We start from the raw sequence: 57,671 nt of genomic DNA on the forward strand, positions 1-57,671 counted from the left end.
ATCTGCTTTTTTATCGATGCTAATACCGCTTAACCCCGAATAGGTTAAACTTATTTCTAATTGAAACTCGCCTGATAAGCTTGTTTCGTTTTGGGAGTGCAAAGGTAAAAAATATCTTTGTACCTGCAAAAATATTAAGGAAGTTTTTTTTGAGATTTTTTCTCCTCAACTCCGCCCTTAGCTTTATCCTTTCCCGCTCCTTACCAGCTGACAACCGCTACTTAGATTGCATTAGAAAAAAAACATTGCATTAGAAAAAAACACCGGAACCAAACACTTTAAAAACCGTTCTTAGTTCCCGCTAATCTTAAGTTTCTGGTGATAGCCAGACCGGCTGCCTGGTTCGTTTTGCGGGTGCAAAGGTCAGTAGTTTTTCTGCTCTTTGCAAATAAATCAGTAGATTTTTTTTCAAACTTTCCGATTTGAAATCCTTGGTGCTGGTACCAAGGGTCTGAACCCCTGTGAACTTGTTTTTGTTCCCAAAAACCAGCCTCTCCCCCGCCTGTCTTACCCCCCCTGCTGACCGTCTGTCTGATTGGGAGTGCAAAAGTAAGTAATGCATTTCTAATACACAAGAACAAAAAAATATTCCTTACTTATTTTTTATAGCAGCCATTTCTTATAGCTGCCGCTTAGCGATGGCTGCTACAACTCCGCTAATTCGGGTGAATTCGATTTAAAAAATATAAAAGTTAAAGCTGGCAAATTATTGCCCATTTAAGCTGTTGCTTTTTCTTTCACAGGTTGGTTCAAATAAGTAGTTTCCGATATAATACGGTCTAAATCAGTAAGTATACTTCCAACATCCCTTATACTTGCTAAAGAAGAAATACTGGAAAGATAATGCAAGCAATAATCCTGTTCTTTACGGGCTTGACCGATAGTTATTTCTAAAATATTAATATTTTCTTCGGAGGTGTTTATAGCTGTTTCGCCGAAATATTTGATACAGTTTGCCGTAGCTAGCATAGCCTGCTTTAATAAGTGAATATAAGTTTGGGCCAACTGCAGGTGCGGGGCTGCGCCTAAATCAGCCAGGCTTCTCCGAATGCCGCGTATCTGAATGGTAATACTCTCTAGTTGATGAATACTTTTGGTAAGTTGGCGCAATCTTGTTCGCTTATGAGTTAACAAGGGATTATACTTCAGACTTTGTTTCGCTAAGTCCAGCGCCTTATCACATTGTTTAGCCTCTTTAATAAGGGCATCTACTTCAGAACGACCTGTTTCCCCTTTTCCTTCCCCATTATCCAACAACGAAGTTAAACTGATGAGTGTGGAAGCGGCCAGTTTACTATAGGTTAAAAGGCTTCGCTCCACCTCCGGTACAGCATTCTGCGGAATAATTAAGGCATTTATTAAAACAGCAATGCTAGAACCTATAATCGTTTCTATTATTCTTTCATACCCGTACCCTTCTCTTGTTTGTCCAAAAGCTAGTACTAGCAACGAGCTAATGGCTACCTGCGAAATAATCTGGGAATTCATCCGGAGTGCTTTGGCTATGCTCATTCCTATTAGAATAATAAAGAAGATAGAAATAGCCCCAATCTGAAACCAATGCCCCAGCAACATACTAAGCAGAACGCCCCCAATTATTCCGATAATGCGCTGTGTTGCTTTGTCAACAGAGTCTGCTACGGTAACCTGCACCGTAATAATAGCTGCCACTGCAGCAAAATACGGGTATTCTGAACGCAACAAACTGGTGGCAACAAACCAGGAAGCGGCGGCCGCAAAGGCTGTTTTCACAATCTGCAGAGTCAGCCCAATTTTATTTAGAAGTTCTATTATTCTGTTCACAGGTTGTTCTTACCAAGCCGGCCCATTTAGGTTGATATATTTATTTCGGATAACCGCGAATTTTTTATTTTATTGGGGTAAATACAAATACTAAAACCCTTTATAATGAGAATAACTAAATTCTCTCCTATATTATTTTTTATTATACTGCTGGTAAATGGTTGTAAACTCGACCCTATTGTAAAACAAGAACCTGCGAACGATGAATTAATATTTCAATCCGGGTTCGAAAACAACAGCCAAGTAATTTCCCGGAATGCAGATGCTGATATTATTGGTTCTGACAGTTCTTTACCACTTGCCAGCGATTGGGTAAAGGATTTGGACAACCATCCGGACATTGGAAATTTTAATATTCAGTACCAAGGCGGCGATTCAACTATGCGGTATGCCCGAATTATTCCGGAACCCGCCAATCCTCGCAACAAGGTTTTGCATTTCTGGCTGCACGAACCCAATGTGGAGGGTTCTAAAGGTCGTATACAAGCCAACCTGTATAATAATAAAGGAGCTAAAGAATTTTACCAATCCGTACGGGTATTTTTGCCAAATGACTTTAATACGGTCCGGACTTTTCCGAAGCAAATTCATTGGCTTACGATTGCCGAGTTTTGGAATAATATAACCTGGAGCCAGCAAGTGCCCTACGGGTTTAGAATTACCCTTGGCCTAGGCAAACCTACCGCAGAAGAGAGCAACCTGTATTTTATTCTGGATGCACAGGACTGCGAACTGTTTGCGGATGGAAAACAAAAATATACCACTATCTGGGCCGAAACGAATAAAACCATAAAGGTGCCCATTGGTAAATGGTTTATCATGGATTATTATTACAAAGAAGGAAATCACCAGAGCGGCCGTTTTTATCTGGCCATTACGCCCGAAGGTGAGAAAAGAAAAATTATTTTCGACCTGAATAAAATTACCCACAACTCCCAGGACCCAAACCCCGATGGTGTAACTGATTTTAATCCATTGAAATTATATACTTCTAAAGAGCTGATTGCTCATATGAAAAGCCAGGGAAAAACCCTGCAAATTTACTGGGATGATTTTAAGCTATGGAAAAATAAAAAGCCGGATTAAGATGGCTTGCAAATGCTTTCTGTTCTCCTCTATGAGCTTACTTTTTTGCTAAGCACTTCCGGGTTTCAACAATCAGATTTTCCCTAATTAAATCAGCCGTTTATTTTGCTGCTTTCCGGCGCTCGCGCAAAAAACTAAAAAAGAGAGAACCCAAAACCAATACCACCACGCCCATAAAAATATACCCAACATAGTCGCCGAGTTGTGGGAAGGCCTGGCCCAGGAAATAACCGGCTAATATGATAGAGGAAATATACAAACAACCGCCGACACTACTCAAAATCATAAATTTTTTAATATCCATGCCGCTGCTACCAGACAACAAAGGATTAAACGTTCGGATAATAGGTAGGAAACGGCCAAAGATCAGAGCCCTTCTGGGATGTTTATGGTAATATCTTTCAGATTTTTCGAGGTAATCCCGGCGGAAGAGCAGGCTGTCTTTCTTCTTATGCAGTCGTTTCCCCAGTTTCCGGCCAATACTATAACCGGTTAAATCACCGGCAAATGCCATCACAATTAAAAGCGGAATGAGCAAACCCACCGGCATATTCAGGGTGTTTAGCCCCGCAAAAAGTCCCGCAGAAAAAAGTAAAGTTTCTCCGCCCGGCACAATTAAGCCCACTAAAAATCCGGTTTCTATAAAAACCAGAACCGCTATTAAACCCACCCCTCCCCATTGAATCAGTTGTTCGGCATCTGGCAAAATAGCCATTAGTTCTGGTTCCAGCATATTATCTCTTAAAACGGTAATCCGTCAGTTAGTATTAACTTATTTGGTGTATTCCTACTCGGGACGCTTAACATTTGCTGTTTACCCCAAAATAACCTTTACCGTTTTGTTTTAATTAAAATAACTTACCCGAGCCCTAGCGTAGTTTTAGTAAAAAAGCAATATTTAGATTTAGTTTTGCCGCTTTAAGTCTAAAAACGTTGCGTAGTAACTGCCTCCCGTCAATCAATCCGGAACAGATAATTAAGCTAAACTATTATAAATGGTGTAGGCCGAAATTAAGATAATGATAAAGCCCACCAAGCGCATCATGGTTTTAGGCTTTACTCTTTTAGCCATTACAGCGCCAACCGGCGCTGCCAACACCCCGCCCGCAATTAAGGCCAGCACTACTTTCCAGCTATCAATTCCCACAAAAAACAAGAAAACGCCGGTACTACAAAATGCCACAAAAAACTCGGCGGTGTTTACGGTGCCAATAGTTTCCTGAGGCGTTTTACCCTGAAAAATTAAATTAGAGGTTACAATGGGTCCCCAGCCACCGCCACCTACTGCATCCAGAAAGCCACCGGAAAATCCCAACAAAAGTAAACGCCTAACCCGCTCTACGCCGGGCAACTTACGAAAACTTTTTACCAGAATCAGAATTCCCATAATCAGCAAGTAACCCGATATATAAGGCTTGATGACATTCCCATCCAAAACTTCCGAAATAAGATAAGCCCCAATAACCGCTCCCAGTATTCCCGGAATCACAATCCGGAAGAAGAGTACTTTATTAACGTTCTGCATAAACAGGTGCGATAACCCCGAAACACCCGTGGTAAAAACCTCGGCGGTATGCACGCTAGCCGTTGCAACAGCCGGAGGAAGCCCGAGAGATAATAAAAGCGTAGAACAACTCACCCCATAAGCCATGCCCAAAGTACCATCTATTAGTTGGGCCAGAAAACCGGCTACCATAATAAAGAAAAACCGCTGGTCAAAAACATAATCGGGGGGCTGTTCCGAGAAGTAGATTACCTTCAAAACCAAAAAGGCGAGGAGTGCAAACTTTAACCCAATAATAAGTATACCAATGTGTTTGAGCGAGAATCTATGCATCATTTAACAAACCGGTTAAAGGGTTTTTACAGACCAGCTTTCCCTAAAAAAATAGGGCCTTTGTTTAAAGGTAGTAATTTCCACATCAGAATACCCGCAGACGAAATCATGGAGCATCAGATTTTCTAAATTTTTAGGTTTCCTGAATCTGCTTCAGCATAGTACCAATGCCGATAGCTATTGCAGAACCTTGGTTTTGTTTTTTGCCACGGTTGCATAATAAATAGGTATGCCTAGCAAGGTAACAATTAAACCGGGCCAGGTAAATTTAGGTTTGTACATAATAAGCAGGCCGCAAAATATGAAAGCCATAACGATGTAAATAATGGGTAACACCGGGTAGCCGAAAGCTTTGTAGGGTCGGTCGGCATCCGGCTGTTTTATGCGCAAAATAAAAATACCCAGAATGGTTAGCATGTAAAAGCCCACTACCACAAACGAGATCATATCCAGTAAATCGCCGTACTTACCACTTAAACACCAACCGGCCGCTACCAGGCATTGCACCCACAACGCGAGTGCCGGTACGGCATTTTTATTTAAATTACCTACCTTGTTAAAAAACAGACGGTCTTTCGCCATGGTATAATACACCCTGGCACCGGCCAATATTAAGCCATTATTGCAGCCAAAGGTAGAAACCATAATCATGAGGGCAATAATAATGGTGCCGGCGTTGCCGAATATTATCTGGGAAGCGGCTACGGCTACGCGGTCCTTCTCGGCAGAAGCAATTTCGGACATTGGCAAAACGGCCACGTACATGACATTGGTAATCGTGTAAATTACCGTAACGATTAAAGTACCTAAAAATAAACTCAGCCCGATGTTTCGGCGCGGATTTTTAATTTCACCCGCAATAAATGTTACGTTATTCCAGGCATCGCTGCTAAAGATAGAACCCACCATGGCGGCTGCTACAGCGCCCAAAGCAGCTAGTAAGGTATAATTAGCGGTGCTGCCATCGGGTTGTAATTGCTGCATCTGCCAGGCGTTTTGCCAATTGGTTTCCCAGGTCTCGGGTTTCAGGGCCAACAAACCAAAAACAATCAGGCCGAAAAGGCTCAGCAGTTTGGTTACGGTAAAAGTAGTCTGAATAAATTTGCCACTTTGGATACCCCTGGTATTGATAAACGTGAGCAAAATAATAACTACAATAGCTAATAACTCGGCGGCGGAAATCTTCAAAAATCCTAAACTAAGGACTATTATATCTTCGCTGAACTGCGGAATGAGATAAGCGGTAAATTTGGCAAAGGCCACGCCCACCGCCGCTATGGTAGCCGTTTGAATTACTGCAAAAAAGCTCCAGCCGTATAAAAAACCAACCAAGGGGTTGTAAGCTTCTTTTAAATATACATACTGGCCACCCGCCCGCGGGAACATGGCACTCAGCTCGCCGTAACTTAATGCAGCGGTCAAGGTCATAAAGCCGGTAATCAGCCAAACCATAATAAGCCACCCAGCGCTGCCTACGTTGCGGGTAATATCGGCACTTACAATAAAAATACCGGAACCAATCATACTACCCGCTACCAACATAGTAGCATCAACCAGCCCCAGAGCCGGTTTAAAAGAAGAATTATTCATAAAGTAAGCTTAAAAGAATCTACAGCCCAAAGAATAATTTGTGTAAAGAGCTTTGGTTAAATGTAAATTAAATATTTAAAATATTCAGGGAGGTTTGCTTAATTTAAATGGCGCTGAATTAAGAACAGCACGCATTCTGTTCAAAAGAACGCTAAACCTTATGTTCTCTTCTTATTAATGAATAAGGTTCCGATCGAAAGCGAACACAGACTATGTTATTTCTCTCACGCCGGAATGGATATTTTTTAATAATTAACCGATGCCTTTGCGAACCGGGTTGTAGATTACAATAATCCTTGTGTAGAAGCTTGTATATTCAAAGAGGTTTACTGGGCTACCTGAAACAATTACATCGGTAACAGATTTTTCCCCCTAATGAGTAGCTCCTTTATCTACTTGCGCCTCCAGGGTTGCCTGCAATTGATTGGGAAGCGCTGAAAACAAATTATACCCGGTCGCTTTTTCAATTTCATCGACACTGGTGCGGTAAGAACCCCAATCTGACCGAACGGAATTGCTGTTAGGCGTATTCACCGCTATAACCCTGGTGTTGCTTTTAATTCTATTTAGATCATCTTTCCCTTCCGGCAACACCAGTAAAACTTTCCAAATCCGCTTCGGTACCGTTACCCGACCGCCATCCAGGGTTTGCTTAGAACCATTACTCCCGGTACCTCCTTTTCCGTAACTACCCATCATAACATAAACCTCATTTCCAGCCTGTACCAAATAGCGGGTGTAGTCTTCCAGATTAGCCCAAGTTTCCTGGTTATTTACCGGCGCCTGGGGAATCATATTGGTCATCAGGAAAGTAGCTGCGTTGTTTTCATCTGAAAAAGAACGATCAGCAGAAGGGCAATTATGTCCCCGGTCGAAGCCGCTACCGGTGTAACTCATGGCCGTAACTTTATACCAATCAACCGGTAAGCTGCTATCCTCGCGGAAATTATCTTGCCGGGCGGCCGTGCCCAGCCAGGCTTTACTTACGTGCCAACTTACCCAATTAGGGGTACCCCTTTCCCGGTTATAAGACAATGCATATTCTGGCTTCAGGAGCAAGTAATTATTAGCATTTTCTGGTTCAGCCGTGGCATTACTGGGGTTGCCTAGCAGCAGGTGTTCTTTTGGATTGAAGTCTTTGGCCGGGATAGCTGTTAGTTCATAATCTTTACAAGAAGAGAAACACAAAATAAAAATTATCGGGAGGAACTCTCTAAACCGTTTTATGAATACCAAAATTTGAGGTTTTGTTTTGGCCGTAAATGTAAGTTTAAATTACATAGGTAAGCCTGCAATACGGCAGTTACAGGCACCAGAATAAAGCAATAATTTTACCATGGTAGCCAGAACCATTATTTAGATCCAAAATCTAGAAAAGGTTAAAAAAGAATAGAATAAATTTAAATGTTCAATAGACCATGAAATTAAAACAAAAAACCCACTCTACAGGTTGTAAAGTGGGTTTTTATTGAATAATTGTGATCCCGTTTGGATTCGAACCAAAGACCTACTGCTTAGAAGGCAGTTGCTCTATCCAGCTGAGCTACGAGACCAGCAAAAAAAAATTACGAACCGGAATTTAGAATTGAGGAATATCTGGAGATATGTTTCGTAATTCTAATTCTAATTCGTAATTCAGTTTTTGTCGGGGTGGCAGGATTCGAACCTACGACCTCCACATCCCAAATGTGGCGCGATACCGGGCTACGCTACACCCCGAACAACGCGAAAAACAAATCCCTGGAAGCGGTTTCTGCCAATCGCGGTGCAAACATAAAAGCTTTTTTTAAGAAAAAAAACTTTATTTAAAAATATTCTGGCGGAGAGGGGGGGATTCGAACCCCCGGTACCCTTTAGAGGTACGGCAGTTTAGCAAACTGCTGGTTTAAGCCACTCACCCACCTATCCAGGCTCTTCCGGTTAAAGAGTGCGCAAATATACAATAACAATTCTTAATTACACAACTGTTCTCGCCAAATTCTGGTTAAGATTCTGCTAAAAAATTACCCGCGTTGCATTAGTTCATTCAAGTTCAGGCTATTCCGATTTGCTTTAGCTAATGCTGCACCAACTTCGTTTTTGGCAAACTCATCCACCAGATAAAACAGCATCAATCGAATGGAGGATAATTTCTATTTCATAATTCCTGATTATTAATTTAGCGTAGCGCCAGGTATACCGATCGTATATTTCTTATCGTTCCTGCTGTAACAAAACAGCTTTCAAAAGCTTTTCTATATTTGTAGATTCGCAATGGCTGCGGTCGTCCAACATGAACTGGTACCAATCTCTTTCCTGGCTCGAAATAATATTCGGCACGCTGTTTTTGCTGCTGTACGGAACGTATGTTTACCGTATTAAAAAACTGGCGCGTTATTTTAAACAGGGCGCGCACTGGCTTTGGATTAAGTTTGGCCTACGTTCGGTTTATTTTCTGCTGCTGTTAATCGCTGTTTTAGGGCCATCTTTTGGGGCCATGAAAAAAGAAATAAAAACCATTGGCAAAGACATTTTTCTACTGGTCGATTTATCGGCTTCGATGAACACCCGGGATATACCGCCCTCCCGCCTCGAAAAAATTAAATACGAACTGGCCCAAGCCATACCGGCTTTTGATGCCGACCGGATAGGATTGATAATATTTACCGCCGACGCTGTGGTACAATGCCCGCTTACCTTCGATTTGGATGCTTTGCTGCTATACAACCGCCTCTTAAATACCAACCAGGCACCCGCCTCCGGCACCAATTACGAACCAGCCCTGCAACTGGCCTTGCAGAAGTTGGAAGAAGCGCCCGATGGCAATAATATTTCGCCCAAAGCCCGGTTAATTATGTTGGTAAGCGATGGTGAGAACTTTGGCGAAGATGTGCGGGTAACGTTGCAGCGCTTACGAAACCGTCAGATAAAGGTATTTACGTTGGGAGTAGGCACCGAAGCCGGCGGCCTGGTACCCGAGGGCCAAAGTTTTAAAAGAGACCAAAATGGCGAACGGGTAACGAGCCGGCTGAATGACGAGCCATTACGGGAAATTGCCCGTCGCACGAACGGTGGTTACTTTGAGATTACAAACGAAAAAAACAACATAGCCGAATTAATACGGGCGGTTAATCTGGTGGAAGGCGAAACTCAGGAAGCCAAAACCATCGACATTACGGCTAATAAATATATGTATCCGCTGTTTTTAGCGTTAATATTAATAGTGGCTGATGTCCTGATTACCGTAAATGTGATTAGAATATGAGGTCTTTCCTCCTGGTTTTACTGCTTTTTTCTTCGGTAGGCGATGGGCTGAAAAAAGCTTCGCGCATAAATGAAGGCGTAAGGCAGGCCCAGGAATATTACCGGCAGCAGGCTTACGAACAAGCCATGCGCCAGTATAACTATCTCCGTAACTCCCTCAACGTAAAAGACGATGCCCTGCTCCTGAACCTGGCCCATGCTACTTACCTTGCCGGCGACCTGGAGCAAGCCCAAAAATATTATAACCAACTCCGGAACAACCCCGATGCCGACCTGCAAGGAGCCGCCCTGAACCAATTAGGCCTACTGGCTTTTGAAGATGGAAACCCCGAAAAAGCGTTGTATTTTTTCCGACGAGCCATTATCCGAAATCCACTGAACGAAACGGCTCGTTATAACTTTGAGCTGGTTACAAAATATCAGTCGGAAAACCCGACCGGCTTACCGCGTCGCTCCGCCGGTAAGAAAAATCCGGTTAAAAACCAGCCAAAAACTAACTCCCAAAATGGCCAAGGCATTAGCGCCTCCGATAACGGCCAAACCGATCTTATTACCGATTTAGAAAACCAGGGCCAGGAACCGCCGCAAAACAAATCGCAACCGGATGGCGCCACGGATAACCAGCAAAAAGCAAATGCCGATACCAGACCGTATAAGCAACCCGCCGGCGTTGGCGATACTCCCCAACGCAAAGGAAATCAGTCCGGCAATACCCAAGGGTTACAAGATGCGGAAAATGCCACAGCCCCAGGCGCTGTTGGCAACAACGGAAGCGCCGAAGAAATTACCGGCCAGGAGCGGCAGATGCAAACTTTACGCAAACGCTTAGGCAACTCCGATTTGTCGCCGGAAAAAGCTTTGTTGTTACTGGAAGCCATGCAAAACGCCGAACTACAGTATCTGCAGCAATTACCCAAACCAAAGCAGCAGAAGCAAAACAAAAACAAACCTGATTGGTAAACCGCTACCTACTTAAGCCGGTATTTACCGTTTAATTTATCAGTAGAAATATTTATCTTAGCCAATTCCTCAATGCACCATGCAAATAAAAGAAGTATATATCATCTCGGCCGTCCGGACCCCCATTGGGAGTTTTGGCGGAGCTTTAGCCAGTTTATCGGCTACCCAGTTAGGCGCCATTGCCATTAAAGGTGCGCTGGCTAAAGCCGGAGTAGACCCTGCTGAAGTTCAGGAGGTATTGATGGGTAATGTGCTGTCGGCTAATTTAGGACAGGCTCCCGCCAGGCAGGCGGCGCTGTATGCCGGTTTGGGTTACGAAGTAGAGTGTACTACGGTGAACAAAGTATGCGCATCGGGTACCAAAGCCATTATGTTTGGAGCGCAGGCCATTATGCTGGGCCACAAAGAAGTGGTAGTAGCCGGCGGCATGGAAAGCATGTCGAATGTCCCTTATTACTTGGATAAAGTTAGATTTGGGGCTAAACTGGGCCACGGCCAGATGATAGACGGGTTAATGAAAGATGGTTTGTGGGATGTGTACAACGATTATCACATGGGCAATGCGGCCGAAAACACGGCCCGCGAAATGGGCATTACCCGTGAAATGCAGGATACCTTTGCCATTGAATCGTACCGCCGCAGCGCCGCCGCTGCCGAGCAGGGCTATTTTAAGGACGAGATAATTCCGGTAGAAATTCCGCAACGCGGCAAAGACCCGCTGGTAGTTACCCAGGACGAAGAATACACCAAAGTTAACTTCGATAAAATAGCCAGCCTGAAACCGGTTTTTGACAAAGAAGGAACCATAACGGCGGCCAATGCCTCTACCCTGAACGATGGCGCGGCGGCTGTGGTACTCATGAGCCGCGAAAAAGCCGAAGCCTTGGGCGTTAAACCCATTGCTAAAATATTAGGCTTCGCTGATGCCGAACAGGAACCCAAATGGTTTACTACCTCCCCTGCCCTGGCCATACCCAAGGCTTTAAAAAATGCCGGTGTAAATCCTGATGAAGTAGATTATTACGAAATAAACGAAGCTTTTGCGGTAGTTTCGCTGGCGAACAACCAGAAACTGAACCTCGAAAACCGTAACGTAAATATTTTTGGCGGCGCCGTTTCGCTGGGTCATCCATTGGGTGCTTCCGGAGCCCGCATTGTAACCACTTTGTGTAATGTGTTAGATAAAAAGCAAGGTAAAATTGGGGTAGCTGGTATTTGCAACGGCGGCGGTGGAGCCTCGGCCCTGGTTATTCAAAAAATATAATTTCAAAACTGGCATGTTTTTTACAGGCAGCCTTACGTTAAGATGTAAGGCTGTTTTTATTTTTGATACCTATGTTTAAATTATTGCGCTGGGCAATTGTTCTACTGGTTATATTTTTTTGCCAGGCCACCGGCTTTGCCCAACTTAAGAAAATAGTAACCTACCACGATACCCTCAATACCAAGGTTAAAGAAATTTATTTTATGCTCCCCTCCGATACGGTACCGCACGGCAAGTACCAGCGGTTTTACCGCAGCGGTAAGCTGGAAGGCATCGGCAAATTTGTGCGGGGCAAACGCGATAGTACGTACACTGAATATTTCGAAAATGGCCAAACTAAATTAGTTATTAATTACACTGATAACAAAAAGCAGGGACCTTTTAAATCGTATTACGCCAATGGCAAACTGCTGCAGGAAGGCACTTACCAGGATGATCAGCAGACCAGCACCTTTAAAACTTACTACGAAAACGGCCAACCTAAAACCGAAGCTACTTTTGTAAACGGCGTTCCGGAAGGCGTTGTAAAGGAATATTATGCTGATGGTAAGCTTAAATCGGCTATTACCTACGCCCGGAGCCAGCAAAATGGCCCGGCACAAACCTATTTTCCTAACGGAAAACTGCACACCGAAACCAATTATAAAAACGGCGTACCCGATGGCATGTACAAAACCTTCTACGACAACGGTCAACCGGAATCGGAAGCACTGAATGAAAACGGCAAGCGAACCGGCACTTTTAAAAGTTATTACCGTTCCGGAAAAATTAAATCCGAAATAAATTATAAATCGGTATTAATTGCTAAACCCAAAGAACAGGCGCGCGCGAGTACCAGCATTGTAACCGGCCGCGAGGTTTTCCAAAGCAAAAACACCACGAGCCAAATAGATGGCGCAGCCAAAACTTATTACGAGAATGGCCAACTGATGAGCAGTGTTAATTACAAAAATGGTACTAAGGAAGGGTTAACGCAACATTTTTACGAGAATGGCAAGGTAAAGCAGGAAATCAGGTATGCAGATGGCGGTGCTACGCAAAAAATTACTTCTTATTACCCATCGGGCAACATCAAAGAAGAGCAACAGCTAAAACAAAATGTTAAAACCGGCGACTGGAAGACTTATTTTGATGGAGATAAAAAAATAAAAATAAAAGAGAATTACGAAAACGGCAACCTCGAAGGCGACCGATTGGTTTACCACGAAAATGGCCAGGTCCAGGAAAAAGCAACTTACACCAAAGGCAAAATTAACGGTTTGCTGGTGCAGTATTTCCCTTCGGGCAAAGTAAAATCCGAAACCGAATACAAAGTAGGCCTCCGCCAAGGCACCTTCAAACAATATTTTGAAGACGGCCAAACCGAGATAACCGGTATTTACAAAAACAATAAACAATCCGGAACCTGGAAATATTTCGATACATCCGGCAAAGCCGTTAAAACAGCCACTTACCGCAATGGTCAGTTAGTTACCGAAAGTGGCGCGTAAAATATATCCGGCTTAAATTCAGTCAGTAAACACAGTGCGATTTAATTTTTAACAGATCCGTTCTAAAAAATATTCGGTTCAAAAGGTAATCTTACTTATTTTCGTATCGCTAAATAAAATTACTTATGAGCCTGAATAGCCTTACTGCCGAAATACGCACTAACTGGACTCCGGAGGAGATAAAAGAAATATACGAAAAACCTTTGCTGGAACTTATTTACGAAGCCTCTAATATTCATCGTAAGTATCACACTGGCAGCGAGGTTCAGGTTTGCACCTTGCTTTCGGTAAAAACCGGCGGCTGCCCCGAAGATTGCGCTTATTGTCCGCAGGCGGCCCGCTACCACACCGACGTAAAAGTACAGGCTTTGTTGCAGGAAGAAACCGTACTGGCCGCTGCCCAAAAAGCAAAAGATGCGGGTTCCACCCGTTTTTGTATGGGAGCAGCCTGGCGAGAAGTGCGCGACAACCGCGATTTTGACCGGGTGCTGGGCATGGTATCGAAGGTAAACGATATTGGATTGGAAGTGTGCTGTACGCTGGGTATGCTGAACGAATACCAGGCCCAGCGCCTGAAAGAAGCCGGCTTATACGCCTACAACCACAACCTGGATACTTCCGGCGACCACTACGAAAAAATTATTACCACCCGTAAATACGAAGACCGCCTGAATACCATCGAACACGTGCGTAATGCTGGCATATCGGTGTGTAGCGGCGGCATTATTGGCTTAGGCGAAACCGACGAAGACCGGATAGGAATGCTGCATGTACTCTCTAATTTGCCGGAACACCCTGAATCGGTACCGGTAAATGCCTTGGTTCCGGTAGCCGGTACGCCCTTAGAAAATCAGCCTCGGGTATCAGTTTGGGAAATGATCCGGATGATTGCTACCGCCCGTATTACCATGCCGCGTACCATGGTTCGGTTATCGGCTGGCCGCACCGAGATGAGCTTACCCGAACAAGCCTTATGTTTTATGGCCGGCGCCAACTCTATTTTTTCCGGCGATAAATTATTAACCACTCCTAATCCGGGTGTAAACGAAGACCAGTTGATGTTTCAATTATTAGGTTTATCGCCCCGGAAAGCTTTTAAAGAAGCCGGCGAAGTAGTTGCCTAACCCAATGGACTTACCCGTTAAATTACAGCATAAGTTAACGCAGCGGGAACAAAACGGAATATTACGGCAGCTTAAAAAAAATGCTGCGGTTATTGATTTCTGTTCGAACGATTACCTGGGTTTAGCACGTTCCGAAAAATTACGTGCCCGGCTGGAAGCAGAATTATTAAAATATAATCACTTACCGGTGGGGGCCACCGGTTCGCGGTTATTATCGGGAAATTCAGTGCTGGCCGAAGAATTGGAGGGAAAATTAGCCCAATTTCATCAGGCCAAATCCGCATTACTTTTTAATTCGGGATTTGCCGCCAATACTGGTTTTTTTTCAGCACTGCCCCAGCGCGGCGATACCATTCTGTACGACGAAGCCAGTCATGCTTCTATTAAAGACGGTATTCGTTTAAGTTTTGCCCAATCTTTTTCGTTCCGGCATAATTCCCCGGAAGATTTACAAAAGAAGTTCCGGTACGCCACCGGCGACGTTTACGTAGCGGTGGAATCTCTTTATTCCATGGACGGAGATTTAGCGCCCTTAGCTGATTTAATACAGATTTGCCAGGAAAAAGGAGCTTACCTAGTGGTAGATGAGGCTCATTCAAACGGCTTGTATGGGCCCAACGGTTCCGGGCTTGTACAAGAATTAGGTTTATCCGATAAAGTATTTGCCCGGATTATGACTTTCGGAAAGGCGCTTGGTTGCCACGGAGCAGCGGTAGTAGGCTCTGATGCACTGCGGCAGTTTTTAGTAAATTTCAGTCGGCCATTTATTTATACTACTGCCCTGCCCTTACATGCCTTGCTGGCTATAAAAGTGGCTTACGACCTTTTACCCGGCTTAACTTCCGAGAGAAATGGAATATTTAAGCTGGCCAAATACTTAAAAGAAGCATTATCGAATTATTCGGGCATTGGGGTAAACCCCATTAACAGCCCTATACAATGGGTACAGGCACCGGATATTCCTAAACTAAAACTAATCAGCCAGCATTTGCAAGCCAACGGTATGGATGTCAGACCAGTTTTCAGTCCAACCGTACCCGCCGGGAAAGAACGGCTCCGCCTGATTGTACATGCCTTTAATACCGAAGCCGAAATAGATAAATTAGCGGCCAGCATAGGAGCCGTATTATGAAAAGAATATTTGTAACTGGTATTGGCACCGAAGTAGGTAAAACCGTAGTCTCGGCTATTTTAACCGAAGCGCTGGAAGCGGATTATTGGAAGCCGGTCCAATCCGGCGCCGAAACAGATTCCGACACTGAAACAGTTAAAGCTTTAATCCAGAACAGAAAATCTTTCTTCCATCCGGAAGCTTACCGCCTGCCTCTGCCGCTTTCGCCCCACGAGGCTGCCGAAGCGGCCGGCGTGAATATTTTGCTCGAAAATATTAAGCTCCCTTCAACCGCTAATCATTTAATAATTGAAGGCGCTGGTGGTTTGTTTGTTCCTTTAAATCAAAAAGATTTAATAGTCGATTTGCTGCCGGCTTTTGGATGCGAGGTGGTACTGGTTTCCCGGAATTATTTAGGCAGCATCAACCATACCTTATTAACTTGGGAAGCCTTGAAAATCCGGAATATTAAAGTATTAGGGCTGGTATTTAACGGTGAACCCAATGCTGCTACCGAAAATTTTATTCTGAATTATACCGGTATACCTAAATTACTATCGGTTTTACCCGAAAAAGCTTTAACCCCGGAAATTATCGTGGGGTATGCCCGTCAACTCCGGGAAAGTTTAAAAAGTTTATGATGAATTTATCCCAGCGCGATCAGGAAATTATCTGGCACCCGTATACCCAAATGCAAACCGCAGCCCCACCGCTGCCCATTACACGTGGTGAAGGTGCATTGCTTTACAATGAAAGCGGCCATACTTACATCGATGCTATCTCCTCGTGGTGGGTAAACCTGCACGGCCATTGCCACCCGCATATTACCCAAAAGATTAGCGAACAGCTTAACCGCCTCGACCACGTAATATTTGCCGGGTTTACGCACGAACCCGCCGTAAAGCTGGCCGAAAATTTATTAGAAATATTGCCCGCCAACCAGGCCAAGGTTTTTTACTCTGATAATGGTTCCACCGCTGTGGAAGTAGCCTTAAAAATGGCCATGCAGTACTGGCAAAACCAGGGGCAGAAAAAATCAAAAATTATTGCTTTCCGCGATAGTTACCACGGCGACACCTTCGGCGCGATGTCGGTGAGCAGCCGGAGTGCTTTTACCCAGCCGTTCCAGGAGTATTTATTTGAAGTATTATTTATAGATGTGCCGGTACAAGGCCGCGAAGAAGAAACCATCCGCCAGTTAAAAGAATTAGCTCAACAACCCGACATAGCCGCTTTTATATTTGAGCCCCTGGTATTAGGCACGGCCGGCATGGTCATGTACGAACCCGAAGTTCTGAACAGCTTACTACAAATCTGCAAGGGGCACAGTATCTTAAGCATTGCCGACGAAGTAATGACCGGATTTGGACGTACCGGCCATAATTTTGCCTGCGATTATTTAACGGAGCAGCCGGATATGGTTTGCTTATCCAAAGGGTTGACGGGTGGCGTTATGGCGTTGGGAGTTACAACCTGCTCGGCCGAAATATTTGAGGCTTTTTTAGGCACTGAACCGCATAAAACTTTTTTTCACGGCCATTCTTACACGGCAAACCCCATTGCCTGCACTGCCGGTATTGCCAGCTACGAATTGCTCGTGCAACCCGAAACGCAACAAAACATTCAGCGCATTGTGGCGCAACATCAGCAATTTGCCCGCCGCTTGCGCGAAAATCCTCTGGTTAAAAACATCCGGCAAACCGGCACCATCCTGGCCCTGGAGTTTAATACCGGCCAGACTTCTTATTTTAACCAAATTCGGAACAGCCTGTATAATTTTGCGCTGCAACACCAGGTTTTATTGCGGCCTTTAGGTAATATTATTTACATACTGCCGCCTTATTGTATTACCGATGAGCAACTGGCTACTGTTTACGGGGTAATAGATAAAATGAGCACGTTGCTTCAGGAAAACGCAAAAGCACAAATTTGAGCGAACAAGAATATATTGTTATTAAAGGCCACGGCTCTATCTCGCCGCTGGGCTACAATCCGGATACGGTAGCTGCTTCTTACGCCGCCGGTCAGTCAGCTTTCCAAAACCAGGAATACCAGGAAATAATTACCCCGTTAGGTGCTTTAGGCGAAGCCGCCGAAAAGCAATTGGCTAGTTTAGTTCAGGAGAAAAAAGCCTATCAAAACTTAGATCGGTCGGTGCTGATGGCGATATGGGCGGCTCGCCAGGCAGTAGCCCAAGCCGGTTGGCCCGCTGGTTCCGAAGTAGGAATAAATATTGGTTCTTCCCGCGGGGCAACGGCACTTTTTGAAAATTACCTCGCAGAGTTTTTAACCAGCGGACAGGTACCCGCGCCAACTTCGCCGGTTACAACTTTGGGTAATATTTCATCGTGGGTGGGCAACGATTTACAAGCAGATGGTCCGGTTATCAGCCATTCGGTAACTTGTAGTACCACGTTGCAGGCTATTGCCAACGGTTTTGCCTGGTTAAAATCCGGCATGGCTACGCGCTTCCTAGCCGGCGGTTCCGAAGCGCCGCTTACGCCTTTTACTATTGCCCAGATGAAAGCCATCGGCATCTACAGCCCGGATAATCAGGCTTCTTTCCCGTGCCGACCCTTAAACACCGAAAAGAAAAATACTTTTGTTCTGGGCGAAGGAGCAGCAATATTTGCCCTGGAGAAAACCAGCGCTGCTGAACTAAATAAACTTAATGAACCGCCAATAATTATCGAATCGGTTGGGTTTGCGACGGAGGCTATTCCGAGCAAAACCGGCATCTCAAAAGAAGGTTTGCACTTTCAGAAAGCGGTCCAAAATGCTTTGCAGCAATCAGCTAATGCTGCGCCCATCGATTTAATTATTTTACACGCACCCGGCACGGTAGCCGGCGATGCTGCCGAAATCCGGGCTTTACAGACTGTTTTCGACGAAGACCATTTACCGCCGCTTACTTCGAATAAATGGTTAATTGGCCATACGTTGGGGGCTTCGGCGGCTTTTAGTTTGGAATATGCCATTCATCTGTTGCAAAATACCGCTCCTCTTTCTTTTCCTTACCCAACTTTTCTCACCAGTAAACCCTTTAAACCAGTAAACCGAATATTAATTTTAGCCGCCGGTTTTGGCGGTAATGCGGCGGCGGTAATTTTATCAACCGGAAAATTGTAAAATCTTAATTATTGCGGGCTTTAAAGGTTAATTATTAGAAAATATTTAACCAATATTCCGCTTCCGCAAAATCTTCTTTTCATTTACTAAAATGGTTGCTTTTATTCAGATAAATTCAGAACAAAACGCGGATTTCTTTTCCCGATTACTTTTATAAATCATTACCTTTGTGGCACTTTACTAAAAAACCAAACTGTTTTACATGAAAGTTTTAAAATTTGGCGGCACTTCCGTAGGCTCACCTACCAACATGAAGATGGTGGCTAGTTTAATTAACACCCCGGACCCCAAAATCGTGGTGCTGTCGGCTATGTCGGGCACTACCAATAAACTCGTACAAATTTCTGAAAACCTGTACAAAGCCAAACAAACCGAGGCTTTGGGGTTGATAGAAGATTTACACCAGACTTATAAACAGGTAATTGATGGTCTGTATGCGACCGATAATTATAAACAAAAAGCGCTTGATTATATTCAGGGTCATTTTGAGTTCCTGAAAGCACAAGTTAAAAATAATTTCAGCACCCACGAAGAGCGCGGTATTCTGGCGCAGGGCGAATTACTTTCTACGGGCTTATTTCAGCTTTTGCTCGAAGAAAGCAATATTCCATCGGTTTTATTGCCAGCGCTTAATTTCATGAAAATTGATGAAAATGAAGAGCCCGATACGGCCTTTATCGCGAAACAATTACCGGCTGATTTAGCCCAATACTCGAATACCAATTTGTTTATTACCCAGGGATACATTTGCCGCAACAGCTTCGGCGAAATTGATAACCTGAAGCGCGGCGGCAGTGATTATTCGGCTTCTTTGATTGGCGCGGCCATTAATGCCTCAGAAATCCAAATCTGGACCGATATTGATGGGATGCACAACAACGATCCGCGGATTGTAAAAAAGACTTACCCTATTGCGGAGTTGTCGTTCGACGAAGCAGCCGAGCTGGCTTATTTTGGGGCTAAAATATTGCATCCTTCCAGCGTGTTACCGGCCAAGCAAAAAAATATTCCGGTACGTTTGCTGAATACCATGCAACCCGAAGCCCGCGGCACTACCATTTCGGCCCGTACTTCCGGTAGCAGCATTAAAGCCGTAGCCGCGAAAGATGGCATTACCGCTATTAAAATAAAATCTACCCGTATGCTGCTGGCGTACGGTTTCTTACGCCGTATTTTCGAAGTTTTTGAAGAATACAAAACTTCTATCGACATGATTACCACGTCGGAGGTAGCCGTTTCTTTAACCATCGATAATACACGGTTTATCAACGAAATTATTTCGGAGCTGAAAGAATTTGGCACCGTAGAAGTAGATCAGGATTTATCTATTATCTGCCTGGTGGGCGATTCTATTGAAGAAACTTCCGGCACCGTGGTAAACATATTTAAATCGCTGCAAAATATTCCGTTACGCATGATTTCGTACGGTGGCAGCCGCAACAACATTAGTATATTGGTAAATACCAGCTATAAAAATCAGGCTTTAATTGCCTTGAACGATGGGGTATTTGCAAAAACAGAACAACCCGCCCATGCTTAAAGATTTGCAGGAGAGCTGGCAACAAGAGCCCACTCCTTTTTATTTATACGATTTAGATTTGCTGCGCCAGACTTTGGAAAAAGCGCGAAACGCGGCGGCTCAGTATAACTTTCAGGTGCATTATGCCCTTAAAGCCAACAGCAACAAACCGGTGCTAAGGCTTATCCAGGAATTTGGTTTTGGAGCCGACTGCGTAAGCGGCAACGAAGTAAAACGGGCCTTAAAACGTGGCTTCGTTCCGGAGCACATTGTTTTTGCGGGCGTAGGTAAGTCTGATGCCGAAATAAACTTTGCGCTGCAGCACAATATTTTCTGCTTTAACTGCGAATCGTCGCAGGAGCTGGAAGTAATTGATGCGTTGGCTGGCAAACAAGGTAAAGTGGCTCGCGTTGCTTTGCGCATTAACCCCAACGTAGATGCCAATACCCATAAATATATTACCACCGGCTTAGAAGAAAATAAGTTTGGTATTAATATGTGGGAACTGGAAGGCGTAATGGCGCTTTTGCAGCAATGCGAAAACCTGGAATTAATAGGGATTCACTTCCACATCGGCTCTCAGATTACCGATTTAAATGTATTTAAAAACTTGTGCAGCCGGGTAAACGAAATTCAGCAATGGTTTATCAGCCGGGGCATTCAATTACCGCATCTGAATGTAGGCGGCGGTTTAGGAGTAGATTATTACCAACCGGATGAAAACCCGATTTCGGATTTTGAATCTTACTTTGCCATCTTTAACGAGCATTTAGAGGTGCAGCCGGGGCAGCAGGTGCATTTTGAGTTAGGCCGGGCCTTGGTAGCTCAGTCTGGTTCTTTAATATCCCGGGTTCTTTACGTAAAGAAAGGACTAACCACCAATTTCGCTATTCTGGATGCCGGCATGACCGAATTATTACGCCCCATGCTGTACCAGGCTTATCATAAAATTGAGAACCTGACCAGCCAGGGACCGGAAGTAAAATATAACGTGGTTGGCCCTATTTGTGAATCAACGGATTGCTTTGCCAAGGACGTATTTCTGCCCGAAACCCAGCGTAACGATTTTGTAGCCATCCGGACGGCCGGCGCCTACGGCGAAGTAATGGCCTCGGAATATAACCTCCGCGATAAAGCTAAAGCGGTTTATCTAGGCCTGGAAGTTAAAAGCGTTTAGTTTAATATTTTCATACTCTTACTTAAAAGAAAAGAGCATCCGCCTGCGGATGCTCTTTTCTTTTAAGTAAGAGTTAAAGCCGTTATAAATCAAGCGCTCTTTTCTTCAGCACTCTAAATTCATCTTCGGTAATAGAACCTCGCTCCCGCAGGCGCTCCAGTCTTTCAATGGTAGAGATAGATTCATCTACATCGGTACGAATGCCGCTGTTAGCATCAGTCCGATCCGGATAAACATCGGTATTAACATTATCGCGCGAAAAGTTGGAACGATCGTCGTAATTATCGGTCCGGTTAGATGAATAAAACCGGTTATCGTTGTAAGTATCGTTGTTGTAAAAATCGCTCGAAATGCGCCGTGGTGCCACGGTAGCAGGCTGTTCGTTTACCGTATTTGTTGTTTGGTCGGTGGTAATATTATCCCGCCGTTGCGCATCGGTATGGCCGGTCGGATGCATCGATGCTTCGCGAACGGCATATTCATAATCTTCGGTAATCGGGCCGCCCTGGTAAGTAGGGTAGTTTAAAATTGTTCTGGAATCGATGTTAGAAACAAAAACATTACTGCCTTTTTTATCGAGTGCAGCCGACCCAATTGGTACCAGCAAATAACGATCGTAGTTATCGTTATAATAACGCTTATCCGCCGTTAGAGCCAGGTAGCGCACTTTCATTTCCTGGGTATCCACAATCAGGTCTTTTACTACGCCTAGGCTCTCACCATCGGAGCCCACCACGCGCCAGCCCCGTACATCCGGATTATCTTTGGCCACTTTAAAGTCTTTCGAATTACTCAAAGGCAGCAAACGCTCATTACCTTCGGTTCTTATTTCATCATTTCTCATAGTTTTCTCGGTTTAGGTTAATTATTTTGGTGCGTTCAGGATAATATTGGTTGCACTTGCAGCATAGTAACCATGCCGGTAGCCGGTACTTCTTCAAAGTCATCGTCTTCGTGGTCGAAAGCAAATTCGTAAACTGCCCAGCCTATCAGGGCTAGTAAGATAAGCACCAATAACCACCGCCACACCGGCGTTTTCTTCCGTTCAATATTAATTTCTGCCATTGTTCTAAGTTTTAATTTTTCATAGTTAGGTTCTAAATCGGCCACTACGTGCCTTAAGGTTTATATCGTAAACCCGGTTACTGCTGGTTACTGACTAATAAAATTTGGTCACTCCTAAAAATATATATCAGAAAAACCGTAACAGCCGCCAGGAATATTATATATAACTAATACGCTGATTCTTAATTTTATGTTGACAAGGAAACAGTTCTAAGGACATAAGGATCGACCTGACATAATTTAGCGCCGAAACCAAGCAGCAGTTTATTTAGATGATATAGATAAACGAGGATGAAGCCCAAAGAAAAATTTATAGTTCAGGCAGCAGCAATTATTTATAATTTTAGGCCAGGACTTTGTAAATCATATAAAAAATCGGGTTCGCTGCTAGCTACCTGACGAAACTGGGAGAACTTATTGGCCATTTGCAACGCATTACCGGCCGAATATTTATCGGCACTTAAAATAAATATTCCTTCCCCCAACTGTTCTACTATCCGGGTTTTGGTGCGCCGGGTTAATTTCTCTAAATCTTCTGAGGTATATCCGGGTTTTAAGTTTAAGATAAACTGGTTGGTAATGCCCAATAAACTTTCATCTATCGGCGACTGAAAAAAAGGATTGGCGTAACGAATTTCTTGTTTTTTGGCTAATTGGTTTAAAACAGTTTCTACCTGCGCGCAGGTTAAGCCGGTAGTTAACAAAACAATGGTGGCATCGGCACTGCCGGTATTTAGCTCGTTTTGAATGCTTTGCAGGTACGGGTGTTTGGCTATAAAAGCAGCCTTTTGCTCCGATGTAACGCCTTCCCGGAAACCCAACACAATTTTGCTGGTGTTTACCTCGCCCAGCATAACCCGGGTTTGCTCGTAGAAATAAAAATATTCCGAACAATCTGTTGCGGGTTTCTTTCGGGCATCAGCCTCGCCGGCTTGCCCCTGTATTAATAGCGGCTCTACATAATCGAGCTGGCAGCCCAGATTAAAAATAATTAAAATGCCTAACCAATATTTTCTTAAAAATGTGTCCATCGTAAATAATCCCCTTTCCATTAATTCACTTTACGGGCCCTACTTGGCTTAGTTGATTAAATCATACTTTCGTTTAATACTTAACTTTACCGTGTTAATACTAAAATGTACCGGTATTACTCCTTATTTTGAGGCTTAAAATATCTTTCTAACTTTGCTCTCCGTAGCTATACCCAGTTCATGATGGCCTTAAAGGAAACCAACTTCAGTTTTGCAGGACAAACCGGTTTTTACCGCGGCAAAGTACGCGATGTTTATTATTTTCAGGACCGTTTGGCCGTAGTGGCTACCGATCGCATTTCGGCCTTTGATGTGGTGCTGCCGCGGGCTATTCCGTACAAAGGCCAGGTGTTAAACCAGATAGCTGCCTTTTCGCTGGCCGCTACCGCCGACTTGGTTCCGAATTGGGTACTGGCGCAACCCGACCCGAATGTAACCATTGGCGTTATGTGTGAGCCATATAAAGTAGAAATGGTAATACGGGGTTACCTGGCTGGTCATGCCTGGCGGGAATACAAAAGCGGCAAACGGGAAGTTTGCGGTGCTGCCTTACCCGATGGTCTACGGGAGAACGATAAATTACCCGAACCCATTATTACCCCCACTACCAAAGCCGCCGAAGGCCACGACGAAGATATATCTCCCGAAAACATTATTCGTAATAATCTTGTTTCGGAAAGTGAGTACCGGCAACTGGAGGAATATACCCGGGCTTTGTTTAAACGGGGCACCGAAATAGCCGCCGAAAGAGGCTTAATTCTGGTGGATACAAAGTATGAGTTCGGGAAAGCCAATGGTAAAATATACCTGATAGACGAAATTCATACACCGGATTCGTCGCGGTATTTTTACCAGGAAGGTTACGAAGCGCGGCAGGCCAGCGGCGAACCGCAGCGGCAGCTATCGAAAGAGTTTGTGCGGCAGTGGCTTTTAGATAATAATTTCAGCGGGCAAACCGGGCAACAAGTACCGGAAATGACCGACGAATGGCTGGACCAGATTTCGGCCCGCTACATTGAATTATACGAAGTGGTAACCGGCCAGAAATTTGAACGGGTGCCTTACGAAAACGTGGAAGAAAGAATCCGGCAAGGCATTGAACAAAACATTTTAGACATTTCAGCTAAATAAATTAATTATAAATTGGTACCTTCGCATTTAAATCTATATTGCAATACGTATGAAATACACTATCGATAAAAAAGAAAATTACACCATCATTACTATTGATGAGAAGAAGCTTGATACCACTATTGCTCCGGATCTGAAATCAGAATTTGTGAAATTAAATGCTGAAGGCATCAGCAATTTGATTCTGGATTTGAGCAATGTTAAATACACCGACTCTTCCGGACTGAGTTCTATCCTGATTGCCAATCGTTTGTGTAATTCCTCTAACGGTTTGTTGATATTGGCCGGTTTGCAGGATCACGTAATGAAACTGATAACCATTTCTAAACTGGAGTCGGTTTTGAATATTCTGCCAAGCGTAGAAGAAGCCATCGACCGCGTATTTCTGCACGAAATTGAGCGCGACCTGACTAACAAAGAAGAATAATAATAACGGCCAGGGTATCTTTTGGATTTTGAGCTCAAAATATTAGGCAGTTCTTCCGCTACCCCCTCGTATAACCGTAACCATACCGCCCAAATATTAACCATCGGCAATCAGTTAAATTTAATTGATTGCGGCGAAGGCACACAAATGCAGCTGATGCGCTACAAAGTTAAGCATCAGCGCATTTGTAACATTTTTATCAGCCATTTACACGGCGATCATTTTTTCGGCTTATTTGGTTTGCTTTCTACCATGCACCTGCAGCAGCGAACCAGCCCCCTCACCATTTTTGGCCCACCCGGCCTAGCCGACATCCTGACTTTGCAGTTTAAATATTCCAACACCCACTATAATTTTAAGCTTGATTTCCAGGAACTGGACACTTCGGTATACCAGCAAATTTTCGAAGACAAATATATTACCGTCCATACTTTGCCCATGCAGCACCGGGTAAGTTGCTGCGGTTTTCTGTTCCGGGAAAAGCCCAAACTGCGCCACCTGGTTAAAACCTTATTACCCGAATTCCTCACCCCGCCGCAACTTATCAGTCTTAAAAATGGCGAAGATATTCTGGATGAAGACGGCAATATTTTGGTAAAAAATGAGGATGTTACGAGCGAACCCAGCCGAAGCCGGTCGTATGCCTATTGCAGCGACACCCGTTATAAAGAAGATATAATACCTTACATAAAAGGCGTGGATTTACTTTACCACGAAGCCACTTTCCTGAATAATATGCTGGAACGTGCTGTTTATACGTTTCACAGCACCGCTAAACAAGCTGCTACCTTAGCCTTGAAAGCCGAAGTGAAGCGTTTACTCATCGGGCATTTCTCGGCGCGCTACAAAGATTTAAACCCGCTGCTCGACGAAGCCAAAGCCGTTTTTGATAATACCCACCTGGCCCTGGAAGGTAAAACCATTGGTATTCTGGAATAAAAATATTCTCTGCTTTTCCCTATTTTTGAGTAGCTGCGGTAAATTAGCTTTTCCATAAGCATCAGCTTCGTTCTTAAGACCAGCAGAACAGCCGTAAATCACTAAATATTATTTATCTTACCTTTCTAAAAATCTGCTGTTATGTCCGCTATTCCAGACCAGTTGCACGCTAAAAAAACAAAGCTTTTTCTGGTGTTATGCAGTATTTTCCTGGCCAATGCCTTATTAGCAGAAATTATTGGGGTTAAAATATTTTCGGCGGAAGCCTTGCTGGGCTTACCCGGTGCCCAAATACCTTTATTGCCCGGCTTTACCCTCGATTTTAATTTAACAGCCGGCGTTATCATCTGGCCCATAGTATTTATTACCACGGATATTATAAATGAATATTTTGGCAAAGAAGGCGTAAAACGAATCAGTATTATTACGGTCTGCCTCATCCTGTACATGTTTCTGGTAATTACCGTAATCACCAATTTACCGCCCGCTCAATTCTGGCTCGATGTCAACGGCAAAGATGCGGCTGGTAATGCTTTTAATATAGATTTTGCTTTTAACAGTATTTTCCGGCAAGGCGGCGGCATTATTATTGGGTCGGTAGTGGCATTTCTGATTTCCCAGTTTCTGGATGCCTCGGTGTTTCACTGGCTCCGTAAATTGAGCGGCAGCAAAAAAATATGGTTGCGGGCCACCGGTTCTACCTTGGTTTCACAACTGATTGATTCTTTTGTGGTACTGTTTATTGCCTTTTATGTTTTCGGTAACTGGAGCCTGCCCCAAATAATATCGGTAGCTATTATCAACTACATCTATAAATTTACGGTGGCCATTGTGCTTACGCCGCTTTTGTATATCGGCCATTATTTTATTGATGCTTATCTGGGTCGGGAAGCACCTATTGTGTTACAAGAAGCCGAAAGAGATCAAACTTTATCTACCTGATAGATTTATCATCAACTTAAAATATAGGCGCTGATATTTTAAAGACTTGGGTAGGTACGGAATAATCTTATAACTAAATTGCGCAAAATATTTAAAGCATGTCCAGAATACTTACCGGAATACAAAGTACCGGGCGGCCGCATTTAGGCAATTTACTTGGCGCTATTTTGCCGGCCATTACCCTTTCCCAAAACTCCGAAAACGAATCGCTTTATTTTATTGCCGACTTGCACTCGCTTACCGCCGTACGCGAAGCCGAAGCGCTGCGCCAGAATACCTATGCGGTGGCCGCGGCCTGGCTGGCCTGCGGTTTCGATACGGACCGCAATATTTTTTACCGGCAGTCGGATGTACCTGAAGTATGCGAACTGACCTGGTACCTGAGCTGTTTTACGCCTTACCCCATGCTGGCCAATGCGCATTCTTTTAAAGATAAAAGCAGCCGCTTGGCCGAGGTAAACGCCGGTTTGTTTACTTACCCGGTACTCATGACCGCCGACATAATTTTGTACGATGCCGAATTTGTGCCCGTTGGCAAAGACCAGATTCAGCACCTGGAAATTGCGCGTGATATTGCGAGTGCGTTTAATAACCGTTACGGCGAAACGTTTATATTACCGCAGGCGCGCGTAGATGAAACCGTGATGACTATTCCGGGGGTGAATGGCGAAAAAATGAGCAAATCCTACAACAATATCATTGATATTTTTGCTCCGGAAAAAGAATTGAAGAAGGTAGTTAAATCTATTATTTCGGACAGCAAAACCCTGGAAGAACCGAAAAACCCGGATGAGGACACAACTTTTAAATTATACTCTTTACTGGCTTCGCCCACCGAAGTAGAAACCATGCGCCAGAAATACCTGAATGGCAACTACGGTTACGGCCACGCCAAACAAGCTTTATTTGAATTAATACTTACTCGGTTTGCGCAGGAACGCGAGCAGTTTGATTATTACATGAACAACCTGCCCGAAATTGACGCGCGTTTAGCAGTGGGCGCTGAAAAAGCCCGGGCCATTGCCTCCCAAACCCTGAAGCGCGTGCGGGAAAAAATTGGTTATTTGACGAAGTAGTTTACCTGAACCGATATATTGGCCCATAAATAAAAATCCTGAGTAGCTAAATGGCCGCTCAGGATTTTTTATTTGGGTTTAATAAATTATTCTGCTTTCCAGACTTCTTTTTTTATGGTATTGCCAACCGACAATATTAACCGGGTAGGATTTGGTACCAGCACCAGTCTCGATTCTTTATTCGGATATTCGTCGGTATCAACCCAAACGCCCTCGCCTTTAAAAGTTTCGCCACCGGTATTGCCTAATAAATTACTTGGTAAGTAAGCGGTTGGTAAAAGCACGTCAGAATCCGGACAAATGCGCTCGTGCACTTCTTCCAGTACTTCCTCCAGGTAATCGCCGTAGGTTTCGTTAAAGTCATCTTCCAAATCGTGAAGTTCTTCCTCAACCTCGTCGTAGCGCTCATCGTTATACGATAATTTACTTAACTCCGCTTTTTTCTCGATTATCGATACGAGGGACGTATTTAATTCTGCAATATTCATAAAAGCAACTGCTATAGATTTAATACAAAGTTTAAAACATGAACGGGTATTTCCAAGTAAATACCTATATTTTACAAAATAACTAAATCTTCTGCATTATCTGGTTCCTAAATAAAAAATTGGTAAAAATATTCCCTGTTATGGACCAAAGCAGTACTACCGACTTTTTACCCTTAAACGGCACCGACCACCTGGAATTTTACGTGGGCAATGCCAAACAAGCGGCGCATTATTACCAGGCAGCCTTCGGGTTTGAATTGGTTGCCTATGCTGGCCCCGAAACCGGCTGGCGCGATGGGACTTCGTACGTACTGCAACAAGGTAAAGTTAGGTTGGTGCTTACAGCCTCGCTCTTGCCTGGTTCGGATATTGCGCAGCACGTACAAAAACACGGCGATGGCGTAAAGGTGCTGGCGCTGTGGGTAGATAATGCCGAAAAATCGTTTCGGGAAACCGTGAGCCGCGGCGCTATTCCGGCTTTCGCTCCCCAAACGTTAACCGATAATTTTGGCGAAGTAAAAACAGCCTCTATTTATACCTACGGCGATACCCTGCATACATTTGTAGAACGGAAAAATTACAGTGGGCCCTTTATGCCGGGTTACGTTGCCCGCCAAAGTTCTTTTAAAGCTACACCGCTGGGGCTAAAGTATGTAGATCATTGCGTAGGTAATGTAGGCTGGGGCGAGATGAATAAATGGGTTCGTTTTTACGAAGAGGTAATGGGCTTTAAACTACTGATTACCTTCGACGACAGTGATATTTCAACGGATTATTCGGCCTTGATGTCTAAAGTAGTTTCGAATGGAAACGGCTACATTAAATTCCCGATCAACGAGCCCGCCGAAGGTAAAAAGAAATCCCAGATAGAAGAATATTTAGACAATTACGGCGGCCCCGGCGTACAGCATATTGCCCTGGCGACCGATGATATCTTGCATACCGTAGCCGAATTGCGCCAACGCGGCGTTGAGTTTTTAACCGTACCCCAAACGTACTACAGTGATTTATTAGATCGCGTGGGTCAGATTGACGAAGACCTGCCTTCCTTACGGGATCTGAATATTTTAGTAGACCGCGACGAGGAAGGCTACCTGCTGCAGATTTTTACCAAACCCGTAGAAGACCGGCCCACGTTGTTTTACGAGATAATTCAGCGCAAAGGCGCTAAATCGTTTGGGAAAGGCAACTTTAAAGCCCTTTTCGAGGCCATTGAGCGCGAACAAGCTTTACGGGGTAATTTGTAATTCTTAATTTTAACCTTAACTTAACTCCAACCAAAAGTCCGGTTTGCCGGATGTTACCTATTAATCAAAAATAAAACTATGTTAGAACCAGCTATTCAAAGCAAAATAGACTCCTGGCTAAATGGCCCTTACGACGACGAGACCAAAGCCGAAATAAAAAGATTATCGGATTCCGGCGAAAACGAAGCCTTAAACGATGCCTTTTACCAGGACTTAGAATTTGGTACCGGCGGCTTACGGGGTATAATGGGCGTGGGCAGCAACCGCATGAATAAATATACCCTGGGTGCCGCTACCCAGGGCCTAAGTAATTACCTTAAAAAATCTTTTGCCAACGAGCAAGTAAAAGTAGCCGTGGCCCACGACAGCCGGAACAACAGCCCGGAATTTGCGCGCATTGTAGCCAACGTTTTCAGCGCCAACGATATTAAAGTTTACTTTTTTGAAGCCCTTCGCCCCACCCCCGAGCTCTCGTTTGCCATCCGGCATCTGGGCTGCCACAGCGGCGTGGTACTAACGGCTTCGCACAACCCCAAAGAATACAACGGCTACAAGGCCTACTGGAACGACGGCGGCCAGGTGGTAGCCCCGCACGATAAAAATATTATCAACGAGGTAAATGCGATATCAAGTATTAACGAAATAAAATTCGAACCCAAGGAAGAAAATATTCAGGTAATCGGGGCCGAAGTAGATAATGCTTACATCGAAATGGTAGCAGGTTTGGCCGTAAACCCCGAAGTAATTAAGCGACAGCACGATTTAAAAATTGTGTACACGCCAATTCACGGTACCGGTATTACGTTGGTGCCGAAAGTACTGGAGCGGCTGGGCTTTACCAATGTAACTATTGTGCAGGAGCAGGCTACGCCGGATGGCAATTTCCCGACGGTAGTTTACCCAAACCCCGAAGAAAAAGACGCCATGAATTTGGCTTTGCAGAAAGCCCAAGAGATTGATGCCGACCTGGTACTGGCCACCGACCCCGATGCCGACCGCGTGGGTATTGGCGTAAAAAATCTAAACGGCGAATTTGTACTGCTAAACGGTAACCAAACCGGGAGTTTACTGATTTATTACCTGATTAAAGCCTGGCACGATGCCGGTAAACTAACCGGTAAAGAATTTGTGGCCTACACCATCGTAACCACCGACCTGATTGGCGAGATTGCGAAAAAGTACAACGTAAAAGTTTACCAAACCCTGACCGGCTTTAAATATATTGCCGAAGTAATCCGCTCTTTAGAAGGGAAAGAACAATTTATTGGCGGCGGCGAAGAAAGTTATGGGTATTTGGTAGGCGATTCGGTGCGCGATAAAGATGCCGTAGCTTCCTGCGCCATGATTGCCGAAATGGCCGCGGCGGCTAAAGACCAGGGCAAAACCTTGTACCAGCTCATGATTAGCATGTACCAGGAGTTCCGGTTTTACAAAGAAGAATTAATCTCCCTTACTAAAAAAGGCCAGCGGGGCCAGCAGGAAATAGCCGAAATGATGCAGGAACTCCGGCAGAATCCGCCCCAAACCATTAATGGTTCGCCGGTGGTGCAAATCCGCGATTATAAGTCCGGCGAAGTTAAGAACGTAGCAACCGACGCCAACGAAACCATAGAGATGGAACGTTCAAACGTGCTGCAGTTTATTACCGCCGATGGCTCTAAAATATCAGCCCGACCATCGGGTACCGAACCAAAGATTAAGTTTTACTTCAGCGTAAACGAATCTCTGGCCTCTGAAACCGATTTCGATAAAGTAAACCAAGCTTTGTCGCAACGCGTGCAGGATATTATTTCGGATATGAAACTTAAGTAAGCTGATAAACTTAAATAAAAATGCCTGCTTTTAAATTCTAAAAGCAGGCATTTTTAATGGACTTTAGAAAGGTTAATTAATAAGGTCTGGCTTCGTGCGAAACCCGCTGCGCATCTTCCACCCCTTCTCTGGGCGAAGTAGCACCAATTGGTCCTTTATCGCTTTGGTTTTTGAGTTTAAGCTGGAGGCCTTCGGCTACCCGGCGGCCGTAATCTTCATCAGCCAACGTAAAGTGCTCCACCATTTTATCCTGAATCTTCTTATCGCAGGTGCTAAGGGTCGTAACCAGGTTTAAAATCAGTTCATCGCGTTCCCAATCTTCAAAATTGCGGAACGTTTCGCCGGCCTGCTTAAAGTTGTTGGTCCGGTCAATTTTTTGCCGCACTAAATTCGCCTCGTAGCGAGGTATATAATCCTTACCAGCGCGCTGGGCTTCCTGCAAACCACCTAAGAATGATGGCTCGTAGTTAATATGCGGGTTCTGACCTTCGGCAAAATCAGTATTAAACGCCATTTGGCCGCCCCGCTGGTTGGTAGCAACTTTTACCCTGGGCGCATTAATAGGTAGTTGTAAATAGTTTGCGCCTACGCGGTAACGCTGGGTATCGGAGTAAGAGAAGGTACGGCCCTGCAGCATTTTATCGTCGGAGAAATCCAGACCATCTACCAAAACGCCGGTACCAAATGCCGAAAGTTCTACTTCGTTAAAATAATCAACCGGGTTCCGGTTCAAGGTCATTTTACCCACGGGGCGCCATGGGAATTGTTCTTTGGGCCACAACTTGGTATCATCCAGCGGGTCAAAATCCAGTTCCGGATGTTCATCATCGCTCATTATTTGCACAAACAGTTCCCACTGCGGGAAGTTGCCGGCTTTAATGGCTTCGTATAAATCCTGGGTAGCGTGGTTAAAATTCTTACCCTGAATTTCTTCTGCTTCGGCTTGGGTCAGGTTGCGAATACCCTGCAACGGCTCCCAATGATATTTTACCAGCACTGCTTCGCCATCGGCATTTACCCATTTATAGGTATTAACGCCGGAGCCCTGCATTTGCCGGTAATTGGCCGGAATACCCCACGGCGAAAACAGGAAAGTAGCCATATGGGTAGATTCGGGCGTGCCGGCAATAAAGTCAAAAATCCGCTCGCCGCTCTGAATGTTTGTTACCGGGTCTGGCTTTTGGGAGTGAATCAGGTCCGGGAACTTCATGGCATCTCGGATGAAGAATATTTTAAGGTTATTACCTACTAAATCCCAGTTACCTTCTTCGGTGTAGAATTTAACGGCAAAGCCGCGAGGGTCGCGTAAGGTTTCCGGCGAATGGGTGCCGTGGCCTACCGTAGAAAACCGCACAAACACCGGCGTTTGCTTTCCTTTTTCCTGAAATAATTTAGCTCTGGTATATTTTGCAACAGGCTCATCTCCTACGCTTCCGTAGGCTTCGAAAACACCATGGGCACCAGCTCCCCGGGCATGCACTACCCGTTCCGGAACCCGCTCCCGATCAAAATGAGAAATCTTCTCAATAAAGTGGTAGTTTTCCATGGTGGCAGGTCCGCGATTGCCAACCGTGCGGATATTCTGATTATCCACAACCGGGTGTCCTTGACGGGTGGTCAGAATCCGTTCGCCGGTTCCCATTCCATTGCCGCCGGAACTTCCCTGGCCGTTACCGGCACCATTTCCGTTGGCACCGTGGTTGAGTGGTGTTTGGTTTTCTTCTTTTATCATAGCCTTTTAGTTAAACAATCATTTTTTATTTACCCGTAAGATGGTCTAAATGTTTTAAAAAAGGCTTGTTTTTTATCCGGAAAAAGAAAGTTTATTTAATATTATTTATTGGATACCCAGTAGTTAAGATTTCAACCGTTCGGATGCACTATATACCGGCTTAGTTTATTTGGTGGTAACCTAACCAGCGGTACTATTTTAACTCAGTTGCTCGGTAGTCTTCTTAAGTATAGAAGTCTTTAATCTTACTTTTCCCACTTTTTAACCCAGGCCGGGTAATCGGTTGAGAGTAATTTAGCCGGACGCGTATTGTACCAACTATAACCTACCCGCCGTTCATTTTCTATTTCGGCTAAGGTGTATCGCTTTATGCCATCGCGGCCGGTAAAAATAGGTTTATTTGTTTCGAGTTCGTAAAAGCGGGCCCAACTTACCGCTTGCGGGTTTTCTAGCACTTTCACCTCTCGTCCGGTTGGCTGCGTGGCATCTGTTATGCGTTGCGTAGTAATACCGGTAATCTTCACTTTATCTAACCAGGCTACTGCCGCCCGTACGGCTTGTTTAATTTCCGGGCTCGGATTTGGAATACTCATTAGGAATTCCAAGACCGCCACCGATTCGGAACTGCTTAAAGAAGCTAACTCGAATTTTCGGGCAGAGGTTGGCTGTAATGTTTTGTAATGATGTTGGGCACCCCAGGCCGTAAGTACTCCGTTTTGGTAATACTGAGCTTTTAAAATGCACTGGACTCCTTTTGCTACCGCAGTTTTGGCTTTGGCTGCTATTTTTTTATCTACGGCACTGTAACCGTCAATTTTTTCGGCGGTGCTTTTTAATACTCCCAGTGCATCCGTCATGGCACCGTCGTTAAAGGTAATATGCTTGTGATAACTGCTCGTGTCGGGGTAAGATTGCGACCAGCCACCGTTAGGGTACTGCGCCTGTAGTAAGTAATTTATGCCTTTTTCAGCAGCTTTTAAATATTCCGGATTTCTGGTTTGAGCGTGCGCTTTAACTAAATAATTTATTTCGTAAGTGGTAGATTTATCGTCGATAGTAGCATCGGGCAGCGTCTTATCAATTAATAGCTGCGCTTTTTGAGCAACGGTAATTTTTTTCCGGTAATCAGTAGCATTGCCTTTGTATTGCGGCCAGCCACCATTTGCCCGTTGGTATAACAGCATCTTTTCCGCTACCGAATCAGTTTTAACTACCTGCCGGGTAACCCACCCATTACTTTTTGCCTCAGCAATATATCCGGTTAAAAATAAACCGTTGAAGAAAACAAAAAGCAAAACTAAATACCTGCAAGAAAAAAACCGCATAGAATAAACATGATAAGTATTTATGGCAAGAAACTATCTTTAAGAGTTTTTATCAACCCAAATGCTTTAGAAGTTAAACAAAATTACCACATCACCTACCTGACCCAGTCAGGAACTTGTATAAAGCTATCTATACTAATTGACTGCACAATTGCCAGGGGCATAAATCAGTGCTACCGGCCAGAATAGGCAAAAAGAGATTTATCAATCAAGGACACCCGAACAGTATCGCCGACCCGATAGGAAATACGAGAAGTTCTAATCCGTAATCCATCTTCGTGGAGTACTGCTACCATGTTGGGATCCTTTACCCGCCGCAATAAAAAGGATTTTCTACAGGAAGGGGATAAATTATCCGTACTAGTTGATACCAGCACCTTCTCCACTATTAAATCATCATTCATAAAATAATTTGGTTCCGCAGTTTGGCAACGGGTAAATAAAGCAAAAGTAAGAACCAAGAAGAGTAAAAGTTTTTTCATATAGTTTAAATTTATTAAATACCCAATGATGACATAAATATAAATATTATTATATATTTAAAAAATCATATTATAATTTTAATTATTCTTTTACTTTCCTATTATTAACCTTATCTGCTCATACTAAAATTAGCTTAATTATAAATCGATTCATAAACTAGGAATGTTGGTAACAGTCGAATAACCAAAAAAACAAAGGTACAATCGGGGTAAATAGGCTTGCAGAAAGACCCTTTTTCTGATACGCTAATATTTTTGCAAATAAAAAAAGCCCGGCTCTGTTAAATAGAGCCGGGCTTTTAAGTAAATATTGATCTGCGTTTAAAAAGGTGGTTCTTCTACATCAAAAGTCGACCTTGGTAAAGAATCGCCGTTCATTTTGCTGCCTAACACTTTGAAGCTGCCGCCGCCCGGTGCGTCGTCGAAATTGCTGGGTGGTAAACCGCCGCCAAACGGACTGTCGCCAAAGCCGCCGTCCAGGTCACCGAATTTCGTGAACTTACCTATAAATTTAAGCGGTACGTTGGCTAGCGAACCGTTCCGGTGTTTCGCAATAATTACTTCGCCCACGCCTAAAGTTGGGTTACCCATTTCATCTTCAGTAATACCGTAATATTCGGGCCGGTACAAAAAGCACACCATGTCGGCATCCTGCTCAATAGAACCGGATTCGCGTAAGTCGGATAGCTGCGGTTTTTTATCGCCGCCCCGGGTTTCTACGGCCCGGCTCAACTGTGACAGCGCAATTACCGGCACGTTCAGTTCTTTGGCCAGCATTTTAAGTGCTCTGGAGATAGAGGCAATTTCCTGCTCCCGGTTACCACCGCCTTTACTTCCTTCCGAATGACCACTCATCAACTGCAAATAGTCAATAATAATCATCTGGATATCGTGGTGTGCTTTTAAGCGCCGGCACTTGGTGCGCAACTCCCGAATCGATAAACCCGGAGTATCATCAATAAAGATAGGAGCTTCGGAAAGTTTAGATATTTTGTGGTTTAGCTGCGCCCATTCGTAATCGGCCAGGTTCCCTTTTTTAATTTTTTCACCTTCCAGTTCTGCTTCGGACGAAATTAAACGGTTTACCAACTGCAGCGACGACATCTCTAAGGAGAATATAGCTACAGGCTTTTTAAAATCAATGGCGGCATTCCGCATGGCCGAAATTACGAAAGCCGTTTTACCCATCGCCGGACGAGCGGCCAGAATAATTAAGTCGGAAGGTTGCCAGCCCGAAGTAACCCGGTCCAACGCCGTGAAGCCACTCGGCACCCCGGTTAAACCGTCTTTCTGGTTTTTCTTTTCTTCGAGTTCCTTAATGGCCTTGTGCATCAACGACCGCATGTCGTCGAAATTCTTCCGGATGTTCGATTCCGACACTTCGAACAAAGATTTCTCGCTGCGATCTAATAAATCGAAAACATCGGTGGTATCTTCGTAGGCTTTGGTTAAAATATCCGTGGATATGGAAATTAACTCGCGCTTAATGGCATTTTCCGTAATAATCCGGGCGTGAAATTCTACGTTGGCCGCCGAGTTGATGCGCGTGGTCAGGTTCATAATATAATAGGGTCCGCCTACTATCTCCAACTCACCTTGTTCGCGCAACTGCTGCGTAACCGTTAATATATCAATCGGTTCCGATTTATCGAACAACGCCAATATTGCCCCGAAAATACGCTGGTGCGCATCTTTGTAAAAGCTTTGGGGTTTCAGAATATCAATTACGGCCGTAAGGGCATCTTTCTCCAGCATTAGGGCGCCCAAAACGGCTTCTTCCAGTTCCAGGGCCTGCGGAGGCAATTTACCAAAAGCTACCGGCGTGGTGGTTTTCGGCGACCAGGCCGCTTTGGTTTTTACTCCTCCAAATTTTACATTATTCTCCTCCATACTTACAAATCTAACGAACTCCCGGGCTGTGTTATTAACAATTTATGCACACTGTACTTTTGGTTTGAATTATATCATTACCTTGGAAAATAAATCCGGCGGAATAAAAAACCTAAAGCAAAGGCGCAGAAGTATTTAAACTTACTGGCAGCCTTGGCCGAGGGAAAGGCCCTTTAACCGGAAATTTATTTTTGTACATTTGCTAAGCCCATTAGTTTTTTTCATGACGCAAACTGCACTGCAAAACATACATCTGATTGCCATTGGGGGCAGCATTATGCATAATTTAGCCCTGGCCCTGCATCAGAAAGGCTTAAATATTACCGGCTCCGACGACGAAATATTTGAACCCGCTCAAAGCCGATTAAAAAAGGAAAATTTATTACCCGCGCAGGAAGGCTGGTTCCCGGAAAAAATTACCTCCAGTTTAGATGCAGTAATTGTAGGCATGCACGCCCGCGCCGATAATCCCGAACTGCTGAAAGCCCAAGAACTAGGCTTACCGGTATATTCTTTTCCCGAATTTATTTACGAGCAGTCGCGGAATAAACAGCGGGTAGTTATTGGCGGCAGCCACGGTAAAACGTCTATTACTTCCATTATCATGCACGTACTCAAACACCATAACCGGTTGTTTGATTATGCGGTAGGCGCGCAACTGGAAGGCTTTGATAATATGGTGAAGCTGACGGAAGATGCCCCCATCATAATTATTGAAGGCGACGAATATTTATCTTCGCCGATTCAGCGGGTGCCTAAGTTTCATTTGTACCACCACCACATTGGCGTTATCAGCGGCATTAGCTGGGACCACATCAACGTTTTCCCGGACCCGGATACCTACCGCAAGCAGTTCCGGATTTTTACCGATATGACGCCCAAAGCCGGGGTAATTATTTATAACCAGGATGATGAACAGGTAATGCGTGTATGCGTACCGCGTAATCCGGACGTGAAATTTATTGGCTATTCGGCCCACGAGCACGAAGTTTACAATGGCGTTACTTACCTCACCACCAAAAAAGAAAATATTCCTTTACAAATATTCGGCGAGCACAACCTGCAAAATATTAGTGCGGCCAAAGAAGTTTGTAAGCAATTAGGTATAAAAGCGCAAGGGTTTTACGAGGCACTTACCACTTTTAAAGGCGCCGCCCGGCGCCTGGAGTTATTGGGCAGCCAAGGCTCCGTACGGGTTTACAAAGATTTTGCCCATGCGCCTTCTAAGGTAATGGCCACCACCCAAGCTATTAAAGAACAATTTCCGGAACGGAAATTAGTAGCCTGCCTGGAACTGCATACCTTTAGCAGCCTGAACAAAGATTTTCTGCCGCAATACCAGAATGCCTTAGACGCGGCAGATATGCCTATTGTATATTTCAACCCCAAAACGTTGGAGCACAAACGCATGCCGGCTTTAGCGGCGGCGGATATTACCGCAGCTTTCGACAACGAAAAAATACAGGTATTTACCGACAGCCAGACGCTGGCCGATTACCTGAAATCGCTGCGTTGGGAAAATCAGAACTTACTCCTGATGAGCTCCGGCACTTATAATAATATGGATTTAGGAGAATTAGCTACCGCTATTCTTTCGTAATAAAAGCCTTACTGCTTCTATGAAATTAAACCTGAAAAGACCCATTGTGTTCTTTGACCTCGAAACCACGGGCGTTGATATTTGCAAAGACCGAATTGTGGAAATTAGTATGCTGAAAGTTTTGCCCACGGGCGAAGAAATATTAAAAACCAAGCGCATTAACCCAACCATTCCCATTCCGCTGGAATCGAGCATGATTCATAAAATTTACGATGAAGATGTAAAAGATGCGCCCACGTTTGCCCAGCTTGCTAAAGGCATGAACGAGTTTTTACAGGGTTGCGATTTGGGCGGCTATAACCTGTGTAAGTTTGATATTCCGCTGCTGGCCGAGGAATTTATGCGCTGCAATATTGAATTTGATATTTCGGACCGGGCCATTGTGGACGTGTGCAAAATATTCCACCAGATGGAGCAGCGCACCCTATCGGCAGCCTATAAATTTTACTGCGATAAGCCCTTGGATAACGCCCACAGCGCCGAAGCCGATACCATTGCCACCTACGAAATCTTGAAGTCGCAGATCCAGCGTTACGAAAACGTTTCGATGCTGGCCGCCGATCTAAAAGAAGTATTTCCGGTAAAAAACGACATGCAGCAGCTGCACAAATTTACCGCTCAGAACTGCGTAGATTTAGCCGGTCGTATTGTTTACAACGCCGACGGGAAAGAAGTCTTTAACTTTGGCAAATACAAAAACGTGCCCGTAGAAGACGTATTCCGGAAAGAACCCAGTTACTACGATTGGATGCAAAAAGGAGATTTTCCGCTTTACACGAAAAAGGTAATCACCCGCATTAAATTTCGCAGTAGCGCCAGCGCCTTTATGAAGGTAAGTAACTAGGTTAAAAGTTAAAATATTAAAGGTTGCGGGTTGTGTTAAGCCCGCTAAATATAGCCCGCAACCAAAACTTAGCTAAAACGCTTAGTGGGCCTTATCTGATTTTAAACAGAAAGCCAGCACCAGCAACGATACAAAAGCAATTTTCTTTTTAGACATAGTTTTAGAATTTCTACTATATACTATTTTACAATAAAGGAAGTTGTATAAAAACAACAGGATAGCCACCACCAAAACCGGCGAAAACGAAAGCGTGCTTTTCTGTTATTTATAACTGCTTCTATTGCAAAGATTAAAAATATAACCTTACCGAACCGGTCGCGGCTGCAGTTTCTCTTCGGCTTAGTTTAGTAAAGTTCTGTAGCGTGCTGCTCTGTAAATTAACCCATTACCTGCGCCAACAAGCATCGAACAAGGGCAATAAATTACGCCTTCCGAACATATTTTAGCTGGCCAAATAAGCTGCAGCAGCGGAATATTTAATAAAAAGCGAACGAGCAACACGCCAATTAAAGTACCTTTCTTCTAAATAAATTTAACCGAGTGTAGTTAAAATAACCAATCAGGACAAAAGAAAATGTTAATGAAAACAAGTAAGCTATCTTATTTTCTGCTATTTCTTTTTCCTTTTATAGTTTTACAGCCACTTTCCGGCGCGGTAGCACCTTACCAGGATTTAAGCACAACTACTTTAACCGGCACTGTGCAGGATGATAAAAATAAAGTTCTGTCTTATGTAAGCGTGGGCGTGGTAAATGAAGAAACGGGTACGGTAACCAATGAACTAGGCAAATTTATCTTACAAATTAAACCCGAAAACGGACAAGGTATAATCCGGTTCTCCTTTATCGGTCATGAAACTGTTGAGTTAAAAGTTGCAGATGCGATTTCCCAGTTCGCAAAGCAAAAAACCTTGGCGATTATTTTAAAGGCAAAACCAAGCGAAATAAAAGAAGTTAACGTTGATGCCAAACGCTGGATTACCTCCGTGAAAGGCGGCAAGGTTGGACCAGAGGCAACATTTCACCAGGCCTTTATGAGAACGCCGGGCACTTTGGAAGAGCACCTGGGCAGAGAAGTAGCCTTGCTGATTAATAACCGGAAGAAGCAAGCTTTTCTGAAGAAACTAAACTTCTGTATTAATACCAACCGCTACGATGATGTAAAATTCCGGTTAAATATTTACTCAGTGAATAATGGTCGGCCGCACGAGAATATTCTGAAAGAAAATATTTACCTGGAATTAACCGATAAAAAAACCGGGTGGGTGGAAATGGATTTAGAGCCCTATAACATTTATTTAGAAGACGATTTTGTGGTTTCTTTGGAATGGATAGATTGTGATCCGAAGCCAAAGAATGTACTGTATCTAACTTTGTCGGGAGGTTTTGGCGGACATACCGTGTTCCAGAAGAAAGCCAGTCAGGCCAAATGGGAGAAGTTTCCGGGGGCAATAGGCATGAATGTTACGCTTCAGCACGAGAAATAAAGATTATAGGTTAAAGTAGTGCTTATAAAAACATATCATATATTATCTGATTTTCTCAAGCCTACTTGCTTATGCAGCCTAAGTTATTTGGTATTCTTTTTATTAAGTTCACCTATATATAAGCCGATAAATGATGCGGCTGAAAACAATCTTCTTTTCTATCAAGATAAAAATATAGTTATAAAAGGTACTGTTATGGATGAGAAAAGTAATGCTCCCATACCTTTTGCGCATATCACGGTGATTGATGAAAAAATCTCGGCGGAAGCTGATAATAAGGGGGAGTTCACCCTACTCTTGAAACCGGAGAATAAGAACGGAAAAATTAGAATTACCTCGTTGGGGTACCTCACCCAGGAATTTAGTATTGCTGCTTTAATGGAGCCATCCGAAGCCTCAACCATACAAAAACTTTACCTGGTACCAGATTACAAAAGCCTGCAGGAGGTAGAGATTAAAGCAAGAGCCAGAAAATTAAAAACAAAAAAAGCCGGGTATCACATAGGTGAAGGCACTTCTATTCATTATGAATTTTATCCGTCTGATACTTTAAAAATTAAAGTGCCTGGGCATGAGATTGGGAACAGAATTCAGTTGGATAAATATCCGGCAACATTACGAAATGTCAGTTTTGGATTACAAGGCTTAAGTGAAGCCAGGCTTTTAATGCGCATACGCCTTTATTCGCTCAAAAATAATTTGCCCCACCTTAATCTACTACCCGAGTCAGCGGTTATAGCCATACCGCCCCACCATGCCGGTTGGATAACCGTTAATATGCAAGAATATAATATTAAACTTACCGAGGACTTTGTAGTGGTGGTTGAATGGGATGCGCACCGGGAACGTAATACCAGTTCGCTGATGGCTTTTGCCAGTATACCCCAAGACCAGGTTATTTATTACCGGGAATCTAATTTAGCGCCATGGCAAATAGTTAAATCTACCTTGGTAAATATTAAAAGTATAGGCATGTACGCCACCGTGGTCTATGAAAAATAGAAATCCAGCTTTGTTAAAATAGTTAATAAAAGCAGATTTCTGTATAAACCAAAAAAGCGGAAGACCGGAATCATCAGCTTTTTTGATTAGTATAAGTTCTTTCACACTATCCCCTCTGGCCACGTGTTAAGTTTATAGCTGCCCAGCTATGGTATAAAAAAGTAAAAGGTTTGTCGCTGGGCAATAAATCAAGCGCCGTTTAAAAGCGAAAAAGTAAGTCATTGCAGCTTCCTTCTCTATATGGATAAATATTTAATTATAGACCAGCCGTTAATGCAGGCTTGCTATTGAAATCTATTACCGCTGCGACAAATGTAGTAGTAGTACCGGAAACTCTGAACTGAACTTTCTGCCAACTTTAATTAGATTATAAACAGCCCGACAAGCATCGCCCTAAAGCAAATAACCGGTATACCAAATATTTACGTTATTTATCCGGTTCCCCAGTACGTTTATGAACATACCGGTCCATTAGTTTCTCGCTGGCGTCGGTTAAATAATTGGTAACAATACCGGTAATCAGGGCCAAGGCAATTTCGGCGCTTTTCTGGTGAATGACCTTGCCTACCTCTTGCATAAACGAGAGCTTATTCCGGTCTTTCTTTTTCTTTTTTTTCTTCTTGCCCATAGCACAGGAGTTAACCTCCCTCATTAAACGCGCATCAAAAAAAAGAGATTTGGTATTGGTTGCTCCCTGTTTCAGAAAATTGTGAAAGGCAATACTGCCCCTACCCGACACCTCGATGATCCATTACGACAGGTAATTAAACAGTAAAGTAAAAATACAGCGTAATCAACCAGCACTACCATCCGGAAAGAAGTCGAATATTTAAACCCGAACAAAAACTTTTTAATTCGGTTTAATAAAAACCTTATGCTTACAACTATGGCTACAAAAGAGATTATACAGGTTGCTTCTTTTAAAGGAATACAAGTTACTGGTGTTACCATTACCCAAACCGGGCGATTATTTGCCAATTTTCCGCGCTGGCACGAAAACCTGCCTTTTTCGGTAGTAGAAGTTAGTCTGAACGGCGAATATAAACCTTATCCGGATGAGGCCTGGAACACTTGGCACGGCCAACCACAAGAAAATACGTTTACCTGTGTCCAGTCGGTAGTTGCGCACGAGAACTCGTTGTTTGTACTAGACCCGGCCAGCCCCATGATGAAAGGCGTAGTGGGTAACGCCATGTTGTACGAGTTTGATTTAACCACCAATGCGTTAAAGAATAAATGGGTATTTGATAAAAATATTGCCCCGGAAAAATCTTACCTGAACGATTTACGCATCGACCGCGAAGCCGGCAAAATTTATATTACCGAATCGGGCGTGGGCGCTATTGTGGTTCTGGATTTAAATACCGGTAAGCCGCGGCGTTTACTTGATAAGCATGCTTCTACCAAATCGGAAGACGTTTGGCTGACAGTTGAGGGGAAAAGATGGGTGAAGGAAGGCGACAAGCCCCAGATGCACGCCGATGGCATTGCTCTCTCCCGCGACAAAAAATATTTATACTACCATGCGCTAACTGGTTACACTTTATACCGGGTGCCCACCGAAGCCCTTAACGACGAAACCCTGGATGACAAAGCGCTGGCAGAACAAGTCGAAAATTTGGGTAAAACCACAGCCCCCGACGGCATGATATTTGACCGTTTGGGCAATTTGTACCTGGGCGACTTGGAAAATAATGCTATCATGTGCCGTCTTCCCGAAGGTGAGCTGAAAACTTTTGTGCAGGGCCCGCAAATAAAATGGCCCGACACCTTTACCATCGACGAGCAGGAAAACTTTTACTTTACCACTTCCCGCATCCACGAAATGGAAGGTGATATTTCGCAACTCGATTTTAATATTTTTAAAGTGCCGCTTACCAATATTTAAATATAAATTCCGGCAACGTAAGTTAAAGCGCTGCTGCTATAAGCTTTTATCGGCCGGATGCCCATAACAAAATCTGTTAGAAAAAAAGAAGCCGCTGGTAAGCGGCTTCCTGGTTTACAAGGCTGTGTCAAACGATACAGCTATATTTATTATAAATATTTACTATAAATGAGCAATTGGATCTGGCTTAGCGTCTTTGTCGCCGATAACAGTACCAATATTGGTTATGGCATTACCTTTTAACAATAATAAACCAGCTACGTGCGGCGCAGCAAACGATGTACCGCTGCCGGTGGTAGTACCACCGCCTACTTTTAAGGTTAATATACCAACGCCTGGCGCGGCATAATCTACCGGCAGCCCGAAGTTAGAGCTGTTCCAGAAATAACTGTTTAAATCCATTGCTGAAACTGTATAAACATTGGTAGCGTTTACCCGCTGCGGAGAATTATTGCTACAATCTACGGCACTGTTACCCGCCGCAATCGAGAAGAATATTCCTTTACCGGCAGCAGACTTTACGGCATTGTCTAAAGTAGTAGAAATACCGGAGGCTAAACTAATATTTACGACATCGCCTGCTTTGCCATTGGTAATTACGTGATTTACGGCTTTAATTACATTGGTCACAACGCCGTTGCCGGCATCATCCATTACCCGCAATGCCACCACTGTTGCATTGGCGGCCACACCTCTAATCTCGCTACCATTGCTTTTTGCCGCAATAATGCCGGCTACCATAGTACCATGACCCGAACCATCCTGTATGCTGGTGGTGGTGGTTAAAAAGCTTTTGCTCCGGGCAACATCAACGTTTAATTCCGGATTATTAACATCAATACCACTATCAATTACCCAAGCCGTTTTACCGGTGCCATCGCCGTAACCTACTAATTGCACACCGTCCGGTATTATTTCGGAAGTGATGGTAGAGTCATTTGTAGTAGTCTCTGTACCGGCTGCCGTTAATCCAAAGCTGTTAACTGGTTTATCTACCGAAATAAGCTGTTCCTGCTCAATAGTTTGAACAAAAGGTAAAGCCCGGAGCAGGTTAACTTGTTTGGCCGTGAGCACCGCGCTAAAACCTTTAATTTCTCCTTCAATCTGGTCTTTTATATCAGCGGCATTAATTTTCTTTTCTAAAACCAGTTGCGAAACCAACGCGACTGCGCTCTTACCAGTACCTTTAAATATTACAATATATTGCCCATCTATATACTTAGAACCGGGTGTTTGTTTGGCATCAGAAACAGCGCTCTGGGCAGGTACCGGCTGCTCCAGAACATCATCCTGCTGACAGCTATACAACGATAAGGCGGAAGAAAGCGCCAGGAAAGAAAGTGTTTTTTTGTAGAATAAGTGTTTCATTGTAAATAAATTTTATAAGATTAAAATAAGTTAAAATAGTTTATGATTTAACAAGCAAAGTGGAAAAAGAAAATTTATTAACAACAATAAAGTTAGTGTATGATATAGAGCAATAATTTATATCGCTCAAGCGGACATTGGATAAATAATATTGCAATATTAATCAATTACAAATATAAAGTAAAAACAATATTTAAAATATATTTTTAATTAACTGATTATCAGTTATAAAATTTTATAAACAGCTATTTAATTTTTAATCCACAAGCAGTAATCACTTCTAGTCTAATAAATTTAATTATAATATACCATTCCATATATTTATTGCCAATAGCAAATATTACTACTATACACCCCAAAAAATTGTATGTAAATATTAATATTAAACACAAAGCATATCATTTACACACATTATAATATTCCACTACCTAGCACCCAAACAAGTACTTTATGGCGGTTTAACCAGTTAAATAGCTAGTTTAAGGTGCAGGAGCCTTGTTTACCGAGCCAAAACAGGTGTTCATCGAATAATAAATTTACAATATATATAAACCATGATATTTGTAAAGCAATATTTCATCCACCTATAGTAGTGATTAAGGAAAGAAATATTCTTGACAAAGGTTTTAAATATTTTGATATGATTATCCGATTAAAATTTTTCATGTTGCTGGTACTTGCTGTTGTGTTTGGGCATCAGGCATTCGCCGACTGTGTGAACCCTGTTACTATTGCCTCTCAGGCCAGTGGGATTTTTAGTAATCCGAATACCTGGGCAGGTCAAAAAGTACCTACTTCCTGTGACAACGTTATTATTAAACACGCCATTACCTTAAATCAGGATTATACCATTGGCGGTGTAAGCAACAGTGGGCAGCCAAGAGGGTCCCTCTTAATAGAAGAAAATGGCTCCCTAGTAGGTCAAAAAAATTTAAATTTTTCGGGTAGCTATATCCTCATCAATAACGGCACCTTAGATATATTTACTTTAAACTTTTGGGGAGGAGAGCCTGCATTTATTAATACCGGAGCGGCCAGTATAAGTAATACACTAGCTGTCTATTCTGGTGGCACTATCCAAAACGCCGGTACTTTAAACCTGAGAGCGGGTATGCAGGCAGCAGGTCTAAAATTTATAAACAAAGCAGAAGGCTTTGCTTACCTGACGAATAATTTAGTGCTGGACCAAAGTAATAACCAAGGTGTCGTGCTGGAAAACCAAGGCTTTATGAGCATCTCGGGCACCACAACCATTCACTACGGCCAGGTTACCAATAGCGGCAGTTTACAAATGGGAACTACCTTAACTGTAAATTCCGGGGCTGGTAATAACACTATTACCAACTCGGGTAGTTTGCAGATAGGTACCAACTTAACTTTACAGGCCCCTACTACCGATAATAGTAACGCCATTATCAGCAGCGGACCTTTTAAAGTAAAGGGAAACTTTCAGAGCCAGGGCAAATTTTATTTTGAGAATATAGACTCACTGGTAGTGAGCGGCAGTTTTACCAATGGTGGTATGTTTGTGAATAATGCTTTAGACGGCATCGGCCAGGTGGTAGTTAAAGGCAAGTTCACCAATAACTACAACGGAACTTTCACCAATAACTTTGGTATAGTAGCTGTAGCCGGAGATTTTTATAATTTTGCCCGTTTAGATGGTGATATGGGTGGGTTTACGATGAACCAGTACTCCGAAAATGCCTGGGGTGCCATTATTACCGGTAACATTGATATTTGCGATAGCTCACTAGCCAGCGGTAAAAAGTTTATGGATACCAATAATGGTACCATCGACGGTGGCTTTCAGGACCCAACTTTTGATGACGGTACCGTAACCCAATGCGGCTATGACCTGACTACTGTACAATTACCAGTTTCTCTGCTTAACTGGCAGGGTGCTTATCAGAATAACCAGGTAGTACTAAAATGGCAAACTGCCACCGAGCAAAACAGCGGAACCTTTGCTATAGAGCGGTCTTTAGACGGAAAAACTTTCGGGACCATTGGCGAACTCCCTGCGGCCGGCAACAGCACCCAACTGTTATCTTATAAATTTACCGATAAAAATGCACCCGCCGGCACCGTTTACTACCGCTTAAAAGAAACGGACTTAGATGGCACTTTTATGTACTCGGCTATAATTCCGGTTACCACCAAGGTGCTTTCATTTGGGTTAACCGTTTTCCCGAACCCCATTTCTGCTCCCAACCAGCTTACTATTAGTTTACAGGGAACCGCCAGCTATCTGTATGCAGTAGAAGTAATAAATACCTATGGTCAATTGCTTTATAAGCAAACAGTAGAACTAAAAAGCTCCCGCTACGACCTGGTTATTCCGGCTTCTGTTACCAGCCAGCTAAAAGATTTAGGCATTATTCGCTGCCTCAACCTTACTAACGGCAGTGTGCAAACCTCTAAAGTTGTAGTACAGTAAGGCTTTAGATTTATCCATTAACAATTAAATACATATACAATTTACTCTTTTTAAGCCCATTAACTCCAAATAATGAAACACCAGCCGCCAGTTTAGCGAACGCTTAACTGGCGGTTACTATTTATGTAAGCTTGCAGCTTATTTTGGAAGCAGGGAAATCTTACAGCTTATTATAGCGTTCAGGATATTGAAGCTGCATTATTCTTGGGTGGTTGAATATTGTTTTCGGCGGCCAGCTGGCTTTGCACTTTGGGTTCTTGTTTTCTTAGCTGTGGGTGGCGCATTGGTGATTGTGAAGGCCGTTCGTCACCCAGCAATACTCCCCATTGTTTTAAATTATTCATACGGTCGAAGATAATTTTCAGCACCGCAATTATCGGCAACGCCAAAAACATACCTACAATGCCGGCTATCTTTCCGCCAATTAAAAGTCCCACGATAACTGCTAAGGCATTAATTTTAACTTTTGCGCCCACAATACGCGGCATCAGAATATTGTTATCCAGAAACTGCGCCACGGCAATGGTAATGAGTACGGTAAAAATCGGCCATAAATCCGACGAAGAAGCCAGCGTGAGTAACACCCCAATAATATTGCCGATTAAAGCGCCCACGTACGGAATCAGGTTTAAAAAAGCAAAAACAACCCCAATAAGTAAGGCATGTTTAATACCAATTAAGAGCAAGGCGCCGCCCACCAGCACTGTCATGTAGGTAACCTGAATCAGCAGACCGGTGAGATAACTTTTAATAATACTTTTAATTTCAGACAAAGCTTCTTTAACCCGCTCGTGGCTTTCGGCCGGAAACCATAAAAAGATAAACCGCAGCAACAGGTTTTGGTAGAACAAAATCAGAAAGGTATAGAGCGGTAACAAAGCAATAAATATGATAACCGAAACAGCCGACCCGGCCGCTCCCGTCAGCATATTTACAGCGTTGTTCAGCAGACTATCGCTCTGTTCTTTCATAAATTTTAGTTGCTGGTCCGGCGAAAAATGGGTTTTGGCATTTATCCAGGCGCTCAGATTCGAAAGATGATGGGTAATATTCTGGCGAATCGTAGGCAAATCGGCTACCAGGTTACTGGTTTGACTAACTATAAACCAAATCAACACTCCAAAGACCAGAATCATAACTAAAATACTGAGACCTATAGCCAACACCTCGGGAAAACGGTGCTTCCGGAGAAAATAATAAATTGGTAATAATACCAAACTTAAAAAGAAGGCCAGTAACAGGGGTGCCAGAATTTCCCGGCCAATAAACATGGCCCATACTAAAAAAAACAAACCCAACAACTCAATGGCTCTCCGGACGGTAATGGGCATATTTTTCATAGTCAACCTATAATCAGGAATTCAAAATTCATTCGCTTAAAAATAAACCTAAATATCAACCAGATCCTCCTGCCGCCACCAAGGTACTGTACGTTTTATAATTGAAGGCTAGCGCTTAACAGGTTCATTTAATGACCACTTTCATCACGATAAATAGGCCATTCATAATCTTTGTGGGCCTCACCTCTATTTATATTTTTATCTTATTACCACTTGCTTCTGTTTAAGAACGGTGTTTTACCGGCAGCGTTTAAGTTTAAGCACGGAAAATCAAAAGTGACGGCTTCATGAGTTAACTAAATCTATATATCCAGTCTTTTATCCCAGGAAATAATAGGCATTGCCTTGACTTTCAGAAAGGACAGGTCGCCGGCAATATTACAGAACCGAATTACCTGCTTCATTTCTAAAAAACGACCAGCCACCTGAGACGTTACGTAGCCATTATGTAAAGGAAATCATATAAGTACCCAGATATGCCTCTGAATATTCATTTTACCAAAGCTTTGGTGCTGGCTAGCCTCCTAATCCTGGTAGGGATGTTTACTTTTAACAGAATAATTCAACAAGAGCGGCTGAAGATTTTTCAGAGTTACAGTCACCTTCAGTTACCGCCCCATTATGAAATAAAGCAAAACACCGCCGGCACCGGCAACTACCGCACCGATGTATTATTAATATTTGAGTTTGATAAACAGAACTTCGCTTTATTTATACACCAGAATAAAATAAATAGCGGAAATACTGGCGGCCTAAGTCAATGGCAAAGCGATGGCACCGGACTAAGACGTAAACTGAATATTGATGCGCAAACCACCGTGCTGGAAACCATCTTTCCAGCGCAACAAAAACTGAAATTCAGGTATATTCAAAAATAAAATCCGCCAGGCAAGGAAAAAACGCAATTTTTTGGTTTTGGCAGAACGATTTCACGTGGTGCCCAACATTTACGATATGTTGTTTGCTCCTCCGGACAATGAATAATTATGCGGGCGCATAAAAATACGGTTGAAGCAAGAACAAATTAGCTGCAGCATGGGTGCACAACCAATTATATATTAATGACCCGCTTCTGTTTTTAAACAAACTTTTAAGTAATCTTGCAAAAAAATTACCAAATGCTTAAACCCGATAGCCTGATTTTTGATATGGACGGCACCCTGTGGGACGCCAGCGATACTTATACTGCCGCCTGGAACGAAGGCTTGAAGGCCATGCATATAGACAGGGTTATTAACCGGGGCGAACTGGATTACATGATGGGCTGGGAAAGAAGAAGGGTACTGGAACACACCTTTCCGGATTATCCGGTAGAAAAGCAGGAGCAAATATACGATGCTATTGTAGCGGCTCAGGATAGGTTATTACCCGAAACCGGGGGCTTGTTGTACGAAGGGGTGGCCGAAGGACTTGCCAGGTTAGCCACAAAGTATAAATTATTTATGCTAAGCAATTGCCCCAAAAACGCCATCACCCAATTTTTAACTTTTTCCGGCTTAACTCCTTACATAACCGGCCAAATAACCCATGGTGAGAATGGCATGCCCAAGCACCACAATATAAAATTATTACAAAGTAAATACGGGCTACAAAACCCGGTTTATGTAGGCGACACCGAAACAGACCAAATACAAAGCGATTTAGCCGGGGTACCTTTTATTTTTATAGATTACGGCTTTGGCCAGACCGAAAAATATGCCTTAAAATTTAGCAGCTTTACCCAATTAACTGATTATTTTATGGCTTTATAAATGGGCTTTAACGAGATTGATGAAACTTTACCGTGAGCTTGCCTCTGGTCTGCACGTACCTGCGGGCACATCCAAACCAACCAGGAAATCCGCCCACCGCGCATCATCTTGTCGCTAATATAATTTTTTATTTAACCCAGCCTTTCTACACTACCCCGTAAAAATATGCTTAAACCTTAGCCTCTTTCAGGTGTACCAAATAGCGGGTAAGTTTATCCCACTGCAGCGCCTGGAAACCGGCCCAGCCGCCTTCGGCAATTAAGGTGTTTACAACAGCCCGGTTACCGGCTTCGGCTCCTTGGTTATTAGGGCGTTCATTCCGGCCGATTTCGTACGCTTTTAATTTATTCTCCTGGCGTTCTACCCGAAAGGTGCTGCTGGCTTCTTTTCCAAAAAAATGCTTTACTTCTTCGGTATTGTTGGTATGCGGAGCCGGTGCGGGGCTCGGACTTACTGTAAATTCTGCCAGATTTTCTTCATTCCGAATATTCGTTACAGTAACCCAGTTTTCCGGTCCTGGCCCCGGTAAAATAATTTGTACAAAATCGCCTATCTGCGGGTCTCTATCCGTTACTTTATTTCCCGCGCCATCAAACAACTTAAAAGTAGAATTAATACCCGGCAAACCCGACCAATTATCTACCCCAAATAATTTCTGTTTAGACCGTACAAAAGCTTCCGTGGCGCTCCTTTCGTCGGGGTAAGTATTCTCGTTCGAAAATTCGGTATCCTTAACTTCCTCGCCCCGCAGTACGTCAATCTCTTTTTTTACTTTATTAATAATATTATCTAAGCCCATGACTACATCTTTTATAAACTGTAAAATGGTACGGGCTAATATTTTAAATGTTCTTAACCCAGAAGAAAACAGCCACAAAAGCCGGTAACTAGTGTTGCTTCTTCTACTCTTCCCGGCTGCCGGATAAGCGCTATAACCTGCTTAGTTATTCCGCGTAAACTTTCGGATTAATTTAATTGGGTATGAAAATTCTTGTACCTGGCCAGCCAGAACCGGACAGCTTTCCGGAACTAATGGTAATACTTTAGAAGCAGTACCCGGCACCCGGTTATTTAATAAACGCACATAAAATGGATGAACTTTGGTACAAAGACGCAATTTTCTACGCCATAGATGTAGAGAGTTTTCAGGATGGTAACGGCGACGGAGTAGGCGATTTTAGGGGCCTGACCAGCCGGCTCGATTACCTCGAAGATTTAGGCGTTACCTGTTTGTGGCTGCTGCCATTTTTTACCAGCCCTAATCTCGATAACGGCTACGATGTGAAAGATTATTACTCCATTGATAGCCGTTTAGGCAATTTACAGGACTTCTCAGAATTTATTGCCGCCGCCAAAGAGCGCAACATCCGGGTAATTATCGATTTGATCATTCACCACACCTCCAACGAACACCATTGGTTTCATGCGGCCAGCAACGACCCTAGTTCTAAGTTTCATAAATTTTATATTTGGAGCGAGGAGAAGCCCGAAAAAACGCCGCCACCCAGTTTTCCGGGCCAGGAAAACGACGTCTGGACTTACGAGAAACGCGCCGGGGCTTTCTATTTCCATCACTTCTACAGTTTTCAGCCCGATTTAAATATCGACAACCCCGACGTACAGTACGAGATTATGTCGATAATGGAATTTTGGTTGGCCTTTAAAATAGATGGTTTCCGGGTAGATGCGGCCACTTTTATAATGGGCGATAATGGGGTGAAAGAAGACGAAATCCGGAACCCAGTCGGCTTTCTGAAAAAACTATGTAAAACCGTAACGGACAAAAACAAAGAAGCTATTTTACTCGCCGAGGCCGATGTAGAACCCCAAAAAATTCCGGATTTCTTTGGCAAAGGCGAACGGTTTAACTCCTTGTTTAATTTTATTCTGGATAATTATTTATTCTTAGGATTGGCCCGTGAAGAAGCCCAACCCATTGTGGAAGCCCTGAAATTGCCCATGCCGCCCAAAGCCTGCCAATGGACTAATTTTTTACGAAACCTGGACGAGTTAAATTTAGGCAAACTAACCGAAGAAGAACGGCAGGACGTGTTTAAGAAATTTGCCCCTAAAGAAGATATGCGTATTTACAACCGGGGCATCCGGCGGCGACTGGCGCCTATGCTGAACGGGAACCGCCAGCACCTGGAAATGGCTTACAGTTTACTATTCTCATTACCCGGTTCCCCGCTTTTAATTTACGGCGATGAGATTGGCTTGGGCGAAAACCTGGACTTAGAAGGGCGCACCAGCGTCCGGACACCGATGCAATGGAATGCCGGTACCAACGGTGGCTTTTCTACGGTTCCGGCTAAAAATTTATTCCGCGCGCCCCTGCTGCAAGGTCCGTACGGCATTAAAAAAGTAAACGCCGAAAGTCAGCAACAAGACGAAAATTCTTTGCTCTCGTGGATGAAACGGCTAACCCGGATGCGCAAACATTGCCGGGAAATTGGCTGGGCCTCGGCCACCGTACAAAACACCGACAATCCGCAGGTGCTGGTTTTAACTTACGAATACGAAGGTAACGCCTTGTTAATAGCGCATAACTTGTCGGGTAAACCTGTTCGTTTTAAGCTAAAAAGCCGCCGGTACCATGCCCGCCAACTAATCGATATTTTTGGCAACCGGAAATACGAACCCACCACCGAAGAAACCATTCAGCTAGATTTGGATGAATACGGCTACCGGTGGTTCCGGGTAAATCGATTAAAGATAGAATCCAAAGACGGAAATTAGATTTTTGGTTTTATGTACCACAATCCTGATTTGCATTAATATCTCTAAATTTTAAACTTTAAATTGGTTATTATAAAAAAGGTCATTCTGCGCCTGCTGATAGATTTATGCTAGCTTTTCTTTTATAAAAAAGGAAACTAAAACAAATCTTTAGGCAGGCGTAGAATGACCATTAATAACAAATTTAATAATGCTCCTCAATAGGCTTTATTAAGGATTAACCAAATTACAGGCTTTTATTCTCCTGATTCCAGATAGATTTCAGTTCGGTAAAATTGCCGCCCGTAAGTTTTACCTCGCCATTATTGGAGATAAGTTTCAGCTTTGTAAATTTCTCGTCGGGGAAGAAAATATCGGTCATCACGGTTTTTCCGCCATCGGCAAATAATTCTACCGAAGCTACGTCAACCAATAGTTTGATTGGGAATTTAGCACCCGTGGCAATCCGGGGCGCGTAATGGATGCCAGCAAAATCCTTCGAATATTCACTAGGTCCAGCCTGGGTGCGGTCGATGTAATATCTTTTGCTGGCGGCATCGTACCCAATCAGGAGGCGTTGGTTTTTGGTATTGGATAATTCTACCGCAAAGCCGGCTTCTCCACCTGTTTCCAGGTTTAAATTAGCTTCGTAAGTAGGCGTGTTTAACTTAAGTTTTTCCGAAATATCTAAAGTACCGCTTACAGTTTGGGCCGGGATTTGGTGCGTAGTTCCGTATATATTCTGCAATTCTTTTACTGGCTGCGACGCCACACGGAAACCCGACGAGGTATTTTCCAAGGTTAGTGTGCGAGCCACGGTGGTGGCGCTGCGCCATTTTTCGGTAGGCACCACGTTCGCGTATTTCCAGTTGCTCATCCAGCCAATAAACAAATGACGGTCATCCGATTCCGGCACATTAGCCCAGGTGATACCGGCATAATTATCCATGCCGTAATCCAGCCAGATGCCTTCGCCTTTTTTAACGGAACCCGGCGTGTTAGCCTGCCCGGTTAACTGTGCTTTAAAGTTATTATCCAGCACAAAGTTTTTACCATCGAACTGCCCCACAAAATATTGCGTACCAGAGCCGCCGTTGGGAGCACCGGGGTTGATATTTACGATCAGCACCCATTTTTCTTCATTGGTATCGGCTACGGGCATTTTAATTAAGTCCGGGCATTCCCATACACCGCCGTGGCCACCAATATCAGAACCAAAATCACTTTCTTTCGTCCAGTTCAGTAAGTTTTTAGAGGAATAAAAGCTGATGCGGTCCTTAACGGCTAAAGTCATTATCCATTTCTGTCCTTGTTCGTACCAGGATACTTTCGGGTCGCGGAAATCTTTAATGCCAGGATTTTTTAGTACGGGGTTAGCTTTGTATTTGGTCCAGGTGCGGCCATTATCCAGGCTGTAAGCAATGCCCTGGGTTTGGTAATCGTCGCGGCCGGCTTTTTCACCTTCTACATTGTGGTAAGTATAAATGGCAATCATTGCTGGGTTATCTTTGGTACCCAGACCCGAAGTATTATTTTTATCTATCACCGCACTACCCGAGAATATAGTACCCAAACTATCGGGGTATAAAGCAATGGGCAGGTGTTCCCATTTTACTAGATCTTTGCTCACGGCGTGGCCCCAATGCATGGGTCCCCACACGGTACTATCGGGGTTATGCTGATAAAACAAATGGTACTCGCCGTTGTGGTAAACCATGCCATTGGGATCGTTCATCCAGCCGGTGGGTGGCGTAAAATGAAACTGCGGGCGGTGCAGTTCATCAAAAGTTGCTGCGGTAGCAGAATTGCCGGTTTCGGTCTGGTTTTTATCAGTGGTGGCTGTATTATTTCCTTCTGAGGCAGTTTGTTTCGAACTGCAACCATAAAGGAGCCCGCATAAGGCAATTCCTAAAGTTATTTTTTTCATAAGTAAATTAATGGTTAAGTAAACCGGAAAGCAAAGCGGATTTTGAATTTCGGCCTGCTTTCCGGTTGATAAATTAAATTGTTCTTTTAGTTTTCTGATATTTGCGCTTTTGACCAAAGCCAATCTGTTCTGCGGAATAGGGAAATATTCAACCTGTATTTCTTAAAATTTAGTACCCGGGGTTTTGCACATACAAACCTTTGGTAAAATCAATTTCTCTTTGCGGAATAGGAAAATATTCGTCTCTGCCTTTGGTAAATTTAGCCGCTGATAAAAACGTTTTCCTGGTTTTTTCTACATCCAGATAAGTGTTTAGGGTTTCGGCCGCAATACCCCAACGCACCAGGTCGAAAAACCGCGGACTTTCCATCGCAAATTCTAATCTTCTTTCCCACTGCATGGCTTTGCGGGCATTTTCCTGGTTCCAGGTAATATTTACGCCGTTTATATATTCATTAATATTATAATTAGATGGGTTCGTGCCGTTAGCCAGTTTGGTGCGGTTGGTGCTGTTTTTGGCTCTTGCCCTAACTTGGTTGATGAGTGGTAAAGCTTCCTCTGGTCGGCCTAACTCAATAAGCGCTTCGGCTTGCCAAAGCAGCACATCGGCATACCGGATAATATCAATATTTTTAGCGCTGCCGTAAAATGGTCCTATTTTTTTAAAACTTGAACTGGTTGCCTCCTGCTGTTCTTTCATGTTGCCAAAGCCTCCGTACAATTCCGGAATCCGTTCCCAACTGTGGTTGTAAATAACGCTTGGGTTGTATTTAAAGGGATGGCCCTGCACACCAACGGTATGATCCAGGCGGGGGTCAACGGGTTTGCCCGTGGGCGTAAGGTCGGCGTCAGTTACAACTTCGTTATTAAAAGTATCGAATTGCGGAAGGCCGGTAGCGGTGGTTTTAAAGGCATTTACCATATTTTGTGAGGGTATATGAAACCAGCAGCAACCATATTGCGGCGCCAGGCTGTAATTAAGGCTCGTAGCCATACTGAGCCGGCCTATTTCGGTTCCGTCATTTATGGAAAACTGAACCGCAAATACAGATTCTGGCCCGTTATCAAATCCGTACAGGAAGTTTTCGGCAAAATCGGGCTGCAACCGGTACTTATTAGAATTGATAACCTCGGTGGTTAAGGCTACTACTTCGTTTAACCGTTGCGGGTTAATGCTGGTTACCTTGTGAGTTTCGTCCTGCTGGTAAGCCTGGTAAAGCCGAACTTTAGCCAGATAAGCCTTAGCTGCCAGTTTATTGGCGCGGCCTACCTGCGACTGGGTTTCGGGCAAGTTATCGATGGCAACTTGAAAATCCTCCGCAATTTTATTCCACAACTCATCATTGGTATACTGCCGGTTAGATACGGCTAAAATATCTTCTTCCGAAAGGGTTTCATCAATGTACGGGATGTTCTTAAATAATACTTTCAGCAGAAAATGCATGTGGCCTCTTAAAAAACGCAGTTCGCCTTGGCGCACTTTTTTTTCTGCGAATTGGGCATCGGTTAGATCATTCAGGGCCTTCAGGGCAAAGTTAGTCCTTGAAATAGCCCCGTAAGCACGGGTCCAGGTGTTGTTGGCATTGCCAATGGTGGTAGGGGTAACCAGGTTGTATTGTTCATACGTGTTGTATTCGCCTACATCGCCCACACTACCGCCACCTTTATAAGCATCGTCGGAGCGTACACTACCGTAGGCCCACATACTGGTAATTGGCCCATCCCAGAAATCGTTGCCAATGGCTGCGTAGGCGGCGGTTACTAACTGATCTACTTTATCCGGAGTGGTGAGCTGATCAGCGGTCAGGGTTCCCTTTGGTTCGTATTCCAGATAATCTTTACAGCCAACCAGTAAAACTATGGTGGAGGCTATGAATATTTTATATAAATTCTTTTTCATGATTGTAAATGCTGTTATTAATTAAAATGCGACGTTTACGCCTAAGGTGTAAGAGGTAGGTTGTGGCCAGTTGCCAAAACCACCAATTCTTTCGGGGTCTTTACCTAAATATTCTTTGCTTTTGATGGCAAACAAGTTTTGGCCAATCAGGTAAAAGCGCAGGGTCTGCATTTTTACTCTTGAAGTAAGCTCTGCTGGCAACGTATAGCCTAACTGAACATTCCTTAATTTGGCATAAGACCCATTGACCATAAAGAAATCCGAAGTCCGAAATTCGTCGTTATTATTCACCCAGGATAACATTGGCGTGCTGGAACTGGCATTCTGAGGGGTCCAGGCATTCAGTACCCCCGGCCCGTTATTCTGATTTACCGATAAGAAGGAGTTAAATTGCCGGGCCGGGTCGAAACCAGTTTTGCCGGCTACACCAGAACCAAAAACAGACAAATCAAAGTTTTTATAAGCGACATCTACTCTTAAACCATAT

General features: G+C 43.7%; 48 protein-coding genes and 3 tRNA genes (1 of these 51 running past the window's edge). 28 read left to right on the forward strand and 23 right to left on the reverse strand.

The window, feature by feature from the left end; all coding sequences use genetic code 11:
* Positions 1-717: 717 nt before the first annotated feature.
* Positions 718-1,752, reverse strand: a complete 1,035-nt coding sequence (locus AAE02nite_RS15255; protein WP_170252612.1) for an FUSC family protein — start codon at positions 1,750-1,752, stop codon at positions 718-720.
* A 156-nt stretch (positions 1,753-1,908) separates the two neighbouring features.
* Between AAE02nite_RS15255 and AAE02nite_RS15260 the strand changes: the two genes are divergently transcribed.
* On the forward strand, positions 1,909-2,889 hold the full coding sequence (locus AAE02nite_RS15260) for a hypothetical protein (protein WP_146899181.1): 981 nt from the start codon (positions 1,909-1,911) through the stop codon (positions 2,887-2,889).
* 100 nt (positions 2,890-2,989) lie between these two features.
* Here the strand turns inward: AAE02nite_RS15260 and AAE02nite_RS15265 are convergent, their stop codons facing one another.
* The 7 genes from AAE02nite_RS15265 to AAE02nite_RS15295 form a co-directional block, all read right to left on the reverse strand.
* Positions 2,990-3,622 (reverse strand): DedA family protein, encoded by a 633-nt coding sequence (locus AAE02nite_RS15265; RefSeq protein ID WP_146899184.1) that lies wholly within the window; start codon positions 3,620-3,622, stop codon positions 2,990-2,992.
* Between the two features lie 243 nt (positions 3,623-3,865).
* Positions 3,866-4,729: a sulfite exporter TauE/SafE family protein gene (locus AAE02nite_RS15270; protein WP_146899187.1), complete on the reverse strand. Its 864-nt coding sequence runs from the start codon at positions 4,727-4,729 to the stop codon at positions 3,866-3,868.
* A 174-nt stretch (positions 4,730-4,903) separates the two neighbouring features.
* Positions 4,904-6,316 carry an APC family permease gene (locus AAE02nite_RS15275; protein ID WP_146899190.1) on the reverse strand — a complete coding sequence of 471 codons (1,413 nt, stop codon included), beginning with the start codon at positions 6,314-6,316 and terminating at the stop codon, positions 4,904-4,906.
* Between the two features lie 372 nt (positions 6,317-6,688).
* On the reverse strand, positions 6,689-7,504 hold the full coding sequence (locus AAE02nite_RS15280) for a DNA/RNA non-specific endonuclease (protein ID WP_246151074.1): 816 nt from the start codon (positions 7,502-7,504) through the stop codon (positions 6,689-6,691).
* Positions 7,505-7,795: 291 nt separating this feature from the next.
* Positions 7,796-7,869 (reverse strand) — tRNA-Arg (locus AAE02nite_RS15285).
* Positions 7,870-7,961: 92 nt separating this feature from the next.
* Positions 7,962-8,035 (reverse strand) — tRNA-Pro (locus AAE02nite_RS15290).
* Positions 8,036-8,133: 98 nt separating this feature from the next.
* Positions 8,134-8,224, reverse strand: a tRNA-Ser gene (locus AAE02nite_RS15295).
* Positions 8,225-8,588: 364 nt separating this feature from the next.
* On the opposite strand from AAE02nite_RS15295, the gene AAE02nite_RS15300 reads away from it, so the two are divergent.
* The 11 genes from AAE02nite_RS15300 to lysA all read left to right on the forward strand — a co-directional run bounded on the left by AAE02nite_RS15300 (position 8,589) and on the right by lysA (position 21,333).
* Positions 8,589-9,560, forward strand: coding sequence for a vWA domain-containing protein (locus AAE02nite_RS15300; protein ID WP_146899196.1), 972 nt, complete (start codon positions 8,589-8,591; stop codon positions 9,558-9,560).
* Positions 9,557-10,519: a tetratricopeptide repeat protein gene (locus tag AAE02nite_RS15305; RefSeq protein WP_146899199.1), complete on the forward strand. Its 963-nt coding sequence runs from the start codon at positions 9,557-9,559 to the stop codon at positions 10,517-10,519. The genes AAE02nite_RS15300 and AAE02nite_RS15305 overlap by 4 nt, the downstream gene beginning before the upstream one ends.
* 79 nt (positions 10,520-10,598) lie before the next feature.
* Positions 10,599-11,783 (forward strand): acetyl-CoA C-acyltransferase, encoded by a 1,185-nt coding sequence (locus AAE02nite_RS15310; RefSeq protein WP_146899202.1) that lies wholly within the window; start codon positions 10,599-10,601, stop codon positions 11,781-11,783.
* Positions 11,784-11,854: 71 nt separating this feature from the next.
* The gene (locus tag AAE02nite_RS15315; RefSeq protein ID WP_146899206.1) at positions 11,855-13,273 is read left to right on the forward strand and encodes a toxin-antitoxin system YwqK family antitoxin; all 1,419 of its coding nucleotides are present in this window, start codon (positions 11,855-11,857) and stop codon (positions 13,271-13,273) included.
* Positions 13,274-13,398: 125 nt separating this feature from the next.
* Entirely contained in the window at positions 13,399-14,397 is a 999-nt protein-coding gene (bioB, locus tag AAE02nite_RS15320; RefSeq protein WP_146899209.1) for a biotin synthase BioB, read from the forward strand.
* A gap of 4 nt (positions 14,398-14,401) precedes the next feature.
* Complete coding sequence (locus AAE02nite_RS15325) at positions 14,402-15,529, forward strand: aminotransferase class I/II-fold pyridoxal phosphate-dependent enzyme (RefSeq protein WP_146899212.1); 1,128 nt, start codon at positions 14,402-14,404, stop codon at positions 15,527-15,529.
* On the forward strand, positions 15,526-16,149 hold the full coding sequence (gene bioD, locus AAE02nite_RS15330; RefSeq protein WP_146899215.1) for a dethiobiotin synthase: 624 nt from the start codon (positions 15,526-15,528) through the stop codon (positions 16,147-16,149). Before AAE02nite_RS15325 ends, bioD begins: the two co-directional genes overlap by 4 nt.
* Positions 16,146-17,441, forward strand: coding sequence for an adenosylmethionine--8-amino-7-oxononanoate transaminase (bioA, locus tag AAE02nite_RS15335; RefSeq protein WP_146899218.1), 1,296 nt, complete (start codon positions 16,146-16,148; stop codon positions 17,439-17,441). Before bioD ends, bioA begins: the two co-directional genes overlap by 4 nt.
* The gene (locus tag AAE02nite_RS15340) at positions 17,438-18,637 is read left to right on the forward strand and encodes a beta-ketoacyl synthase N-terminal-like domain-containing protein (protein WP_146899221.1); all 1,200 of its coding nucleotides are present in this window, start codon (positions 17,438-17,440) and stop codon (positions 18,635-18,637) included. Before bioA ends, AAE02nite_RS15340 begins: the two co-directional genes overlap by 4 nt.
* Before the next feature lie 202 nt (positions 18,638-18,839).
* Positions 18,840-20,177, forward strand: a complete 1,338-nt coding sequence (locus tag AAE02nite_RS15345) for an aspartate kinase (protein WP_146899225.1) — start codon at positions 18,840-18,842, stop codon at positions 20,175-20,177.
* Complete coding sequence (gene lysA / locus AAE02nite_RS15350; protein WP_246151075.1) at positions 20,137-21,333, forward strand: diaminopimelate decarboxylase; 1,197 nt, start codon at positions 20,137-20,139, stop codon at positions 21,331-21,333. Before AAE02nite_RS15345 ends, lysA begins: the two co-directional genes overlap by 41 nt.
* A gap of 82 nt (positions 21,334-21,415) precedes the next feature.
* Here lysA and AAE02nite_RS15355 read toward each other — a convergent pair whose 3' ends face one another.
* From AAE02nite_RS15355 to AAE02nite_RS15365, 3 genes are all read right to left on the reverse strand, one after another.
* On the reverse strand, positions 21,416-22,177 hold the full coding sequence (locus tag AAE02nite_RS15355; protein WP_146899228.1) for a PRC-barrel domain-containing protein: 762 nt from the start codon (positions 22,175-22,177) through the stop codon (positions 21,416-21,418).
* Positions 22,178-22,212: 35 nt separating this feature from the next.
* Entirely contained in the window at positions 22,213-22,398 is a 186-nt protein-coding gene (locus tag AAE02nite_RS15360; protein ID WP_146899231.1) for a hypothetical protein, read from the reverse strand.
* Positions 22,399-22,733: 335 nt separating this feature from the next.
* Positions 22,734-23,429: a hypothetical protein gene (locus tag AAE02nite_RS15365; protein ID WP_146899234.1), complete on the reverse strand. Its 696-nt coding sequence runs from the start codon at positions 23,427-23,429 to the stop codon at positions 22,734-22,736.
* Positions 23,430-23,609: 180 nt separating this feature from the next.
* Between AAE02nite_RS15365 and AAE02nite_RS15370 the strand changes: the two genes are divergently transcribed.
* The 5 genes from AAE02nite_RS15370 (at position 23,610) to trpS (ending at position 27,944) form a co-directional block, all read left to right on the forward strand.
* Positions 23,610-24,560 (forward strand): phosphoribosylaminoimidazolesuccinocarboxamide synthase, encoded by a 951-nt coding sequence (locus AAE02nite_RS15370; protein ID WP_146899237.1) that lies wholly within the window; start codon positions 23,610-23,612, stop codon positions 24,558-24,560.
* 49 nt (positions 24,561-24,609) lie between these two features.
* Positions 24,610-24,987: an STAS domain-containing protein gene (locus tag AAE02nite_RS15375; protein WP_146899240.1), complete on the forward strand. Its 378-nt coding sequence runs from the start codon at positions 24,610-24,612 to the stop codon at positions 24,985-24,987.
* Positions 24,988-25,008: 21 nt separating this feature from the next.
* Positions 25,009-25,926 (forward strand): ribonuclease Z, encoded by a 918-nt coding sequence (locus AAE02nite_RS15380; protein WP_146899243.1) that lies wholly within the window; start codon positions 25,009-25,011, stop codon positions 25,924-25,926.
* 141 nt (positions 25,927-26,067) lie between these two features.
* Positions 26,068-26,868, forward strand: a complete 801-nt coding sequence (locus AAE02nite_RS15385) for a queuosine precursor transporter (RefSeq protein WP_146899247.1) — start codon at positions 26,068-26,070, stop codon at positions 26,866-26,868.
* A gap of 98 nt (positions 26,869-26,966) precedes the next feature.
* Positions 26,967-27,944, forward strand: coding sequence for a tryptophan--tRNA ligase (gene trpS, locus AAE02nite_RS15390; RefSeq protein WP_146899250.1), 978 nt, complete (start codon positions 26,967-26,969; stop codon positions 27,942-27,944).
* A gap of 86 nt (positions 27,945-28,030) precedes the next feature.
* Here the strand turns inward: trpS and AAE02nite_RS15395 are convergent, their stop codons facing one another.
* Positions 28,031-28,432 (reverse strand): hypothetical protein, encoded by a 402-nt coding sequence (locus AAE02nite_RS15395; protein WP_146899253.1) that lies wholly within the window; start codon positions 28,430-28,432, stop codon positions 28,031-28,033.
* A gap of 140 nt (positions 28,433-28,572) precedes the next feature.
* On the opposite strand from AAE02nite_RS15395, the gene hppD reads away from it, so the two are divergent.
* Complete coding sequence (gene hppD, locus AAE02nite_RS15400) at positions 28,573-29,679, forward strand: 4-hydroxyphenylpyruvate dioxygenase (RefSeq protein ID WP_146899256.1); 1,107 nt, start codon at positions 28,573-28,575, stop codon at positions 29,677-29,679.
* A gap of 78 nt (positions 29,680-29,757) precedes the next feature.
* Positions 29,758-31,491 carry a phospho-sugar mutase gene (locus tag AAE02nite_RS15405; RefSeq protein ID WP_146899260.1) on the forward strand — a complete coding sequence of 578 codons (1,734 nt, stop codon included), beginning with the start codon at positions 29,758-29,760 and terminating at the stop codon, positions 31,489-31,491.
* A gap of 76 nt (positions 31,492-31,567) precedes the next feature.
* On the opposite strand, the gene AAE02nite_RS15410 is transcribed toward AAE02nite_RS15405, so the two are convergent.
* The 4 genes from AAE02nite_RS15410 to dnaB all read right to left on the reverse strand — a co-directional run bounded on the left by AAE02nite_RS15410 (position 31,568) and on the right by dnaB (position 36,920).
* Entirely contained in the window at positions 31,568-33,133 is a 1,566-nt protein-coding gene (locus AAE02nite_RS15410; protein ID WP_146899447.1) for a catalase, read from the reverse strand.
* 335 nt (positions 33,134-33,468) lie between these two features.
* Positions 33,469-34,518 (reverse strand): pectate lyase, encoded by a 1,050-nt coding sequence (gene pelA, locus AAE02nite_RS15415; RefSeq protein WP_246151076.1) that lies wholly within the window; start codon positions 34,516-34,518, stop codon positions 33,469-33,471.
* 203 nt (positions 34,519-34,721) lie between these two features.
* Positions 34,722-35,030, reverse strand: coding sequence for a hypothetical protein (locus AAE02nite_RS15420; RefSeq protein WP_146899266.1), 309 nt, complete (start codon positions 35,028-35,030; stop codon positions 34,722-34,724).
* A 321-nt stretch (positions 35,031-35,351) separates the two neighbouring features.
* Positions 35,352-36,920 carry a replicative DNA helicase gene (gene dnaB, locus AAE02nite_RS15425; protein WP_146899269.1) on the reverse strand — a complete coding sequence of 523 codons (1,569 nt, stop codon included), beginning with the start codon at positions 36,918-36,920 and terminating at the stop codon, positions 35,352-35,354.
* A gap of 223 nt (positions 36,921-37,143) precedes the next feature.
* Between dnaB and AAE02nite_RS15430 the strand changes: the two genes are divergently transcribed.
* The 4 genes from AAE02nite_RS15430 to AAE02nite_RS15445 all read left to right on the forward strand — a co-directional run bounded on the left by AAE02nite_RS15430 (position 37,144) and on the right by AAE02nite_RS15445 (position 41,852).
* Positions 37,144-38,520 carry a UDP-N-acetylmuramate--L-alanine ligase gene (locus tag AAE02nite_RS15430; RefSeq protein ID WP_146899272.1) on the forward strand — a complete coding sequence of 459 codons (1,377 nt, stop codon included), beginning with the start codon at positions 37,144-37,146 and terminating at the stop codon, positions 38,518-38,520.
* 19 nt (positions 38,521-38,539) lie between these two features.
* Positions 38,540-39,364, forward strand: a complete 825-nt coding sequence (locus AAE02nite_RS15435; protein ID WP_146899277.1) for a 3'-5' exonuclease — start codon at positions 38,540-38,542, stop codon at positions 39,362-39,364.
* A gap of 580 nt (positions 39,365-39,944) precedes the next feature.
* Positions 39,945-40,850, forward strand: a complete 906-nt coding sequence (locus AAE02nite_RS15440) for a carboxypeptidase-like regulatory domain-containing protein (protein WP_170252613.1) — start codon at positions 39,945-39,947, stop codon at positions 40,848-40,850.
* Positions 40,851-40,868: 18 nt separating this feature from the next.
* Entirely contained in the window at positions 40,869-41,852 is a 984-nt protein-coding gene (locus AAE02nite_RS15445; RefSeq protein ID WP_146899283.1) for a carboxypeptidase-like regulatory domain-containing protein, read from the forward strand.
* 427 nt (positions 41,853-42,279) lie between these two features.
* Here AAE02nite_RS15445 and AAE02nite_RS15450 read toward each other — a convergent pair whose 3' ends face one another.
* Positions 42,280-42,480, reverse strand: a complete 201-nt coding sequence (locus tag AAE02nite_RS15450; RefSeq protein WP_146899286.1) for a hypothetical protein — start codon at positions 42,478-42,480, stop codon at positions 42,280-42,282.
* 258 nt (positions 42,481-42,738) lie between these two features.
* On the opposite strand from AAE02nite_RS15450, the gene AAE02nite_RS15455 reads away from it, so the two are divergent.
* A complete protein-coding gene (locus AAE02nite_RS15455) occupies positions 42,739-43,740 on the forward strand; it encodes an SMP-30/gluconolactonase/LRE family protein (protein WP_218033507.1) in 1,002 nt (333 codons plus the stop codon).
* 162 nt (positions 43,741-43,902) lie between these two features.
* Here AAE02nite_RS15455 and AAE02nite_RS15460 read toward each other — a convergent pair whose 3' ends face one another.
* Positions 43,903-45,108, reverse strand: coding sequence for a S8 family peptidase (locus AAE02nite_RS15460; RefSeq protein ID WP_146899293.1), 1,206 nt, complete (start codon positions 45,106-45,108; stop codon positions 43,903-43,905).
* A 640-nt stretch (positions 45,109-45,748) separates the two neighbouring features.
* Here AAE02nite_RS15460 and AAE02nite_RS15465 point away from each other — a divergent pair.
* A complete protein-coding gene (locus tag AAE02nite_RS15465; protein WP_146899296.1) occupies positions 45,749-47,548 on the forward strand; it encodes a hypothetical protein in 1,800 nt (599 codons plus the stop codon).
* Between the two features lie 179 nt (positions 47,549-47,727).
* Here AAE02nite_RS15465 and AAE02nite_RS15470 read toward each other — a convergent pair whose 3' ends face one another.
* Positions 47,728-48,888, reverse strand: a complete 1,161-nt coding sequence (locus AAE02nite_RS15470; protein ID WP_146899299.1) for an AI-2E family transporter — start codon at positions 48,886-48,888, stop codon at positions 47,728-47,730.
* Between the two features lie 476 nt (positions 48,889-49,364).
* Here AAE02nite_RS15470 and AAE02nite_RS15475 point away from each other — a divergent pair, with 476 nt between their 5' ends.
* Positions 49,365-49,766 carry a hypothetical protein gene (locus AAE02nite_RS15475; RefSeq protein WP_146899302.1) on the forward strand — a complete coding sequence of 134 codons (402 nt, stop codon included), beginning with the start codon at positions 49,365-49,367 and terminating at the stop codon, positions 49,764-49,766.
* A 240-nt stretch (positions 49,767-50,006) separates the two neighbouring features.
* Positions 50,007-50,639: an HAD family hydrolase gene (locus tag AAE02nite_RS15480; protein WP_146899305.1), complete on the forward strand. Its 633-nt coding sequence runs from the start codon at positions 50,007-50,009 to the stop codon at positions 50,637-50,639.
* A gap of 169 nt (positions 50,640-50,808) precedes the next feature.
* Here AAE02nite_RS15480 and AAE02nite_RS15485 read toward each other — a convergent pair whose 3' ends face one another.
* On the reverse strand, positions 50,809-51,438 hold the full coding sequence (locus AAE02nite_RS15485) for a hypothetical protein (protein WP_146899308.1): 630 nt from the start codon (positions 51,436-51,438) through the stop codon (positions 50,809-50,811).
* Positions 51,439-51,728: 290 nt separating this feature from the next.
* Here AAE02nite_RS15485 and AAE02nite_RS15490 point away from each other — a divergent pair, with 290 nt between their 5' ends.
* Positions 51,729-53,378 (forward strand): alpha-amylase family protein, encoded by a 1,650-nt coding sequence (locus tag AAE02nite_RS15490; protein ID WP_146899311.1) that lies wholly within the window; start codon positions 51,729-51,731, stop codon positions 53,376-53,378.
* 226 nt (positions 53,379-53,604) lie between these two features.
* Here the strand turns inward: AAE02nite_RS15490 and AAE02nite_RS15495 are convergent, their stop codons facing one another.
* From AAE02nite_RS15495 to AAE02nite_RS15505, 3 genes are all read right to left on the reverse strand, one after another.
* Positions 53,605-55,284, reverse strand: a complete 1,680-nt coding sequence (locus AAE02nite_RS15495; protein WP_146899315.1) for a glycoside hydrolase family 32 protein — start codon at positions 55,282-55,284, stop codon at positions 53,605-53,607.
* Between the two features lie 169 nt (positions 55,285-55,453).
* On the reverse strand, positions 55,454-57,184 hold the full coding sequence (locus AAE02nite_RS15500; protein WP_146899318.1) for a RagB/SusD family nutrient uptake outer membrane protein: 1,731 nt from the start codon (positions 57,182-57,184) through the stop codon (positions 55,454-55,456).
* 21 nt (positions 57,185-57,205) lie between these two features.
* On the reverse strand, positions 57,206-57,671 hold the 3' end of the coding sequence (locus AAE02nite_RS15505; RefSeq protein ID WP_146899321.1) for a SusC/RagA family TonB-linked outer membrane protein. Its footprint extends 2,660 nt past the window's final position; the window shows 466 of its 3,126 coding nt (coding positions 2,661-3,126); its start codon lies beyond the right edge, outside the window; it ends in the stop codon at positions 57,206-57,208.

The sequence above is a fragment of the Adhaeribacter aerolatus genome (assembly GCF_007991635.1).
Lineage (GTDB): Bacteria > Bacteroidota > Bacteroidia > Cytophagales > Hymenobacteraceae > Adhaeribacter > Adhaeribacter aerolatus.

Coding starts and splice junctions, on each gene's coding strand:
- AAE02nite_RS15495 (WP_146899315.1), bottom strand. CDS start 55,284: ATGAAAAAAATAACTTTAGGAATTGCCTTATGCGGGCTCCTTTATGGT.
- AAE02nite_RS15385 (WP_146899247.1), top strand. CDS start 26,068: ATGTCCGCTATTCCAGACCAGTTGCACGCTAAAAAAACAAAGCTTTTT.
- AAE02nite_RS15310 (WP_146899202.1), top strand. CDS start 10,599: ATGCAAATAAAAGAAGTATATATCATCTCGGCCGTCCGGACCCCCATT.
- AAE02nite_RS15405 (WP_146899260.1), top strand. CDS start 29,758: ATGTTAGAACCAGCTATTCAAAGCAAAATAGACTCCTGGCTAAATGGC.
- dnaB (WP_146899269.1), bottom strand. CDS start 36,920: ATGGAGGAGAATAATGTAAAATTTGGAGGAGTAAAAACCAAAGCGGCC.
- AAE02nite_RS15360 (WP_146899231.1), bottom strand. CDS start 22,398: ATGGCAGAAATTAATATTGAACGGAAGAAAACGCCGGTGTGGCGGTGG.
- AAE02nite_RS15345 (WP_146899225.1), top strand. CDS start 18,840: ATGAAAGTTTTAAAATTTGGCGGCACTTCCGTAGGCTCACCTACCAAC.
- trpS (WP_146899250.1), top strand. CDS start 26,967: ATGTCCAGAATACTTACCGGAATACAAAGTACCGGGCGGCCGCATTTA.
- AAE02nite_RS15375 (WP_146899240.1), top strand. CDS start 24,610: ATGAAATACACTATCGATAAAAAAGAAAATTACACCATCATTACTATT.
- bioA (WP_146899218.1), top strand. CDS start 16,146: ATGATGAATTTATCCCAGCGCGATCAGGAAATTATCTGGCACCCGTAT.
- AAE02nite_RS15410 (WP_146899447.1), bottom strand. CDS start 33,133: ATGGGAACCGGCGAACGGATTCTGACCACCCGTCAAGGACACCCGGTT.
- AAE02nite_RS15370 (WP_146899237.1), top strand. CDS start 23,610: ATGATGGCCTTAAAGGAAACCAACTTCAGTTTTGCAGGACAAACCGGT.
- AAE02nite_RS15450 (WP_146899286.1), bottom strand. CDS start 42,480: ATGGGCAAGAAGAAAAAAAAGAAAAAGAAAGACCGGAATAAGCTCTCG.
- AAE02nite_RS15440 (WP_170252613.1), top strand. CDS start 39,945: ATGAAAACAAGTAAGCTATCTTATTTTCTGCTATTTCTTTTTCCTTTT.
- AAE02nite_RS15365 (WP_146899234.1), bottom strand. CDS start 23,429: ATGGACACATTTTTAAGAAAATATTGGTTAGGCATTTTAATTATTTTT.
- bioB (WP_146899209.1), top strand. CDS start 13,399: ATGAGCCTGAATAGCCTTACTGCCGAAATACGCACTAACTGGACTCCG.
- AAE02nite_RS15470 (WP_146899299.1), bottom strand. CDS start 48,888: ATGAAAAATATGCCCATTACCGTCCGGAGAGCCATTGAGTTGTTGGGT.
- lysA (WP_246151075.1), top strand. CDS start 20,137: ATGGGGTATTTGCAAAAACAGAACAACCCGCCCATGCTTAAAGATTTG.
- AAE02nite_RS15395 (WP_146899253.1), bottom strand. CDS start 28,432: ATGAATATTGCAGAATTAAATACGTCCCTCGTATCGATAATCGAGAAA.
- AAE02nite_RS15480 (WP_146899305.1), top strand. CDS start 50,007: ATGCTTAAACCCGATAGCCTGATTTTTGATATGGACGGCACCCTGTGG.
- AAE02nite_RS15500 (WP_146899318.1), bottom strand. CDS start 57,184: ATGAAAAAGAATTTATATAAAATATTCATAGCCTCCACCATAGTTTTA.
- AAE02nite_RS15485 (WP_146899308.1), bottom strand. CDS start 51,438: ATGGGCTTAGATAATATTATTAATAAAGTAAAAAAAGAGATTGACGTA.
- AAE02nite_RS15475 (WP_146899302.1), top strand. CDS start 49,365: ATGCCTCTGAATATTCATTTTACCAAAGCTTTGGTGCTGGCTAGCCTC.
- AAE02nite_RS15315 (WP_146899206.1), top strand. CDS start 11,855: ATGTTTAAATTATTGCGCTGGGCAATTGTTCTACTGGTTATATTTTTT.
- AAE02nite_RS15430 (WP_146899272.1), top strand. CDS start 37,144: ATGACGCAAACTGCACTGCAAAACATACATCTGATTGCCATTGGGGGC.
- AAE02nite_RS15270 (WP_146899187.1), bottom strand. CDS start 4,729: ATGATGCATAGATTCTCGCTCAAACACATTGGTATACTTATTATTGGG.
- AAE02nite_RS15420 (WP_146899266.1), bottom strand. CDS start 35,030: ATGAAAAAACTTTTACTCTTCTTGGTTCTTACTTTTGCTTTATTTACC.
- AAE02nite_RS15490 (WP_146899311.1), top strand. CDS start 51,729: ATGGATGAACTTTGGTACAAAGACGCAATTTTCTACGCCATAGATGTA.
- AAE02nite_RS15300 (WP_146899196.1), top strand. CDS start 8,589: ATGAACTGGTACCAATCTCTTTCCTGGCTCGAAATAATATTCGGCACG.
- AAE02nite_RS15355 (WP_146899228.1), bottom strand. CDS start 22,177: ATGAGAAATGATGAAATAAGAACCGAAGGTAATGAGCGTTTGCTGCCT.
- AAE02nite_RS15435 (WP_146899277.1), top strand. CDS start 38,540: ATGAAATTAAACCTGAAAAGACCCATTGTGTTCTTTGACCTCGAAACC.
- bioD (WP_146899215.1), top strand. CDS start 15,526: ATGAAAAGAATATTTGTAACTGGTATTGGCACCGAAGTAGGTAAAACC.
- AAE02nite_RS15260 (WP_146899181.1), top strand. CDS start 1,909: ATGAGAATAACTAAATTCTCTCCTATATTATTTTTTATTATACTGCTG.
- AAE02nite_RS15275 (WP_146899190.1), bottom strand. CDS start 6,316: ATGAATAATTCTTCTTTTAAACCGGCTCTGGGGCTGGTTGATGCTACT.
- AAE02nite_RS15325 (WP_146899212.1), top strand. CDS start 14,402: ATGGACTTACCCGTTAAATTACAGCATAAGTTAACGCAGCGGGAACAA.
- hppD (WP_146899256.1), top strand. CDS start 28,573: ATGGACCAAAGCAGTACTACCGACTTTTTACCCTTAAACGGCACCGAC.
- AAE02nite_RS15465 (WP_146899296.1), top strand. CDS start 45,749: ATGATTATCCGATTAAAATTTTTCATGTTGCTGGTACTTGCTGTTGTG.
- AAE02nite_RS15265 (WP_146899184.1), bottom strand. CDS start 3,622: ATGCTGGAACCAGAACTAATGGCTATTTTGCCAGATGCCGAACAACTG.
- AAE02nite_RS15460 (WP_146899293.1), bottom strand. CDS start 45,108: ATGAAACACTTATTCTACAAAAAAACACTTTCTTTCCTGGCGCTTTCT.
- AAE02nite_RS15305 (WP_146899199.1), top strand. CDS start 9,557: ATGAGGTCTTTCCTCCTGGTTTTACTGCTTTTTTCTTCGGTAGGCGAT.
- AAE02nite_RS15455 (WP_218033507.1), top strand. CDS start 42,739: ATGGCTACAAAAGAGATTATACAGGTTGCTTCTTTTAAAGGAATACAA.